The 57671-nt window shown below is 45.3% G+C and carries 56 protein-coding genes (2 of these 56 running past the window's edge); 55 read left to right on the forward strand and 1 reads right to left on the reverse strand.

All coding sequences use genetic code 11. The features are described 5' to 3' along the window. On the reverse strand, nucleotides 1–1372 hold the 5' portion of the coding sequence (locus tag EC604_RS12295) for a YifB family Mg chelatase-like AAA ATPase (protein ID WP_123064436.1). The gene continues 239 nt to the left of window position 1, outside the view; 1372 of the gene's 1611 nt are visible here — the first part of the coding sequence; the start codon lies at nucleotides 1370–1372; its stop codon lies beyond the left edge, outside the window. A 410-nt stretch (nucleotides 1373–1782) separates the two neighbouring features. Between EC604_RS12295 and EC604_RS12300 the strand changes: the two genes are divergently transcribed. From EC604_RS12300 to EC604_RS12570, 55 genes are all read left to right on the forward strand, one after another. Beyond that, nucleotides 1783–2238, forward strand: a complete 456-nt coding sequence (locus EC604_RS12300) for a MarR family winged helix-turn-helix transcriptional regulator (protein WP_123064437.1) — start codon at nucleotides 1783–1785, stop codon at nucleotides 2236–2238. Between the two features lie 249 nt (nucleotides 2239–2487). Next, a complete protein-coding gene (gene sucC / locus EC604_RS12305; protein WP_123064438.1) occupies nucleotides 2488–3648 on the forward strand; it encodes an ADP-forming succinate--CoA ligase subunit beta in 1161 nt (386 codons plus the stop codon). Between the two features lie 63 nt (nucleotides 3649–3711). Beyond that, nucleotides 3712–4641, forward strand: a complete 930-nt coding sequence (gene sucD / locus EC604_RS12310; protein ID WP_090923883.1) for a succinate--CoA ligase subunit alpha — start codon at nucleotides 3712–3714, stop codon at nucleotides 4639–4641. A gap of 244 nt (nucleotides 4642–4885) precedes the next feature. Beyond that, complete coding sequence (gene dprA, locus EC604_RS12315) at nucleotides 4886–6016, forward strand: DNA-processing protein DprA (RefSeq protein ID WP_123064439.1); 1131 nt, start codon at nucleotides 4886–4888, stop codon at nucleotides 6014–6016. 93 nt (nucleotides 6017–6109) lie between these two features. Then, on the forward strand, nucleotides 6110–8209 hold the full coding sequence (topA, locus tag EC604_RS12320) for a type I DNA topoisomerase (protein WP_123064440.1): 2100 nt from the start codon (nucleotides 6110–6112) through the stop codon (nucleotides 8207–8209). A 17-nt stretch (nucleotides 8210–8226) separates the two neighbouring features. Further along, on the forward strand, nucleotides 8227–9570 hold the full coding sequence (gene trmFO, locus EC604_RS12325) for an FADH(2)-oxidizing methylenetetrahydrofolate--tRNA-(uracil(54)-C(5))-methyltransferase TrmFO (RefSeq protein ID WP_430538769.1): 1344 nt from the start codon (nucleotides 8227–8229) through the stop codon (nucleotides 9568–9570). A 24-nt stretch (nucleotides 9571–9594) separates the two neighbouring features. Continuing rightward, nucleotides 9595–10137: an ATP-dependent protease subunit HslV gene (gene hslV / locus EC604_RS12330; protein ID WP_090923879.1), complete on the forward strand. Its 543-nt coding sequence runs from the start codon at nucleotides 9595–9597 to the stop codon at nucleotides 10135–10137. Between the two features lie 115 nt (nucleotides 10138–10252). Beyond that, nucleotides 10253–11659 (forward strand): ATP-dependent protease ATPase subunit HslU, encoded by a 1407-nt coding sequence (gene hslU, locus EC604_RS12335; RefSeq protein ID WP_123064442.1) that lies wholly within the window; start codon nucleotides 10253–10255, stop codon nucleotides 11657–11659. Nucleotides 11660–12663: 1004 nt separating this feature from the next. Further along, entirely contained in the window at nucleotides 12664–13071 is a 408-nt protein-coding gene (gene flgB / locus EC604_RS12340; RefSeq protein WP_123064443.1) for a flagellar basal body rod protein FlgB, read from the forward strand. 5 nt (nucleotides 13072–13076) lie between these two features. After that, on the forward strand, nucleotides 13077–13529 hold the full coding sequence (flgC, locus tag EC604_RS12345) for a flagellar basal body rod protein FlgC (protein WP_123064444.1): 453 nt from the start codon (nucleotides 13077–13079) through the stop codon (nucleotides 13527–13529). A gap of 55 nt (nucleotides 13530–13584) precedes the next feature. Next, nucleotides 13585–13899: a flagellar hook-basal body complex protein FliE gene (gene fliE, locus EC604_RS12350; protein WP_123064445.1), complete on the forward strand. Its 315-nt coding sequence runs from the start codon at nucleotides 13585–13587 to the stop codon at nucleotides 13897–13899. A gap of 131 nt (nucleotides 13900–14030) precedes the next feature. Continuing rightward, the gene (fliF, locus tag EC604_RS12355) at nucleotides 14031–15617 is read left to right on the forward strand and encodes a flagellar basal-body MS-ring/collar protein FliF (protein ID WP_123064533.1); all 1587 of its coding nucleotides are present in this window, start codon (nucleotides 14031–14033) and stop codon (nucleotides 15615–15617) included. Nucleotides 15618–15628: 11 nt separating this feature from the next. Then, nucleotides 15629–16645, forward strand: coding sequence for a flagellar motor switch protein FliG (fliG, locus tag EC604_RS12360; RefSeq protein ID WP_123064446.1), 1017 nt, complete (start codon nucleotides 15629–15631; stop codon nucleotides 16643–16645). After that, a complete protein-coding gene (locus EC604_RS12365) occupies nucleotides 16638–17495 on the forward strand; it encodes a FliH/SctL family protein (RefSeq protein WP_123064447.1) in 858 nt (285 codons plus the stop codon). Before fliG ends, EC604_RS12365 begins: the two co-directional genes overlap by 8 nt. Continuing rightward, on the forward strand, nucleotides 17482–18801 hold the full coding sequence (gene fliI, locus EC604_RS12370; protein WP_123064448.1) for a flagellar protein export ATPase FliI: 1320 nt from the start codon (nucleotides 17482–17484) through the stop codon (nucleotides 18799–18801). Before EC604_RS12365 ends, fliI begins: the two co-directional genes overlap by 14 nt. 10 nt (nucleotides 18802–18811) lie before the next feature. After that, a complete protein-coding gene (gene fliJ / locus EC604_RS12375) occupies nucleotides 18812–19261 on the forward strand; it encodes a flagellar export protein FliJ (protein ID WP_123064449.1) in 450 nt (149 codons plus the stop codon). 43 nt (nucleotides 19262–19304) lie between these two features. Then, on the forward strand, nucleotides 19305–20243 hold the full coding sequence (locus EC604_RS12380; RefSeq protein ID WP_123064450.1) for a MotE family protein: 939 nt from the start codon (nucleotides 19305–19307) through the stop codon (nucleotides 20241–20243). Between the two features lie 37 nt (nucleotides 20244–20280). Beyond that, entirely contained in the window at nucleotides 20281–21744 is a 1464-nt protein-coding gene (locus EC604_RS12385; protein ID WP_123064451.1) for a flagellar hook-length control protein FliK, read from the forward strand. 19 nt (nucleotides 21745–21763) lie between these two features. Next, nucleotides 21764–22321 (forward strand): flagellar hook capping FlgD N-terminal domain-containing protein, encoded by a 558-nt coding sequence (locus tag EC604_RS12390; protein WP_123064452.1) that lies wholly within the window; start codon nucleotides 21764–21766, stop codon nucleotides 22319–22321. Beyond that, nucleotides 22318–22701, forward strand: a complete 384-nt coding sequence (locus EC604_RS12395) for a TIGR02530 family flagellar biosynthesis protein (protein ID WP_123064453.1) — start codon at nucleotides 22318–22320, stop codon at nucleotides 22699–22701. Before EC604_RS12390 ends, EC604_RS12395 begins: the two co-directional genes overlap by 4 nt. A gap of 81 nt (nucleotides 22702–22782) precedes the next feature. Further along, nucleotides 22783–23601 carry a flagellar basal body rod protein FlgG gene (gene flgG / locus EC604_RS12400; protein WP_123064454.1) on the forward strand — a complete coding sequence of 273 codons (819 nt, stop codon included), beginning with the start codon at nucleotides 22783–22785 and terminating at the stop codon, nucleotides 23599–23601. 66 nt (nucleotides 23602–23667) lie between these two features. Beyond that, entirely contained in the window at nucleotides 23668–23889 is a 222-nt protein-coding gene (locus EC604_RS12405) for a flagellar FlbD family protein (RefSeq protein ID WP_123064455.1), read from the forward strand. Next, nucleotides 23889–24347: a flagellar basal body-associated FliL family protein gene (locus EC604_RS12410; protein WP_123064456.1), complete on the forward strand. Its 459-nt coding sequence runs from the start codon at nucleotides 23889–23891 to the stop codon at nucleotides 24345–24347. Before EC604_RS12405 ends, EC604_RS12410 begins: the two co-directional genes overlap by 1 nt. A gap of 39 nt (nucleotides 24348–24386) precedes the next feature. Next, nucleotides 24387–25385, forward strand: coding sequence for a flagellar motor switch protein FliM (fliM, locus tag EC604_RS12415; RefSeq protein ID WP_123064457.1), 999 nt, complete (start codon nucleotides 24387–24389; stop codon nucleotides 25383–25385). After that, a complete protein-coding gene (gene fliY / locus EC604_RS12420) occupies nucleotides 25375–26685 on the forward strand; it encodes a flagellar motor switch phosphatase FliY (protein WP_123064458.1) in 1311 nt (436 codons plus the stop codon). The genes fliM and fliY overlap by 11 nt, the downstream gene beginning before the upstream one ends. A 28-nt stretch (nucleotides 26686–26713) precedes the next feature. Continuing rightward, a complete protein-coding gene (locus EC604_RS12425) occupies nucleotides 26714–27079 on the forward strand; it encodes a response regulator (RefSeq protein WP_090923862.1) in 366 nt (121 codons plus the stop codon). 11 nt (nucleotides 27080–27090) lie between these two features. Then, nucleotides 27091–27627, forward strand: coding sequence for a flagellar biosynthetic protein FliO (locus EC604_RS12430; protein ID WP_123064534.1), 537 nt, complete (start codon nucleotides 27091–27093; stop codon nucleotides 27625–27627). Continuing rightward, on the forward strand, nucleotides 27624–28379 hold the full coding sequence (fliP, locus tag EC604_RS12435; RefSeq protein WP_123064459.1) for a flagellar type III secretion system pore protein FliP: 756 nt from the start codon (nucleotides 27624–27626) through the stop codon (nucleotides 28377–28379). The genes EC604_RS12430 and fliP overlap by 4 nt, the downstream gene beginning before the upstream one ends. 25 nt (nucleotides 28380–28404) lie before the next feature. Then, nucleotides 28405–28674, forward strand: a complete 270-nt coding sequence (gene fliQ / locus EC604_RS12440; RefSeq protein ID WP_123064460.1) for a flagellar biosynthesis protein FliQ — start codon at nucleotides 28405–28407, stop codon at nucleotides 28672–28674. 10 nt (nucleotides 28675–28684) lie between these two features. Beyond that, nucleotides 28685–29473: a flagellar biosynthetic protein FliR gene (gene fliR, locus EC604_RS12445; protein WP_123064461.1), complete on the forward strand. Its 789-nt coding sequence runs from the start codon at nucleotides 28685–28687 to the stop codon at nucleotides 29471–29473. After that, nucleotides 29470–30579, forward strand: a complete 1110-nt coding sequence (flhB, locus tag EC604_RS12450) for a flagellar biosynthesis protein FlhB (RefSeq protein ID WP_123064462.1) — start codon at nucleotides 29470–29472, stop codon at nucleotides 30577–30579. Before fliR ends, flhB begins: the two co-directional genes overlap by 4 nt. 24 nt (nucleotides 30580–30603) lie before the next feature. Then, the gene (flhA, locus tag EC604_RS12455) at nucleotides 30604–32637 is read left to right on the forward strand and encodes a flagellar biosynthesis protein FlhA (RefSeq protein ID WP_123064463.1); all 2034 of its coding nucleotides are present in this window, start codon (nucleotides 30604–30606) and stop codon (nucleotides 32635–32637) included. Beyond that, a complete protein-coding gene (gene flhF / locus EC604_RS12460) occupies nucleotides 32634–33998 on the forward strand; it encodes a flagellar biosynthesis protein FlhF (RefSeq protein ID WP_123064464.1) in 1365 nt (454 codons plus the stop codon). The genes flhA and flhF overlap by 4 nt, the downstream gene beginning before the upstream one ends. After that, nucleotides 33995–34882 (forward strand): MinD/ParA family protein, encoded by an 888-nt coding sequence (locus EC604_RS12465; protein WP_123064465.1) that lies wholly within the window; start codon nucleotides 33995–33997, stop codon nucleotides 34880–34882. The genes flhF and EC604_RS12465 overlap by 4 nt, the downstream gene beginning before the upstream one ends. A 32-nt stretch (nucleotides 34883–34914) precedes the next feature. After that, nucleotides 34915–36360, forward strand: coding sequence for a protein-glutamate methylesterase/protein-glutamine glutaminase (locus EC604_RS12470; protein WP_123064466.1), 1446 nt, complete (start codon nucleotides 34915–34917; stop codon nucleotides 36358–36360). Between the two features lie 32 nt (nucleotides 36361–36392). Beyond that, nucleotides 36393–38465 (forward strand): chemotaxis protein CheA, encoded by a 2073-nt coding sequence (locus tag EC604_RS12475; protein WP_123064467.1) that lies wholly within the window; start codon nucleotides 36393–36395, stop codon nucleotides 38463–38465. A gap of 43 nt (nucleotides 38466–38508) precedes the next feature. Beyond that, on the forward strand, nucleotides 38509–38970 hold the full coding sequence (locus EC604_RS12480; RefSeq protein ID WP_123064468.1) for a chemotaxis protein CheW: 462 nt from the start codon (nucleotides 38509–38511) through the stop codon (nucleotides 38968–38970). Between the two features lie 9 nt (nucleotides 38971–38979). Next, on the forward strand, nucleotides 38980–39600 hold the full coding sequence (locus tag EC604_RS12485; protein ID WP_123064535.1) for a chemotaxis protein CheC: 621 nt from the start codon (nucleotides 38980–38982) through the stop codon (nucleotides 39598–39600). Then, nucleotides 39593–40090 (forward strand): chemotaxis protein CheD, encoded by a 498-nt coding sequence (locus tag EC604_RS12490; protein WP_123064469.1) that lies wholly within the window; start codon nucleotides 39593–39595, stop codon nucleotides 40088–40090. The genes EC604_RS12485 and EC604_RS12490 overlap by 8 nt, the downstream gene beginning before the upstream one ends. Before the next feature lie 3 nt (nucleotides 40091–40093). After that, nucleotides 40094–40534, forward strand: a complete 441-nt coding sequence (locus EC604_RS12495; protein WP_123064470.1) for a hypothetical protein — start codon at nucleotides 40094–40096, stop codon at nucleotides 40532–40534. Nucleotides 40535–40549: 15 nt separating this feature from the next. Continuing rightward, the gene (locus EC604_RS12500) at nucleotides 40550–41338 is read left to right on the forward strand and encodes a FliA/WhiG family RNA polymerase sigma factor (RefSeq protein WP_123064471.1); all 789 of its coding nucleotides are present in this window, start codon (nucleotides 40550–40552) and stop codon (nucleotides 41336–41338) included. Between the two features lie 60 nt (nucleotides 41339–41398). Then, nucleotides 41399–42808, forward strand: a complete 1410-nt coding sequence (locus EC604_RS12505) for a DUF342 domain-containing protein (RefSeq protein WP_123064472.1) — start codon at nucleotides 41399–41401, stop codon at nucleotides 42806–42808. A 51-nt stretch (nucleotides 42809–42859) separates the two neighbouring features. Further along, nucleotides 42860–43174, forward strand: coding sequence for a hypothetical protein (locus EC604_RS12510; protein WP_123064473.1), 315 nt, complete (start codon nucleotides 42860–42862; stop codon nucleotides 43172–43174). Between the two features lie 63 nt (nucleotides 43175–43237). Next, complete coding sequence (locus tag EC604_RS12515; RefSeq protein ID WP_123064474.1) at nucleotides 43238–43819, forward strand: hypothetical protein; 582 nt, start codon at nucleotides 43238–43240, stop codon at nucleotides 43817–43819. A 2-nt stretch (nucleotides 43820–43821) separates the two neighbouring features. Then, nucleotides 43822–44448, forward strand: a complete 627-nt coding sequence (locus EC604_RS12520) for an endolytic transglycosylase MltG (RefSeq protein WP_123064475.1) — start codon at nucleotides 43822–43824, stop codon at nucleotides 44446–44448. Nucleotides 44449–44691: 243 nt separating this feature from the next. Then, nucleotides 44692–45390 (forward strand): 30S ribosomal protein S2, encoded by a 699-nt coding sequence (gene rpsB, locus EC604_RS12525; protein WP_024630243.1) that lies wholly within the window; start codon nucleotides 44692–44694, stop codon nucleotides 45388–45390. A 123-nt stretch (nucleotides 45391–45513) separates the two neighbouring features. Beyond that, complete coding sequence (gene tsf, locus EC604_RS12530; RefSeq protein WP_123064476.1) at nucleotides 45514–46164, forward strand: translation elongation factor Ts; 651 nt, start codon at nucleotides 45514–45516, stop codon at nucleotides 46162–46164. A 232-nt stretch (nucleotides 46165–46396) separates the two neighbouring features. Next, on the forward strand, nucleotides 46397–47125 hold the full coding sequence (gene pyrH, locus EC604_RS12535; RefSeq protein WP_111270032.1) for a UMP kinase: 729 nt from the start codon (nucleotides 46397–46399) through the stop codon (nucleotides 47123–47125). Beyond that, nucleotides 47125–47679: a ribosome recycling factor gene (gene frr / locus EC604_RS12540; protein WP_123064477.1), complete on the forward strand. Its 555-nt coding sequence runs from the start codon at nucleotides 47125–47127 to the stop codon at nucleotides 47677–47679. The genes pyrH and frr overlap by 1 nt, the downstream gene beginning before the upstream one ends. An 89-nt stretch (nucleotides 47680–47768) precedes the next feature. Next, the gene (locus EC604_RS12545) at nucleotides 47769–48536 is read left to right on the forward strand and encodes an isoprenyl transferase (RefSeq protein WP_123064478.1); all 768 of its coding nucleotides are present in this window, start codon (nucleotides 47769–47771) and stop codon (nucleotides 48534–48536) included. A gap of 16 nt (nucleotides 48537–48552) precedes the next feature. Beyond that, entirely contained in the window at nucleotides 48553–49347 is a 795-nt protein-coding gene (locus tag EC604_RS12550; RefSeq protein ID WP_123064479.1) for a phosphatidate cytidylyltransferase, read from the forward strand. Nucleotides 49348–49419: 72 nt separating this feature from the next. After that, a complete protein-coding gene (locus tag EC604_RS12555) occupies nucleotides 49420–50559 on the forward strand; it encodes a 1-deoxy-D-xylulose-5-phosphate reductoisomerase (RefSeq protein ID WP_123064480.1) in 1140 nt (379 codons plus the stop codon). A gap of 113 nt (nucleotides 50560–50672) precedes the next feature. Next, nucleotides 50673–51944: an RIP metalloprotease RseP gene (gene rseP / locus EC604_RS12560; RefSeq protein WP_123064481.1), complete on the forward strand. Its 1272-nt coding sequence runs from the start codon at nucleotides 50673–50675 to the stop codon at nucleotides 51942–51944. A gap of 62 nt (nucleotides 51945–52006) precedes the next feature. Next, nucleotides 52007–53461 (forward strand): proline--tRNA ligase, encoded by a 1455-nt coding sequence (gene proS / locus EC604_RS12565; protein ID WP_123064482.1) that lies wholly within the window; start codon nucleotides 52007–52009, stop codon nucleotides 53459–53461. A gap of 148 nt (nucleotides 53462–53609) precedes the next feature. Then, nucleotides 53610–57671 carry the 5' portion of a PolC-type DNA polymerase III gene (locus EC604_RS12570; protein WP_123064483.1) on the forward strand. The gene runs 261 nt beyond the window's last position, so the window shows 4062 of its 4323 coding nt (coding positions 1–4062); the start codon lies at nucleotides 53610–53612; the stop codon falls past the right edge of the window.

The raw sequence follows: 57671 nt of genomic DNA on the forward strand, positions 1-57671 counted from the left end.
AACGGTTCGTGTACCGTTTGGCCTGAATGGAATGGGCTTCCATCACTTTGGCCTGCATCTCGGCAGATGAAGGAGAAGTACCAGCCATACGCCAATCTCCTGGTGGGGGGACCTCAACTTGGAGATCGATACGATCGAGCAGTGGGCCCGAAATTTTTGCCCTGTATGCTGCTACGCGAGCCGGGCTGCAGATACAACGCTGCTCCTCCGCCTGAGCGGATAAATATCCGCAGGGGCAGGGGTTCATCGAACAGGCCAGCATGAATTGAGCGGGAAAAGTGAACGCAGCCCTTGCCCTACTGATTGTAACCGTCTGATCTTCTAGCGGCTGTCTTAGTACTTCAAGAACCTGACGCTGGAACTCTGGTAGTTCATCCAGAAACAAAATTCCGCGATGAGCGAGACTGACCTCGCCTGGCTTTGGAATGCCGCCACCCCCAATCAAGCCTGAGGTAGATATCGTATGATGAGGTGAGCGAAAAGGTCTGTCAGCGATCAGCCCTTGGGGAGCTTCTTTTAGATGCCCTGCAGCACTTAACACTTTCGTTACTTCAAGCGCTTCTTCTTCCGATAAAGGGGGTAAAATCGTCGGTAGTCGTTTAATCAACATCGTTTTGCCTGTACCGGGTGGACCAACTAACATGATATTATGCATGCCCGCAGCGGCAATCATTAGTGCACGCTTGACATGATGTTGTCCGAGTACGTCACTGTAGTCTTCGTGTGGAGAAGAAAACATTTTTCTACCCTCACTTAACCGTTCACTGGACAGTCCAGAGATATAGAGGTGACTGTAGTCTTGTAATATGATTGGTCCCGCACTCATTGTTCCCCCTGATGTGTTGCCATTTAATCCTTGGGATGTAGGGGGATGTTCAGGAGCGAGGTCCTTCAGATGCCGAAGCCCATAGATCCCGATTCCACGAATCAAACGTGCCTCCTCCACGTTCTCATAAGGAAGCAGAACCGAAGTAAAGCCTTGCCTTTTGGCTAGATCAACCATGGACAACATACCGGGTACAGGCCGGATTGAACCATCCAGTGCCAGTTCCCCGAGAACTAAAGTGCGTTCCTGTGGGGGAAGAATAAGCTGACTGCTGGTCGTAAGTAAAGCAATGGCAATAGCAAGATCAAAGGAGGAGCCTTCCTTACGCAGATCAGCTGGGGCCAGATTAATCGTAATGCGTTGCAAAGGATACTGATACCCACAGTTTTTAATCGCCGCCCGAACGCGTTCTACCGCCTCTCTGACGGCCGAATCCGGTAGTCCGATAATTGAAGTCAGAGGTAAACCATTAGATAAATCCGTTTCAACTTCAATTAATACCCCGTCAATTCCATACAGACATGAGCTATACAACTTTCCGTACATAACAAGGAAACACCTCACTCGAATAGTTGGCTCCGCGCAGGGCGAGCCGGTCTCGAATTAAGGTGCTTCCTCAGCTTCTACTAGCATTTTATATAAAAGGAATCAGAGCGTCAACCCGGTGTGAATGGTTATGCAATGAGTTTGTCTGAATCCTGAATTGTTCTAATGATCCTCCCTGGCATAAGTGGGTTATCCGTCCCTTTTGATCACCTGTAATTATATTTTATACAACTTAATTTAACATGATTAAATAAGAAAGTAAAATAATTTGTGCTCAATTATTCTTTTTTTAATCTATTTTGTGATAAGATAGTAATAGGGAAACTCAATTCGCCATAAATAAAGGTGAAGCAGCATGATTAACCCAAGAGTTGCAATTTAAAGTACATTAGGCAGGTGAGATAGACAACATGCAGACAGACCGTTTAAAGCTGGATAATCAATTATGCTTCGCCATATACGCTTGTTCACGTGAAATCACAAAATTGTACCAGCCCTATTTGGAGGTGCTTGGTGTAACGTACTCTCAATATCTGGTTTTAATGGTATTATGGGAGCGGCAGGAATGTACGGTGAAGGAGATTGGCGAGGCCCTATACCTCGACTCAGGTACGCTGACGCCTCTTCTCAAACGTTTGCAATCAGCTGGTTTCATCCATCGTGAGCGCTCTGCACAAGACGAACGTAAAGTGATGATTACACTAACCGATGCAGGACGTGAGCTTAAGAATAAAGCATTATCCATACCTGAAGCCATTCAGGGAGATGCTTGCTTGAACAGCACAGAGTTTGAAATGTTGCTGGGACAGTTTAAGGGCTTACTTGAGAAAGTTCATGAAACAAATATGAACACCGCAAAAAAATAATAATAAAAGCCTCTAAGTGATGAAAAACCTTAGCCTACTCGGTTGAGGTTTTTTCCATATATATCCAAGCATTCACAAAAAGGGATCATATCCATATCAAAATACTGTCTATTAACCATTACTTTTTTAAGGAAAGCGTTTTAAAAACATGTTACAATGAATTGGGTTTAAGTGAAAATAGTCAACATATGTCTTTTGTTCGTCTACCAACCCGCCTTGTTGCAGTCATGTTGATAGGAGGATTCGAGAATGAATATCCATGAATATCAAGGAAAAGAAGTACTGAAACAGTATGGAGTTACCGTTCCAAATGGAAAGGTTGCTTATACAGTCGATGAAGCGGTTGCGGCCGCAGAGGCACTGGGCAGTCCGGTGACTGTAGTTAAAGCGCAGATTCACGCAGGAGGCCGGGGTAAAGCTGGCGGCGTGAAAGTGGCAAAGAGCTTAGAGGAAGTTCGTGCCTATGCATCCGAAATTTTGGGCAAAGTATTAGTAACCCATCAGACAGGACCAGAAGGTAAAGAAGTAAAACGTCTTTTGATTGAAGAAGGATGCGATATCCGCAAAGAGTATTATGTGGGTGTTGTTGTCGATCGTGCTACAGGACGTGTAGTCATGATGGCTTCCGAAGAAGGCGGAACAGAGATCGAGGAAGTCGCTGAAGCTACACCTGAGAAAATTTTCAAAGAGGTTGTTGACCCTGCAATCGGATTGCAAGTGTTCCAAGCTCGCAAGCTGGCTTACAGCATCAAAATTCCGAATGAACTCGTGAATAAAGCTGTTAAGTTTATGCTTGCGTTGTACAAGGCATTTGTCGAAAAAGATTGCTCCATTGCCGAAATCAACCCGCTGGTTGTTACCGGAGATGGAAACGTTATCGCGCTGGATGCAAAGCTGAACTTTGACTCCAACGCTCTCTTCCGTCACAAAGATATTCAAGAACTTCGTGACCTGGATGAGGAAGATGAAAAAGAAATCGAAGCTTCCAAATATGACCTCAGCTACATAGCGCTTGACGGCAACATCGGCTGTATGGTTAATGGTGCGGGGCTTGCGATGGCTACGATGGACATCATCAAATATTATGGCGGCGACCCGGCCAACTTCCTTGATGTTGGGGGCGGTGCTACCACGGAGAAAGTTACAGAAGCATTCAAGATTATTTTGTCTGATGCCAAAGTAGCTGGAATCTTTGTTAACATCTTCGGTGGTATCATGCGTTGTGATGTCATTGCCAATGGTGTTGTTGAAGCCGCGAAGCAGCTTGGCCTGACTAAACCGCTGGTTGTTCGTCTTGAAGGAACTAACGTGGAACTTGGCAAACGCATTCTGGGTGAATCCGGATTGAATATCGTTCCTGCTGATTCTATGGCCGATGGTGCACAGAAAATTGTTGCCCTCGTAAAATAAGTTCATTCCTTCGTACCGGAGCTGTCCGGGAATTGAAAAATAACCGTAAGGATGTGAAGCAACGTGAGTATTTTGATCGATAAAAATACAAAAGTCATTACGCAAGGCATTACGGGTTCAACGGGAATGTTCCACACGAAGGGCGCATTGGACTACGGAACCCAAATGGTAGGCGGTGTTACGCCAGGTAAAGGCGGAACCAATGTTGACATCACGCTGGAAGACGGTTCAGTAGTCAGCTTGCCGGTATTCAACACGGTGCAGGAAGCGAAGGAGGCTACTGGCGCAACAGCGAGCGTCATCTATGTTCCTCCTGCATTTGCAGCAGATTCCATTATGGAAGCCGTTGACGCAGAACTGGATTTGGTCATCTGTATTACTGAAGGTATTCCGGTGTTGGATATGGTCAAAGTAGACCGTTTCATGGATGGAAAAAATACAGTATTGATTGGTCCTAACTGTCCAGGTGTTATCACACCGGGCGAGTGTAAGATCGGCATTATGCCAGGATACATTCATATGCCAGGACATGTTGGTGTCGTTTCACGCAGTGGAACACTGACGTACGAGGCTGTTCATCAGCTTACAACTCGTGGTATTGGTCAATCTTCTGCAGTAGGTATCGGAGGAGACCCAGTTAAAGGCTCCGAGTTCATCGATATCTTGAAACGTTTCAATGAAGATCCACAGACACACGCTGTCATCATGATTGGTGAGATTGGTGGTACTGCGGAAGAGGATGCAGCAGAATGGGTAGCGGCTAACATGACTAAGCCGGTGGTAGGATTCATCGGTGGTGTTACAGCGCCTCCAGGCAAACGTATGGGTCATGCAGGTGCGATTATCTCCGGTGGTAAGGGTACAGCCAAAGAGAAAATTGCAAAGCTGGAATCATGCGGTATTAAAGTTGCTCCAACACCAGCCGAAATGGGTTCCACTTTGGTAAGTGTGCTCGAAGAACGCGGTATTTTGAATTTGTGCACGACACATTAATCTGATCCCGTTATAATAGAAGAAACAGCTCGGAAATGACTCATTTCTGGAGTCGTTTATTCAGGAAACGGTAAAGGTAAGCAACCTTTTGTCCTTTAAATAGGGCGAAGGGTTGCTTTTTTTGCGTTTTTTTTTAGAAATGTAGACGAGCCTTAAAGTGCAATTGGCGCAAGCGCTTGCAATTTATCGTTGCTTATCACACAATATGAGGGGAGTTTTTCTCTTCTTTACGGGAGGCAGAAACATGGAAGAACGTTGGATTTTGTTTGGGCTCTATGAAATGGAAGGCATCGGGAAGAAAAGTATTGCAAAATTGATAACAGGCCAGCATTCGTTGCAGGAACTGCTTTATTTTGAGGAAGGAGACTGGATTGAAGCTGGACTGAAAAAAGATCAGGCGACTCGTTTGGCTAGAGAGTTTGATACTGGCTGGATTGAGAGTAGAAGAGAGCAGGTTTATCATCGCGGGATCGAGGTTATTACTTATCTGGATTCAAATTATCCTATATTAATGAAGGAAACCGCACAGCCGCCTTGGGTGATGTACGCTCGAGGAGACACTCGGTTATTACATCAACCTTCAATTGCCATGGTAGGAACAAGGATGCCAACCGTTTACGGACGTAAGGTTGGTGAAAAGCTCGCGGAGCAATTGTCTGATGCGGGATTAACCATTGTAAGTGGACTTGCCAGGGGCATAGATCGTGTGTGTCATGAAGCTGTATTGCGAGCAAATGGTAAAACTATTGCTGTTTTTGGCACAGGGGTAGATATGGTTTACCCACCGGAAAATACGAGCCTTGCAGAACAAATTGCGGAAACAGGTCTGCTTTTGTCAGAATACCCTCTGGGAACTAGAGCTCGTCAGGGGCTTTTTCCCGAGCGAAACCGGATTATCGCAGGATTAACATTGGGAACGCTCGTTGTAGAGGCTGATATACGAAGTGGCTCACTGATTACTGCTGATGCCGCACTGGAGGCAGGCAGGGATGTTTTTGCGGTTCCAGGGCCGATAACCTCGCCGAAGAGTCGTGGGGCACATAACTTAATTCGTCAGGGGGCCAAATTGGTCACTTGTGCGGCTGATTTATTGGAAGAGTATCATTCGGACTTGCAAAATGCAGAACAACTTCCTTACAATAGAGGACGTTCGGCAGAAAACGCGAGCTCTGAAGAGCAAGGTTTGTTTCCGGCGGTGGAGCTTTCTACAGACGAACAACGTATTATCGTTTTACTTGAGCAGGAAGAGCAATCTTTGGATCAACTTATTGAGCAATTAGGTTGGGATTTTGGACATTTACATTCAGTTCTGTTATCTTTAATCATAAAAAAGCAGATTAGCCAATTACCAGGAACCAAATATGCTAGGGTATGACGATGCTGCAACCTGTGCAGTATGTGGAGTATATAATACGAAGTATGAAGTGAAGTACATGAACAGTTTCATGACTGAGAGGAGGATGAACCTATGGCGGATGCACTCGTAATCGTGGAGTCGCCCTCAAAGGCGAAGACGATCGGCAAATATTTAGGTAGCAAGTTCATCGTGAAAGCTTCGATGGGACATGTGCGCGATTTGCCAAAGAGTCAGATCGGCGTTGAGGTAGAGAATGATTTTAATCCGAAATATATTACGATCCGCGGCAAAGGTTCAGTATTGAAGGAACTTAAGGATGCACGCAAGAAGGTGAAAAAAGTGTATCTCGCGGCCGACCCCGATCGTGAGGGTGAAGCCATTGCCTGGCATTTGGCACATGCACTTGAACTGGATGACACGGCGGATTGCCGAGTTGTATTTAATGAAATCACCAAACAAGCGGTTAAGGACGCATTCAAAACGCCGCGTAAAATAAATATGGATTTGGTCAATGCACAGCAAGCTAGGCGCATTTTGGATCGGCTCGTTGGGTACAAAATCAGTCCACTATTATGGAAGAAAGTAAAAAAAGGATTATCAGCAGGACGAGTTCAGTCTGTTGCCGTCAAAATTATTTTGGATCGTGAAAATGAAATTGACGAATTTGAACCGGAAGAGTACTGGAGCATTACAGCCAAACTGAGTGCAGATGGCAATCCGTTTGAGGCAAAGTTTCATAAGTTGAACGGCACGAAAACAGAGCTTGGCAGTGAGGCTGAAGTACAGGCGATTTTGAAACAGATCGAAGGAGCTGACTTTACGATCAAGGAAGTGAAGGAGAAAGAGAGAACTCGAAATCCTTCGGCACCCTTTACAACAAGTTCACTACAGCAGGAAGCGGCACGTAAACTTAATTTCAGGGCTTCCAAGACGATGTCGGTTGCGCAACAGCTTTATGAAGGTGTAGACCTTGGAAAAGAAGGCACAGTCGGTCTCATTACGTATATGCGTACAGACTCGACGCGTATTGCTTCTTCTGCGCAGGAAGAAGCCAAAGAATATATCGTTGGAAAGTATGGCGAGACATTTGCACCAGAGAGCCCGCGTAACTATTCGAAAAAGGCTTCAAACGCTCAGGACGCCCACGAAGCGATTCGTCCGACTTCCATTTTGCGTGATCCAGATTCGATTAAATCGTTCATGAGTCGTGATCAGTTCCGCTTATATAAGTTGATTTGGGAACGTTTTGTAGCCAGTCAGATGTCTTCGGCTATTCTGGATACACTTTCGGTTGATATCGCTGCGGGAGATACAATCTTCCGTGCGGCGGGTTCCAAGGTGCGCTTTCAGGGTTTCATGAAAGTGTATGTAGAAGGAAACGACGATGGTACAACCGAGGAAGACCGTTTGTTGCCTCCGCTCAAGAGTGGAGATGTGCTGGAGAAGCAGGAGATTGAGCCTAAACAGCACTTTACGCAGCCGCCGCCACGTTATACCGAAGCACGGTTGGTTAAAACCTTGGAAGAGCTCGGCATAGGTAGACCGAGTACATATGCGCCGACACTGGAGACCATACAGAAACGCGGATATGTTGCGATCGAAGAGAAGAAGTTTATGCCGACAGAGCTGGGAGAGCTGGTCATTGAGCAGATGGAAGAATTTTTCCCGGAAATCCTGAATGTAGAGTTTACCGCTAATATGGAAGGTGATCTCGACCATGTAGAGGAAGGCTCTGAAGATTGGGTTAAAGTGCTGGCTGAATTCTATGAATCTTTCGAAAAACGGCTGGAGTTTGCTGAGGAAGAAATGAAAGAGATCGAGATCGAAGACGAGGTGTCGGATGAGATCTGTGAGAAATGTGGCAAGCCGCTCGTGTATAAACTGGGTCGTTTCGGAAAGTTCCTCGCATGCTCAGGGTTCCCTGACTGCCGCAATACGAAACCGATTATTAAAGACATCGGTGTAACTTGTCCGAAGTGTAAGGAAGGGCATGTGGTGGAACGCCGCAGTAAAAAAGGACGTATTTTTTATGGCTGTGACAAATATCCGGAATGTGATTTTGTATCTTGGGATAAACCTTCCGCTAAACCTTGTCCGAGCTGTGGATCGTTAATGATCGAGAAGCGAAACAAAAAAGGAACAAGATTGCAGTGTACTTCATGTGATCATCAGGAGCCGGTGGAAGAACCGGAAGATGAATCAACGGATTAGCATAATGATGGGGGTAAATGATTTTGACAAGTGAACAACAAGTAACGGTAATTGGAGCGGGACTGGCTGGATCAGAAGCGGCGTGGCAGATTGCCAGTCGCGGTGTGCGTGTGAAGTTATATGAGATGAGACCGGTTGTCAAAACACCGGCTCATCATACGGATAAATTTGCAGAACTCGTATGCAGTAACTCTCTGCGTGCCAATGGACTGGCGAATGCTGTTGGCGTTCTAAAAGAAGAGATGAGAATGTTGAATTCGCTCGTACTCGGGGCAGCTGATCGACATGCTGTTCCGGCAGGAGGAGCTTTGGCTGTTGACCGGGATGGCTTCTCGGGTGAGATTACATCGACATTGCATCAACATCCGCTGATTGAAGTGGTGAACGAAGAACTAACTTCGTTACCAGAGGACGGGATAGTTGTTGTTGCGACTGGACCACTGACTTCGCCGGCGTTGTCCGAGCAGATTAAAGCATTAATGGGTGAGGAATACTTCTATTTTTATGATGCTGCTGCTCCGATTATTGAAAAAGATTCCATTGATATGAACAAGGTATACCTTGCCTCTCGTTATGATAAAGGAGAAGCGGCTTATCTCAACTGTCCCATGACAGAAGAAGAGTTTGATATCTTTTATGAAGCTCTTATTACCGCAGAGGTTGCTCAGTTAAAAGAGTTCGAAAAGGAAATCTATTTCGAAGGCTGCATGCCGATTGAAGTCATGATGAAACGGGGCAAACAAACAGCATTGTTTGGACCTATGAAGCCGGTAGGCTTGGTTAACCCGCATACAGGTGAATTGCCTCATGCTGTAGTACAACTTAGACAGGACAATGCAGCGGGAACGTTGTATAATCTGGTGGGCTTCCAAACGCATTTGAAATGGGGAGAACAAAAACGTGTCTTCTCACTGATTCCAGGTCTTGAAAATGCTGAGTTTGTGCGTTACGGTGTCATGCACCGGAATACATTTATTAACTCACCGAAGCTGCTTCGTCCAACGTACCAATTCAAAGAGCGTCCTAATTTGTTCTTTGCTGGTCAGATGACAGGGGTAGAAGGATATGTTGAATCTGCCGCATCGGGTCTCATTGCCGGCATGAATGCAGCTAAAGCAGCATTAGGACAAGAACTTGTTGTATTGCCGGTAGAAACGACACTAGGCAGTATGGCTCAATATATTACAACAGCGGATTTCAAACACTTCCAGCCAATGAATGCTAACTTCGGTTTGTTGCCAAAATTGGAAACGAAAATTCGTAACAAAAAAGAAAAAAATGAAGCACTTGCAAACCGTGCCCTGGATGGCATCGCCAAGTTTGCTGCTTCAGAAGGTCTAACCGTTCCAGAACGCGTATAAATTATTCGTGGGGGAGCTGATATCATGGATATGTCATTTCATGCGACAACGATCTGTGCTGTCCGTCATAATGGCAAGGCAGCGATTGCGGGCGATGGTCAGGTAACTATGGGCCAGAGCGTTGTAATGAAGAATACAGCCAAAAAAGTAAGACGTTTATATCGTGGACAGGTTGTTGCTGGGTTTGCCGGTTCTGTAGCCGATGCAATTACACTGTTTGAAAAATTCGAAGGTAAACTGGAAGAGCACCATGGCAATCTGCAACGGGCTGCTGTTGAACTTGCGAAGGACTGGCGGCAGGATCGCATTCTGCGGAAGCTCGAAGCTTTGCTGATCGTGATGGACAAAACAGGAATGCTTCTTATTTCAGGCGGTGGCGAGATTATCGAGCCGGACGATGATATCATTGCAATCGGTTCAGGCGGTAATTTTGCTTTGTCCGCTGCGCGGGCGCTGAAACGCCATGCTGGACAGATGGAAGCAAAAGATATCGCGCGTGAGTCGCTTCAGGTGGCTTCCGAGTTGTGTGTATACACGAATAGTAATATTATCGTCGAAGAATTGTAGGAACAAAGAAATCTCCCGTACAGGACAAGATGCTGCATCTGCTCCGGTTTACGTTAAGGAGATTCTTTGCTCTTGTGGCTGAGTTGACGTCAACATACTCGTAGGAGGGAAGCATATGAATTCTCAAGCTTTAACGCCAAGACAGATTGTTGCGGAATTGGATAAATATATCGTAGGTCAAAAACAGGCGAAGAAATCAGTGGCCGTAGCGCTTCGTAATCGCTATCGACGCAGTCTTTTGCCAGAAAATACACAGGATGATATTGTACCTAAAAATATACTGATGATTGGACCTACAGGTGTCGGTAAAACGGAAATTGCGCGTCGTCTTGCAAAGCTGGTAGGGGCACCTTTTGTCAAAGTCGAAGCAACCAAGTTTACCGAAGTGGGATATGTCGGCCGTGATGTGGAATCCATGGTTCGGGATTTGATTGAAACCTCCTTGCGTATGGTCAAGCTTGAGCGAACTGAAAAAGTGAAGGATAAAGCGGAAGAAGCTGCTAACGAGCGCATTGTACATATTTTGGCTCCTTCTCAGTCTAAGTCTAAAAACCAGCGTAATCCGTTTGAAATGATCTTTGGAAACAACGGGAATGGAAATGCAGCGCAGGATCAGGATGAACCTGAACCTGATGCAGGTGTAGCCGAACGTCGTCGTAAAATCAAGTTTGATCTGTTGTCTGGTAAATTGGAAGATGACATCATTGAGATTGATGTAGAGGACAATACGCCGAACATGATGGATATGTTTGCTGGCCAGGGTAATGATCAGATGGGCATGAACATGCAGGAGATGTTTGGCAGTTTGTTGCCGCGTCGTACGAAGAAACGTAAATTGGCGATTAAGGAAGCGCGTAAAGTGCTTATTCAAGAAGAAGCGAGCAAATTAATTGATATGGATGATGTGACTCAGGAGTCCATAAGACGTGCAGAGCAGACAGGCATTATTTTCATCGATGAGATTGATAAAGTAGCCAGTCAAGGTCGTGGAAGTGGGCCAGATGTGTCTCGTGAGGGAGTTCAGCGTGACATTCTACCCATTGTCGAAGGATCAACGGTCATGACCAAGTATGGGCCCGTCAAAACGGATTATATTCTGTTTATGGCGGCTGGTGCATTCCATGTGGCTAAACCTTCGGATCTGATTCCAGAGCTTCAGGGGCGCTTCCCGATTCGTGTAGAGTTGAACAGTCTTACTCTGGAGGAGTTTGTCTCCATTCTAACGGAACCTCAAAATGCGCTAACGAAGCAATATGTCGATTTGTTGCGCACAGAGAATATTGAGATTGAGTTCTCGGAAGAGGCAATACGGGAGATTGCCAAGCTCGCGGAAGCTGTTAACCAAAACACAGAAAACATTGGAGCTCGCCGTCTGCACACCATATTGGAAAAACTTCTAGAAGACTTGTCCTTCGAGGCTCCTGAGCTTACGTTGGAACGTATGGTGATTACACCAGAGTATGTGCGTGAAAAATTACATGATATTGCGACCGATCGAGATTTAAGTCAGTACATCCTTTAAGTAAGAGCAAAGAGGAATAAATATAGCTTGTATTACCACATGATATGATGGTTGTATGGAGTAAAACTTGGGGTATGTATCAAAAACAGTAGACATTCTTTCATATGCTCTGTGCCTTTTGTGCAGATCATGCTGTGTTAGGTGTCGTGTTTTTGAGTACGTACCCTTATTTTTATTATGATCTAACCTTTTCTGATGATTAGACCGATAAAAGAGAGGTGGCGACAATTTATGTTAGAAACTAGGACTTGGGCCGCATTTATATCAGTATAAAGGGTAGCGGGTTAGTTGGTATTCCCATTTTTAAGCAACCATGAATTTCCATTAAAAGAATTTTAATTATTTAAATGTTATCTGTTGCTAAGCGAATAAGCTGGAAAAGTTTGCGCAAATGCGCAAAACGTCGTTTTGTGGAAAACAGAGAAGGCAACAATTATTTTCGAAATATAAAATAGTAGTGACCTATACAATTGTTAAGAAAGTGTTGCGTCAGAAATGATAGATGGAATGAGTTCCTATACATAAAATGTGAAATAAAATAGAGTCGACTTCATAAAAATACAATGTACTATAAGCTTAAAACCCTAATATGGCGGTAAAATATACTAAACTTAACAAACAGAAATTCTGATGTGGAAAGGTACATTTAGATGTGTTCAGACTGAAATGCAGGCGGGAATAATGAGTTTTATTTTAAGAATGTTTAAGGCGATGCCTCAAGATTGTTAACACATTTTTGATTTGGGACTGAATATTTACGAAAAAAATCATATTTTGCAGAAAATACACAAAAAGCCCTCTCTTTAAGAAAAGATAGGGCTTTTTTCTTATTGTAATATATCCCAAACTCGAAGAAACTTATGTTATACGACAACATCAGAGTTAATTCTACTTAAGTCCTAGAAAACCGTGTAAACACGAATGTTTTTGTCGAAAAAACAACAGCAGTTTCGCGCAAAAAGATTCAATCTTTTTCCATATATACTAATGAGAGGAGGGATATTGTGAATCTTTTAAACGATATCAGCTTTAAAAGATTACAAGGTGCGCTCGATGCGTCGAACATGAGACAACGAACGATATCTGATAACGTAGCGAACGCCGATACCCCGTATTTCAAGCGATCAGACGTTTCTTTCGAAGAAATGTTACAGGATCAGATGAGCGGCGGTTTACCTGTTCTTAAAGGAAAAGTAACGGATCCAAGGCATTTTGTCATAGGTCCTTCCTCTTCAGTACCGACACCAGTAGTTAATATGGACCAGTCCACTTCCATGAATAATAACCAAAATAATGTGGACATTGATCGAGAGATGAGCCTTCTGGCGGATAATCAATTGCGTTACAACGCTTATATCCAGCAAGTAAACGAACAAATTAAAATGATGCGAGTAGGCGTAGAAGGGAGATAACCACGTTGAACATTAGCAACAGTTTCGGAATCAGTGCCTCGGCTCTTACAGCTCAACGTTTGCGTATGGACGTTATTTCTTCCAATATTGCAAATGCAGAAACCACGCGCGCGAGCATGTCGAATGGGGTCGCAGTTCCCTATAAGCGCAAAATGGTAGTACTTGAACCGAATAAAACATCCTTCAGCACGATGTTGCAAAACCAGATGCGTGGCGGAGGTTCAAGTGATGGTGTCAGAGTAACCGAGATTCGGGAAGATCAGTCACCATTCAAGCCGGTCTATGACCCGACTCATCCAGATGCAAACGCAGAAGGTTACGTGTTCATGCCTAATGTGGATATTGCAAAAGAAATGGTCGATATGATCTCGGCTTCACGTTCTTATGAGGCTAACGTGACCGCACTGAATTCAACCAAAGCGATGATTTCTAAAGCGTTAGAAATTGGAAAAGGTTAACTGTTGCATTCTTCGACAACGATCTAAAAAGAAGAGATAAAAGGGAGGGACATTCATGATTCAGAACAATATGTTTAACACTCAGGGAGTTCAGCCGTTGCAGATGAAGAGTGTGGCAACTGAAAATAAACCTTCTACACCAGCCGAAAGCATTCAGAGCTTCGGTACATACTTACAAAATGCACTGGGTTCTGTCGCCGCACAGGAAACTCAGGCCCATGAAATGTCAAATCAATTTTTGGTAGGTAAAGCGAATGTTGATCAGGTGTTGATTGCTTCGGAACAAGCCCTGCTTAGTCTGCAACTTACCACTCAGGTACGTAACAAAGTGGTTGAGGCATATCAAGAGGTTATGCGCACGCAACTATAAGATTTCATTTGCGCAAACAGTAGCGCTGATCATTACGACAAGCAGCTGCGATGCTGCTCCTGAACAAAGCTAGGAGAACGCTCAGGCTTTTGTCAGGACAGACTAAGCAAAGTTTCGGATGGGGTGACAGAGTGAATGAGAGAATTGCCCAGTACAGGGACAAGGCTTCACAGTACTGGAATAGCTTTAGCAAAAAGCAGAAAACATTATTTATTTCAACCTTCCTATTTCTGATTTTGGCAGCAGTGGTTCTCACGATGCAGTTATCCAAGACAGAATATGAAGTGGCGTTCACAGATTTAAATGCAAGTGATTCAGCTGGTGTAATCAATTATCTGAACTCCTCTAATATCCCATATAAACTTAGCGCGGACGGAAAAAGTATTTCTGTACCTAGTACAGATGTAGCGCTAACGAAAGTGAATATCGGATCCCAAGGCATTATTCAGAATGGTTCCCTTGGTTATAAAGCGTTTGAAAGCTCATCATCACCAATCGGCATGACAGATAAAGAGTTTGATGTGAAATACAATAATGCGTTAAATGGAGAAGTTGAAAAGCTGCTCCAGCGCATGCAGGGGATTCAGGATGCCAAAGTCCTTGTTAACATGCCAAAAGATAATATCTTTGCAGGCTTGGAAGAACAGGACAAAGCTTCGGCTTCCGTAGCGTTGCAGTTTAAACCGGGGTATCACCCGAACCAGGCAGCTGTAGATGGATACTTTAATTTGGTTAAAACAGCTGTTCCGAACTTGCCCATCGAGAACATCACCATCACGAACACGGATGAGGCTGAACTCGTTCCAACCGCTCGCGGTGGCAGTGGTGGCTTGTCATCTGAAGTGCAGGAGAATATGGCATTACAGAAAAAGTTTGAGAGCGACGTACGAAATAACGTGAAGCAATTCCTCTCTCAAATTGTAGGTGAGGATAAGGTCAACGTTCTGGTGGCCTCCAAACTGAACTTCGATAAAGTGACAAGTAAAGAAAATCTCGTTACACCTGTTGATCAAGAGAACATGAAAGGGATCGAGATCAGTGTGCAGCAAATTCAGAAGAGTTACACCGGTGGAGCAACTCCGACAGGTGGTGTAGCAGGAACCGGCCAACAGGATGTGCCTGGGTATCCTTCTTCTGATTCCAATAGCAATGCGAATTCGGAAGAATCATCAAGTACGATCAATTATGAAGTGAATCGAATTGCCAAAGATATCATTTCAAGCCCATATACTGTAAAAGATTTAACCATCAACGTGGCGGTTGAACCACCCGCAGGGCAAACCGAATTGCAACAGCCTGTTCGAGATGCGATCGAAAATATTCTAGTTAATATCGTTCGAGCGTCATTGGCAGACTCAGGCACAACGATAACTGACGCAGACCTGACAAAAAAAGTATCCGTCATGTCACAGGGCTTTGCAACAGCTGCAGATGCAAATACGGGCTTCCAGTTAACACCAGCGATGATGTGGGGTGGCGGAGCACTTATTGCGGTCTTGATCGCTGCGGTAGTGATCTTGTTAGTACGTCGTCGTCGTAAACAAAATGAGATTCTAGAAGAGGAAGAAATCCCGCTTCCAGTAGCAACAGAGTTCCCGTCCATAACACTGGACAGTGTGACGAACGAAAGTCAGGTGCGCAAACAATTGGAGAGTTTGGCCAAGAAAAAGCCGGACGAATTCGTCAATCTGCTGCGTACGTGGCTGGCTGACGAATAGAGGTGAACGCATTGGCAAAAGCAGGCAATGCCGGATTAACTGGCAGACAAAAAGCAGCAATATTGTTAATTACATTAGGTCCGGAAGTGTCTGCTCAGATCTTTAAACATCTCCGAGATGAAGAGATTGAGCAACTTACGTTGGAAATTGCCAACGTGCGCAAGGTTGACGCATCCGAGAAAGACATGATTATGTCCGAGTTCCATCAGATTTGTTTGGCACAGGAGTATATCTCTCAGGGCGGTATTACCTATGCGAAAGAAATATTGGAGAAAGCACTTGGTTCCACCAAAGCGCTTGAAGTTATTAATCGTTTGACAGCTACGTTGCAAGTTAGACCGTTTGACTTCGCACGCAAAGCTGATCCGAATCAGATTCTGAACTTTATTCAGAATGAAAGTCCACAAACGATTGCACTTGTACTGTCTTATCTGCAATTTGAGCAAGCAGCGGCCATTTTGTCCTCGCTCCCTCAGGAGAAACAAGCAGATGTTGCTCGCAGAGTAGCTGTGATGGACAGCACATCACCAGAAGTTATTTCACAGGTGGAACGTGTGCTGGAACAGAAGTTGTCTTCTACAGTGACGCAGGATTATACAAATGCAGGCGGTATCGAATCCATCGTTCAGATTTTGAATGGTGTCGATCGGGGGACGGAACGTACGATTTTGGACTCCCTTGAGATTCAGGATCCGGAACTTGCAGAAGAGATCAAAAAACGGATGTTTGTTTTCGAAGATATTGTCAATGTGGACGATCGCTCCATTCAACGTATTATTCGGGATATCGACAATGCCGATCTGCAGCTTGCACTTAAAGTGGCAAGCGAAGAAGTGCGTGAAGCCGTATTCCGTAATATGTCGAAACGGATGTCCGAAACATTCAAGGAAGAGATGGAATTCATGGGCCCTGTGCGGCTTCGTGATGTGGAGGAAGCTCAGACACGTATCGTAGGTACGATCCGCAGACTGGAAGAAGCCGGTGAGATCATTATCGCACGTGGTGGAGGAGATGATATCATTGTCTAATTTGATTAAATCTTTCCAGTATGTACCGGTCGAAGACCATAAAAGGCTCGAAAATCATCACCATTACGGCAGTGAAGAAGAGACTGGATTGGATGAGGACGGTGCGGCAGGTTCTGAATCGGAAGTGCTTCAGGCACGAGTCGATGAAGAAACGGAACGTCTCACTGCTGAGATGCTGGAAGATGCCAAGGAGTTTGCGGAAAAGCAGGTGCGTGATGCTTCAGAAGAGGCGGAGCGAATGCTTCAGGAAGCCCAGGAACAGATTGATCGCTGGTGGCAGGAGCAACGAGAGCAGGATGAACATCTGACTGAAGCTCTCCGCGCTCAAGGCTTTCAGCAAGGGTTTGAAGAGGGACGAGCACAAGCTGAACGGGATCTCCAAGTGAAGATCGAAGAGATGATGAAAGAAGCACAAGCCGTGCTTCAGGAAGCGTACGTAGCCAAAGAACAGATTATTCAGGAAGCTGAGCCGTTTCTTGTTGAACTTGCATGTGGCATTGCGGAGAAAGTGATAGATAAACAGCTTACGGTAGAGCCCGAACAAACGATTGAACTGATACGTCAGAGTTTGTCCAGAAAAAGAGAGCAGGGGCAGATCACGCTCTGCGTGGCGCCTGATCAATTTTCTTTTGTACAAGCAGCTAGGGAGGAACTGGCTCTTTCCATTGATTCGCAGGCAGAGTTACAGATTTTGCCTGATGCTACGGTTAAAGATAAGGGCTGTGTTATTCGTTCTTCATTTGGAAGTGTTGATGCAAGAATCGATACACAGCTTGCCGAGATTAAAAAAGAACTGATCCGCATAGCACTTGAGGATGAGGAGCGAAGAAATCAACATGAAGGTTCTTAGTTCACAGCGTTATATGGAGCATCTGCGGCAATTCGATCCTGTGCGTATAAATGGAAAAGTAACCCAGGTCATTGGACTTATGGTGGAATCAGAAGGACCGGATGCCAGCATTGGCGACGTATGTTACATCTATCCTGGTAAATCTGCCAAGCCGTTGCAGGCTGAAGTTGTAGGGTTCCGGGATAACAAGGTGTTGCTTATGCCACTGGGGGAACTTCAATCCATTGGTCCGGGCTGTGACGTGGTCGGAACCGGTAAACCCTTAGGTGTACAAGTAGGATCTGAATTGCTTGGTAAAGTGCTGGATGGACTCGGACAGCCGCTTGACGGTTCATTGTTGCCGTCTCGAATGCCGATGTATTCCACTTCCAATACCCCTGTTAACCCGATGGATAGACCGCGTGTGCTTGAAACGATGAGTGTGGGCGTTAGAGCAATCGACGGTTTGCTCACTGTAGGAAAAGGACAGCGTGTGGGTATATTTGCAGGTTCAGGTGTCGGAAAAAGTACATTGATGGGGATGATCGCTAGGAATACCGCTGCAGATGTGAATGTGATTGCACTGGTGGGTGAGCGTGGACGTGAGGTTCGTGACTTTATTGAAAGGGATCTTGGTCCGGAAGGCTTGGAACGGTCAGTCGTGATCGTAGCAACGTCAGATCAGCCTGCTCTGATTCGAATCAAGGGAGCTGTCATAGCAACGACGATTGCGGAGTATTTCAGAGATCGCGGTATGAACGTGATGTTAATGATGGATTCGGTAACCCGTTACGCAATGGCGCAGAGGGAAGTCGGCTTGGCTGTAGGAGAACCGCCGGCAATGAGAGGTTACACTCCTTCCGTTTTTGCAAGTCTACCGAAACTGTTAGAACGTGCAGGGACAGGGCCGACAGGGTCGATAACGGCCTTCTATACCGTGCTAGTCGATGGGGACGACATGAACGAACCGATTGCAGACGCAGTCCGAGGGATATTGGACGGTCACATCGTGTTGAACCGTGCGATAGCGAATAAAGGCCATTTTCCAGCGATTGATGTGCTTGCAAGCATTAGCCGTGTCATGAAGGACATCGCTCCTGAAGAGCAGATTGATGCGGTTAACAATATGAAACGTCTGATGGCTGTATACAAGGAGTCCGAAGATCTGATCAACATCGGTGCCTATCAAAGGGGATCAAATGCCGCCATAGATGAAGCAATGGATCAGATTGATCATATCTGGAATTTTACGAAGCAGAAAGTTGATGAAAAGGTAACGTTGAGTGAAGTACAGGAGCGTTTGATTCTTGAATTCGCAAGGAGATGAAGGGTAAACGATGAAATTTCGATATCATTTCCAGAAGGTTGTTGACCTGAAAAGCAATGAGAAGACACAGGCTGAATGGATGTTATCCACAGCGATCGGCAAACTTCAGACGGAAGAAGAGCACTTGTTGCAATTGATTAATGATCGAAATAATCTGATGAACATTATTCAAGCAGCAACTGAAAATTGTGCTTCCGTATCTAGCTTGCAGGAAATGCAGCGATATGCATATCACCTTGACGAATGCATATCGCGTAAGAACAGTGATGTCGAGCACGCTCAGGTCAATGTGCAGCGGAATCAGAGCTTTCTGAATGGTAAAGTGATTGATGAAAAAGTGTGGCTTGGAGCGAGAGATAAGGCTAAAGGCAGATTTCAGCAGGAGATGCTCCTCCGGGAACAGAACGATCTGGACGAGATGGCTACTGTACGCTTCGCCGCCAAAGCCCGCGCGAACTGATGTGAGCCGGATGCGAAGTTGTCTCGTGAAGGAGGAATGAACGGTGGCTGTAAAAGACACTGATATCGAAAAAGAGTCCGGGAGTGGATGGGAAAAGTTTCTCATGATTTCGATCCCGATTGTATTTACGGTTGTGCTCTTAGGTGTACTGCTTACTCTATTTAATGTAGATATTCGGAATAACGCGCTCGAACTTGCCAAAAAAATTCCTGTAGTCAAAAATTGGGTGCCTGATCCGGTGCTTGATCCTGAGAAGGAAAAGTTGGAAAAGAGCGAAAAGCAGGTTGAGAGTGCGGAAGCAACGATTGAAAAGCTGAAATCCCAGGTCACTGCGAAAGAAGCAGAACTCAAAGCGGCCAAAGACGCGGCTACTGCGGAGACGCAGAAAACGGCTGATCTGCAAAAGAAACTGAATGACGCGAATAAGGCTGCTGAAACAGCTGCAACTGCTGAACCGGAAACCGAAAGTGATTATCAAAAGCAGATTAAAAGTCTGGCTAAGATGTATGCTGACATGAGTCCAAGTAAAGCTGCGCCGATTTTGCAAAATATGACGAATGAAGAAATGGTGCTTATGTTAAGTGCGATGCAGTCGACTGCCCGGACGAAGGTGCTGGAAAAGATGGACCCGAAGACAGCAGCGGATGTGACCATGCTGATGAAGGATGCAAAGCCTTCAGGCGATCTTGCTTTGGATGCCCTGCAGTCCCGATTGAAGAAGGAAACAGCAGCAGCGACCACGACAACAGCAACCAACAGTAAGAACTTGGATAAAAATCAGTTGAGCCAGACCTTTGCTTCGATGTCTGCGTCAAGTGGAGCCAAACTCTTGCTCGAAACTTATAAAATAAGCCCGGATAAAACACTGACCATACTCAATTCAGTCAATGATGCAACTCGATCTCAACTGTTGGAAAACATGTCAAAAGAAGATTCGGTTGAGACAGCCAAAGTGTTAAATCGGCTAATGGGCAATAAGTAGCAACTCTATCCTTAACGCATGGAGGGGAGGTGAAAAAATGTCACTCGTATATCAAATGAACGCTGCAGCTTCTTCCAAAACATCTGGCTCATCACAGTCATCCACAGCGCAGGCCAAAGGTTCCGTTACGGGAACTGGAGCTGAGTTCTTGCAGACACTGGCACAGTCATTGGCTGGGGGAAGCGGAACTGGTGAAGGTACTGATGGGACAAATGGTGCATCAACAACAAAGACGTCTGCTCCGCTGATGTTTACTTTTGCCTCAGAAAATGAAGAAAAGAATACATCTGTAACGGATGCGTTAAGTTCACTATTCGTTGATACTGATTCGTCAGATTTAATGGGAAAACTCGAAAAACTATTTGGTGATCTGGATACGTTAGATAAAGCGTTGGAAAATGATCCGTCCATGCTTGCAGGTCTTCAATCGTTGATCCAGCAATTGTACGCATTATTAAGTAAAGATTCGGACGGAAATCAGCAAGCTTCGTCAAGCGAAGTCGGTTCTAATTTAGATCAAGCTACCGAATCTGTATCTGCTGTCGATCTGTCTCAGCATCCGGCTGCAGTCCGCTTTGTATTACAGGATGTGCTAACACAATTGTCAACACAAGTTCTTAAACAAGATAGTAATGTAGTCAAGCAAGCTCCGGAATTCCAACAGTTGCTTCAGCAGTTGCAAAGCCAGTTGAAGGAAGCCGGAGTCGAAACGGATGGCAAAAAAGGTTGGTCTGAACTCAAATCGATACTGGATACATTCTCAGCAATAAAGGATGCATCTGTTCAATCTCTTAATGTTGCTCCGACTACTGTACACAAAACAGATGCAAAAGCAACTCAGATCACTGCATCTGCAGGAGTGCAAACAGAATCTAAAGCAACAACAGTAACGGTTAAAGCTGATTCAGCACCCGTTACCGATGCGGAATCTGTAATCCATCATTCGAACATTGTAACAGCTGGGGAGTTATCCTTGCGAAGCTCAGGTACAGCCGTGAGCAAACCTGCTGAGCCTGTCATGCAAGCAACGAATTTTGCTAAGGAAATGACGCAATTTGTGGTGAGCAAGCTGGATATCGTGAATCAAAAAGGATTTTCTGAAGCCACAATCTCACTCCGCCCTGAGCATTTGGGGAAATTGGATGTACAGATTACATTACAAAACGGACAATTGGTTGCCAGGTTCATGACTGAACATGTCATGGCGAAGGACATGCTTGAACAACAGATGATGCAATTACGTTCCTCGTTACAGTCTCAGGGCATTCAGGTGGAACGGCTTGAGGTCACTCAGAACAGTTCGCTCGGATCCGAAATGTATCAGGATGGCGGACGTCAACAAGGGAATCAATCTCAGCAACAAAGACGTTCCCGTGAGCGTGGGGAGCATACCGATGAAGCTGTGACATCTGCGGGACTGCAGGAAGAGTTGCGCAACTGGCGTAGCGAGCAAGTGGAAGGCAACGAAATTCTGAGAGATTCATTTACTGCAGAGGCTTAAACAGGGATGAGGTGAATATATGGCAAATGAAATTGTTTCTACAAATAATACGTGGCCTAATTACGCTGCTGCGAATAGGGCTACAACAAGTGCTTCAACGAAAGAACTTGGTAAGGATCAATTTCTGAAAATTTTGATTACACAGTTGCAGAACCAAGATCCGATGCAGCCGATGGAAGATAAAGAGTTTATCGCACAAATGGCGCAATTTAGCTCGGTGGAGCAACTGGTCAACATTTCTACGCAGCTCAAAACGTTGAATCAGTCACTTGGAGCGGTATCGGGCATGATTGGCATGGAGATTAGTTGGCTTTCTTCTGATAAAACAGACAATGGTACGCTTCGCCAGGGTATTGTAGATTCTATCATTGTGCGAGACGGGGTTCAGTATGCAAAGGTAGGTAATGACGAAATTAAACTGGATGAAATTATCCAGGTGAACCGTGCCAAACAAGCCGAAGAAACGAAGTCGTCTGTCCAGAATGTTCAAAGTGATACTTCAAATTCTAATGGTAGTGACCCGTCTGATGTAAATGTCGGGAAGAGTGAATCCGAAGATCGAGAGCAAAACATATGAGTGATCGCATAACCGTTGGACAGTTATATACTGGCCCCGTTACTCCAAATTTGCTTCGCAAACCCCAAACGGGGGACACATCTAGCACACCAACTAAACCTTTTGCTCAAGTACTGGAAGACAACCTGTTAAAACTCAGCAACCATGCAGCTAAACGATTAGAACAGCGTGGCATCGAGTTGAAAACCGAGCAAATGAAGAAAATTGGTTCTGCACTGGATAAGGCTGCTGCCAAGGGAGCAAAAGAGTCTCTCATTTTGATGCAGGATATGGCCTTTATCGTGAATGTCAAAAATCGTACTGTCGTTACAGCAATGGATAGCGCAAGTATGAAAGATAATGTCTTTACTCAAATCGATAGTGCTGTAATTATTTCTTAGCCGGCTGGCCCTTCTCGGGAGCCGGAATGCCGCTGACCGACTGACGCGGCAACCAATATAAGGCTGGGAGGATTTTGTAAAATGTTGAAATCGATGTACTCAGGCGTTTCCGGGATGAGGGGTTTTCAAACCAAACTCGATGTCATTGGTAATAATATCGCGAATGTAAACACGGTTGGATTTAAAGGAAGCCGAGTGATGTTCAAAGACATTATGAGCCAAACGACTAAAGGGGTAACGGCTCCAACGGATACACCTTCGGGTGGTGTCAATGCACAGCAAATAGGTCTAGGTGTTTCCGTAGGATCAATTGACACAATGCACTTGGCAGGAAGCCCGATGACTACCAATAATCCAACCGACCTTCGAATCAATGGAGATGGATTTTTCTTGGTGCGTTTGAGCGATGCGCAAGAAGTACCTTATTTGACTCGTGCGGGTGATTTCCACGTTGATGCTGCTCGTAACCTGGTAACTTCTGACGGATTGTTCGTCATGGATAATGGCGGTGCGAACATCACAATCCCGGATGATGTTGTATCCTTCACCATTGGGCAGGATGGGTTTATCAATCAAACGATGGCTGATGGAACGACTCAAGCCGGAGCACAGCTTGGGATTGGTAAAGTTGTTAACCCTTCAGGTCTTGAGAAAATTGGCGGCAACTTGTACCGCATGACGGCGAATGCCAATCCGGATGGTGCGCTTGCTCCGGTGACAGCAAATAGTGCAGAAGACGGTACGGGGGCTATCATTGCCGGTCAGCTCGAAATGTCAAATGTTGATTTGACGAATGAATTTACCGAGATGATCGTGGCACAACGTGGTTTCCAAGCGAACTCCCGGATCATTACAACATCAGACGAAGTGCTTCAAGAGGTCGTTAACCTGAAACGTTAATAACTGATTAGTGATTTTGAAATGGTGGGGGAGCTTGCTCCTCCACTATGATTGAGGGGGCTTGGCATGATTTCAGTTACGCGGTTAAATGGTTCTCCCATGTGGTTAAATGCGCTGATGGTCGAGATCGTGGAAGAGACGCCGGACACGTATATTACTCTGGTAACGGGAAAAAGATTAATCGTGCTTGAAAAGGCCGATGAAGTGATTACCAAAATCAAAGAATACAACCGTGAAATTGGAGTTCAGGCAGCCACGATTAAAGTGCAGCAAACGGAGGAGTCCTGATGAAAAAGATGATGCCCTGGATTGCAACAGCATTGCTTGCAATCACACTCATTGTGGTCGTAGTTTTTGTATTTATGCAAGGTCAAGGCAAGAGCGACAATACACATACAGCGGCAGCTGCTGAAGAAAAAAAACTGACTGCAGATGAAATTGTAGAGGTTTCATCCGAGCTTGGACAGATTAAGACCAATTTGGCTGATGGAGATCGTATTATTATGGTTAGTTTCTCTTTCAAGTTATCGGATAAGAAAGCTAAAGAAGACTTTGAAAAAATTAAAAGTATCACGGTTAAGCCAATCATTATTGAGGCGCTTGCGGACACCAAGGCTGAGGCACTGAGTTCGGCCAAAGGTATGAAACAATTCAATGAGAGACTGACGGCGCTGATTAATGAAGCATTGCCTGAGCCGAACTTGAAAAGCACTAACGTTTCAGACATTGTTATAGCACCAATGTAATGAATAGAACAAGCTGTAGATCTGTAAGGGGGTGAGAACATGGTGGATGTATTATCACAAAACGAGATTGACGCCCTATTAGCAGCCCTTTCTTCTGGTGAAATGGACGCCGAGGAATTGAAAAAGGAAGAAACTCAGAAGAAAATCAGATCCTATGATTTTAAGCGAGCAGTTCGTTTTTCCAAGGATCACATTCGAAGCCTGACGCGTATTCACGAGAACTTTGCTCGTTTTCTCACCACTTATTTTTCGGCCCAGTTGCGGACGTTCGTTCAGATCAATGTCGTGCAGGTAGAACAGTTGCCTTATGACGAGTTTATTCGTTCTATTCCCAAGATGACGATTTTGAACATTTTCGAAGCAGAGCCATTACAGGGACGAATGGTAATGGAGGTTCACCCCAACGTGGGTTATGCCATGCTGGATCGTCTACTTGGAGGAACAGGCAGTGCTCCGACCAAAATTGCAAGCATGACGGAAATTGAGACGACAATTATGGAACGGATATTCAGCCGAGCCTTTGAAAGTTTGCAGGAAGCTTGGAAGACGGTACTGGATATATCGCCAAGAATGGAAGCGTTGGAGACGAATCCGCAGTTTATGCAGATTGTATCCCCCAATGAGACCATTGCCTTGATCTCACTAAGCACCAAAATTGGTGATACCACGGGCATGATCAATTTGTGTATACCGCATGTCGTTCTTGAGCCTATTATGTCCCGGTTATCAACGCACCAGTGGTTTGTTTCGGAGAAGAAAACGAGAGCTCCGGAAGAATACGAAGCGCTGAAATCACGTGTAAACAAAGCCAAATTACCTGTTGTAGCCGAACTTGGTGAATCCAGAATTTCGATAGCCGAGTTTTTAGGATTATCGGTTGGTGATGTCATCACGCTGAATAAACCGGTGGAAGAGGGGCTTTCCATTAAAGTTGGTGACAGGCTGAAGTATATCGGCAGTCCAGGAACCATTAAGGACCGTGTGGCTGTGCAAATAGATCAAATTGTCACCGAAGGAGTTGAAGAATTTGACGAGTAAGGATTATTTATCCCAGGAAGAGATCGACGCTTTGCTTCGGCAATCGGAATCCATCTCGAGTTCTGAACCCGCTGAGAAAACGGTTGATGATTTTCTAACGGAGCTGGAACAGGATGCCCTGGGCGAGATTGGTAACATCACCTTTGGCAGTGCTGCGACTGCGTTGTCCACACTATTAGGCCTTAAAGTGGATATTACAACACCTAAAGTATCAATTATTAGCCGAACACAGTTCGAAGAGGCTTTTCCTAAACCACATGTTGCTGTTCATGTGAACTATGTGGATGGATTCGAGGGCATTAACTCACTGGTTATCAAAAAGAGAGACGCGCAGATTATCGCTGATCTAATGTTGGGCGGTGAAGGAAATCCGGCCGACGAAGAATTGAACGAAATTCACATTAGTGCGGTACAGGAAGCGATGAACCAAATGATGGGGTCTTCTGCCACATCTATGTCGACCATCTTCAACCGGTTTGTTAATATTTCTCCTCCAGGGATTGATATTCTCAACTTGGAAAGCGGCGAGGGTGTGACCAATCTCCCGCCAGATGAAACACTTATTCAAGTTTCGTTCCGTCTGTTAGTAGGGGATCTGATTGATTCGAATCTGATGCAGCTGCTTCCTGTACATTTTGCGAAAAATATGGTGGATATGTTAATCGGAGGTGCTCAAGAGTCGACCTCCAGTGCTCCTGTAGCTTCAACACCCGAGCCTGCGCCGACACCACCACCTGTTGCGCCTCCTACGCCAGCGCCAACGCCGCAACCAGCTATGGAGCAGCCGCCAGCGGCTCATCAACAGATGCCTCCACATGTTCCACAGCAGCCAGTTCAGGACTATAGTGGATATGGTCAAGCTCCGATGGGTATGCCACCGCAGCAACCATACGGTATGCCACCGCAGCAACCATACAATATGCCACCACAGCCAGCTTACGGCGAACCTCAACACTATGGTGGTGCACCAAATAGGAATGTGAATGTACAGCCTGTTCAATTCGCCAATTTGCAAAATGGGGCTTTTGCTCATGTGGACGAGAACAATTTGAATTTATTGATGGACATTCCCCTTAAAGTCACCGTAGAATTAGGAAGGACCCAGAAGCAAATTAAAGATATATTGGAATTATCACAAGGTTCGATTGTCGAACTGGATAAGTTGGCTGGTGAACCTGTCGATATTTTGGTCAATAACAAACTGATCGCCAAGGGAGAAGTTGTCGTCATTGACGAAAACTTTGGTGTTCGTGTTATAGATATTCTAAGCCAATGGGACCGTATTCAGAAATTACAATAAGCACAATCTAGGGAGGATTTGAACCAACATGGCAAACCGAATTTTAGTCGTAGACGACGCTGCATTTATGAGAATGATGATCCGGGACATTTTGTCCAAAAATGGGTACGAAGTCGTAGGAGAAGCACCAGATGGTGCACAAGCAGTTGAGAAGTTCAAGGAACTTCGTCCAGATCTGATTACAATGGATATTACAATGCCTGAGATGGATGGTATTGCTGCTCTGAAAGAAATTAAAAAAATTGATGCAAATGCAAAAGTAATTATGTGTTCTGCAATGGGCCAACAAGCAATGGTTATTGATGCCATTCAAGCTGGAGCCAAAGATTTTATCGTTAAACCTTTCCAATCTGATCGGGTTATCGAAGCAATCAGCAAAACACTGGGAGCTTAAGAAACATGTTGATGGCTCAGGGGGGTACTCCAGAACCAGCTGGCGCGGGAATCAATTATTATCTACAGCTAGTATGGGTGATTGTTGTCCTGGCCGTCATCCTGGTTCTTATTGTCTACCTGATCCGATTCTTGAACAAACGAAATCAGCAATGGTTTCGAAGCGGAACCATTCGCATTCTGGGCGGAGTCGGACTAGGGCAAAACAAGTCACTGCAAATTTTAGAGATTGGCGGAAACGTTTATTTGATTGGTGTGGGCGAGAATATACAGTTGCTGGATAAGGTTTCGGATTTGGAAGAAGCACAGCGAATCATAGATTCCTTTGAACGGGATGCTGTTTCACAGCAAGGAAGCCTTCCACCCATCATAGCCAAGCTCGCTAAACGTCTTCGTAAAGAAGAGCCGCCTCGGGAAATGGAAATTGAGGACACTGCTTCTTTTCATGAGATGTTTGAGTCCAAACTTCGGCAGATGCCAAACCGTAAAGAGAAGATGGAGAAGCTCCTGGATCAAGACAATACTACAGATCGGTCGAGGGATTCATGAAGAAAAAGATTTGGTTAGCGTGTTGTTTCATAGGACTTATCAGCCTGGCATCCGTTACGGTGGCTTTTGCCGAGCCGATTCCTAATATTGATATACAGATTGGGAACGGTGATGGCAGCACGCCAAGTACTAGTTCATTATCTATTATTCTATTAATTACCGTGCTTAGCATAGCCCCGGCATTGCTGGTACTGATGACCAGTTTTACTCGGATTGTTATTGTGCTTGGGTTTGTCCGAACTTCACTTGGAACCCAGCAGATGCCTCCGAATCAGGTGTTGGTCGGTCTGGCCCTTTTTCTTACACTTTTCATAATGTCTCCTACGTTGTCTTCCATTAATCAGGTTGCATTGCAACCTTACCTTAAAGGAGATTTAACACAAACGGAGGCGCTGGAAAAGGCAGCAGATCCGATTAAGAAATTTATGTTTACTCATACGCGTGAGAAGGATATCTTACTGTTCATGAAATACAATCAGGCGGAACAGCCTAAATCGTATCAGGATATTCCAATCACGGTAATGGTACCGGCATATGCAATCAGTGAGCTCAAAACAGCTTTCCAGATGGGGTTCATGATATTTATTCCTTTCCTGGTGATCGACATCGTTGTGGCGAGTACGCTCATGGCCATGGGTATGATGATGCTTCCCCCGGTCATGATCTCATTACCTTTTAAAATACTGCTCTTTGTTCTGGTAGACGGGTGGTATCTGGTAGTCAAGTCACTGTTGCTGAGTTTTAATACTTGAACCGGAGAGTTAAAGGAGGACGGTCATGACTTCGGAGTTTATTATCGGTCTGGCCGGAAAAGCAGTATACACGTCATTGCTGGCCAGTGCACCTATGCTTATACTAGCTCTGGTTGTAGGACTTATGATTAGTATTTTCCAAGCAACGACTCAGATTCAAGAGCAGACGCTCGCCTTTGTACCTAAAATTGTTGCAGTGCTGCTGGCGGTGCTTTTGTTCGGGCCTTGGATCTTGAATATATTAATCGATTTTACGTTTAACATACTCGACAATTTGTACAGATACATAGGGTAGGCTTTAGCCGATGGAGACATTGCTGCAAAGTTTCCCTGTTGCTCTGCTTATGTTTTGTCGAATAGCCTCATTTTTTGTAACTGCACCGGTCTTTTCAGCTCGAAATGTACCTACATCGTTTAAAATAGGGATATCTGCTTTCGTTACGTTGACAGTATATATGACCTTTGGAATTCATCAAACCGTTCCAACGGACTTGAGTTACATTCTGCTAATAATCAGAGAAATTCTCATCGGTCTACTTTTGGGATTTGTGGCTTATCTTTTGATGACGGCTGTACAGACTGCAGGTGCATTTATTGATATCCAGATTGGTTTCGGTATAGCTAATGTGTATGACCCGATGACAGGTGCATCCGCACCTCTTACAGGTAACTTTAAATATGCTTTTGCTGTACTTCTTTTTTTAACTATGAATGGACATCATTATCTGCTGGATGGCATCGTATACAGTTATCGATGGATCCCGCTATCGAATATATTCTTTTTGAAGATGGCGGACGGCAGCATTGCGGAATTTCTAGTACGTACGTTAGGAGAATCCTTCATGCTTGCTTTTCAGATGGCCGCTCCCATTGTGGTTGCTCTGTTTCTGACGGATGTAGGGTTAGGCTTTTTAGCCAAAACGGCTCCACAGTTTAATGTATTTGCTGTAGGTATGCCGCTCAAGGTACTCGTTGGAATTGCTATTTTGCTCCTGCTGGTTCCCAGCTTCGCCTTTGTGTTTGGTCAATTGTTCGAGGTCATGTTCCGAACAATGGAAAAACTGCTTGGGACAATCGGACAAAGGCCGGGATGAGTGAAACGGAGGACAGGATTCAGATGAAACTTCAACTTGACCTCCAGTTATTTTCTGGGGAGAAAACAGAGAAAGCCACCCCTAAAAAGCGGCAGGATACACGAAAAAAGGGCCAAGTCGTCAAAAGCATGGAATTATCCGGTGCCTCGATTCTCCTGTTTACATTTCTGACCATGATGATGTTTAGCTCGTTCTATAAAGAGCGCATGGTAAAGCTGTTTACGGATATTTTTATTAATCGACTCAGCATGAATGTTACCGAAGAAAATGTGATGGCACTAATGATGCGTTACGGGATTGAAGTGATGTTGTTGCTCGCTCCCGTGTTGCTTGGCGCAGCTCTGATTGCGTTAATCGTTAACTACATGCAAGTGGGTTTTCTTCTTATAGGTGAGGGCTTAAAGCCGAAGCTCGAGAAATTAAATCCAATCAAAGGTTTTAAAAATATTTTTTCACTTCGTTCATTAGTGGAATTTGCAAAATCCATATTGAAAATGTCTATTATCGGCTACCTTGTATACAGCACGATTATTAGTTACCAGTCTGATATTGCTTCATTATCACACTTTTCAATGGATGCGATTTTACAGTTCGCCGCTTCAATTACTTTGAATCTTGGTGTCAAAATTGCAGTTGCACTCTTAGTACTTGCCGTATTCGACTACATGTACCAGAAGTACGATTATGAAAAGAATATACGCATGTCGAAGCAAGATATCAAGGATGAGTATAAGAAAATGGAAGGCGATCCGCTGATTAAGGGCAAAATTCGGGAGCGTCAGCGTCGTATGGCTATGCAGCGTATGATGCAGGAAGTACCGAATGCAGATGTAATCATCACGAACCCGACACACTTTGCAGTAGCATTGAAGTATGAGGGGTCTGAGATGGAGGCTCCGCAAATTATTGCTAAAGGGCAGGATTATGTCGCTCTGCGCATTAAAGAAATTGCCAAAGAACACGGTGTGATTACGATGGAAAACAAACCACTGGCACGGGCATTGTTCCAGAGAGCTGAGATTGGTGACGCTATACCGGCCGATTTGTTTCAAGCTGTAGCCGAAGTGCTGGCTTATGTATATAAACTTAAGGGCAGAACGAAATAACAGGGATCGGAGGCCGTACATTCATTGAAAACAAAAGATTTAGCTATCCTTGCGGGTATTATCGGCATTGTGTTGATGATGATTCTCCCGATCCCCATCTGGCTGCTCGATATGTTGCTCGTTATCAACATCTCTATTGCTTTGATGATCTTGCTTGTTGCCATGAACAGCAAAGAAGCATTACAGTTTTCCATATTTCCGGCGTTGTTGCTCATTACTACGTTGTTCCGGCTGGCACTTAACATCTCAACTACCAAGCTGATTCTGGGTAAAGGCGATGCAGGAGCGGTTGTTGCAACATTCGGTAGCTGGATTGCCGGAGGCGAAATCGCAATAGGTTTCATCGTGTTTTTGATCCTGGTTGTGGTACAGTTCATCGTAATTACCAAAGGATCCGAGCGCGTAGCTGAAGTAGCGGCGAGGTTTACTCTCGATGCAATGCCTGGTAAACAAATGAGTATCGATGCGGACTTGAATGCTGGTTTGATCAACGAACAGCAGGCGCGTGAGCGTCGTTCCAAAATTGAACGTGAAGCCGACTTTTATGGAGCGATGGATGGTGCCAGCAAATTCGTAAAAGGAGATGCCATTGCAAGTATTATCATTCTCCTGATCAACCTGATCGGTGGATTTATTATCGGTATGACGGTACACGGTCTCGACTTTGCAACATCACTCTCCACATACTCGGTATTGACCATCGGAGACGGATTGGTTAGTCAGATTCCCGCGCTGCTTATTTCAACTGCAGCAGGTCTGATCGTAACCAGAGCTTCATCGGAAGGAAACTTGGCTGAAGATATTACCGGCCAGTTGTTTACATATCCGATACTCATCTATATCGTAGCTTTTGTTATTGCGATGCTGGGATTCTTTACGCCAATTCATGTGATTACGACGCTCCCTCTGGCAGGTATGCTGGCTTTTGCCGCCTGGCGAATGCAGAATAATCTGAACTTGAAACAAGAGGCGGAAGAGCAATTGGAAGAAGAACAGCAGATTGAAGAGGTCAGAAGTCCCGAAAGTGTTATTAATTTACTTCAGGTGGATCCGATCGAATTTGAGTTTGGTTACGGCTTGATTCCACTGGCTGACAATCAACAAGGTGGAGACTTGCTTGATCGGATTATTATGATTCGAAGACAATGTGCGCTTGAGTTGGGTTTGGTGGTACCAGTCATCCGTATTCGTGACAATATTCAACTAAGGCCCAATGAGTATGTAATTAAAATTAAGGGTAATGCGGTTGGTGGCGGAGAACTGCTTCTGAACCATTATCTTGCGATGAGTCCTGGATATGATGAAGAGTCTGTAACAGGAATCGAAACAACAGAGCCGGCTTTCGGTCTGCCTGCGTTATGGATTGATGAAGTGACTAAAGATCGGGCAGAACTCGCTGGATATACGGTAGTCGATCCGCCTTCTGTCGTTGCGACTCATCTGACAGAACTCATCAAAAAACATGCACATGAACTGCTTGGAAGACAAGAGACGAAGGCGCTTGTGGACAACCTGAGAGAGAATTATGCTGCACTGGTGGATGAACTGATTCCTTCCGTCCTATCCATTGGTGATGTACAAAAGGTACTAGCCAAGTTGCTGCGTGAGAAAGTATCGATTCGAGACATGGTTACCATCTTTGAAACGCTTGCAGACTATGGAACTTATACGAAGGATCCAGATGTGTTAACGGAGTACGTTAGACAATCGTTATCTCGTCAGATTACACAACAATTCTCGCAAAAAGGTGAAACCCTTCAAGTGATTACGGTTGGACCAGGTCTTGAGAAGAAAATTGCTGAAAGTGTGCAACAATCAGAGCAAGGCAGCTATCTTGCGCTGGATCCAGTCTCTACTCAAAGTGTGTATCAAAAACTGAGTGAACAAGTAAATCGTTTGATTCAATCGGGTCAACAGCCCATCGTGTTAACTTCTCCAACCATTCGAATGTATCTGCGTCAGGTGATTGAACGAACGATGCAGGATATTCCGGTGCTTTCCTATAGCGAGTTGGAGCCGAATGTTGAAATTCAAAGTATCGGGGTGGTGAACTTATGAGAGTAAAACAATACGTTGTTGAGACCATGCCCGAAGCTATGCTTCAAATTCGCAAAGACCTGGGAAGTGACGCCGTCATTCTGTCCACCAAAGAAATTAAGGTGGGCGGAGTGCTCGGGATGTTCCGCAAAAAACGTATCGAAGTGGTTGCAGCAGTAGATAAAGAACAGTCCAATCAAGCGAATGGTTCTTCTGTTAAGAAAGCGCAAAATTCATTTACGCCTGTGCCTCGTTCGTTTGTACCTGAAGCTTATGCTCAAACCGCTCGTTCGTTTGTAGCTGGTTCCGATGACAGAGGAACTGTAGCGACGGAGGACCAAAAAGGGCAGGAGAAACCGGCGGCTGTTCAATCTGTATCCAAATCGAGTGGTATAGATGAAAAAATGGATTACGGCTCAGATTTTCTGAGCAGTGAGCATAAACCGCGACCGCAAGGGGCGGATTTTTCGGGTTTAACGCCTAGTGTTCAAGATCGTGGTTTGGACCAGCAACAGGACAAGCTGTTGAACGAGTTACAAGACTTGAAGCAGATGATGACCAAGCTTTCCAAGCAAGGTACCGTTGCGACAACAATCCCTGAAGAATTAATGAAAAGCCAAGAGCGGCTTACGGATCAAGAAATTTGGCCGGAAGTATGGGAATCATGGTTTGAACCTATTGAGCAGGGGTTAGCCGAGGGTAAATTGCAAGAATCGGATGTCGAAGAGGCACTTCGGTTGGAGGTAGCGACTTTTCTGAAAGATCGCATTCAAGAGGGCATTATGCCTAGCACTCGGATTGTATACGTGGCTGGACCTACAGGAGTCGGAAAAACAACGACGATTGCCAAGCTGGCTGCGGAGCAGATGTTTAAAAAACAACGTAAAGTTGGCTTTATTACTTCAGATACGTACCGTATCTCTGCAGTTGAACAGCTAAGAACGTATGCATCGATTCTGAACGTGCCGCTTGAAGTTGTGCAGTCGCCAGGTGATACGCAACGTGCCATCTCACGGCTGGAAAACTGTGATCTGATCTTTATGGATACGGCAGGCAGAAACTATAGAAATGAATTGCTTGTCTCCGAACTGCAGAGTCTACTTGCGCCTGTTGAGAACAGTGAAACCTTTCTCGTGATGAGTATGACTGCTAAAAGCAGAGATATGGTACAGATTACGGAGCATTTCAGTAAATATGGATTGGATAAAGTGATCTTTACCAAAATGGATGAAACTGGAACGTGCGGCCCGCTGTTTAATCTTCTTCATCGTTTCCCGCTCAAACTGGCGTATGTGGCAAACGGTCAGAATGTTCCAGATGATCTGCTGAAGCCTGATGTGGAATGGTTGTCCAGGGCTTTATTGGGAGAAGAAATACGATGACGGATCAGGCAGCATCACTCCGAAGTTTGGTCTCTGCGCCACTCGAGAACGATGAAAGCAAAGTGAGTAACCGTTCCTCCAAAATTATTACGGTAGCTAGTGGTAAAGGTGGGGTGGGTAAGTCCAATTTCACACTAAACTTTGCACTAACTCTTCATTCTATGGGTAAAAAGGTACTGGTGTTTGATGCAGATATCGGTATGGCAAATATCGATGTTTTAATGGGAACTTCTTCTTCCTATAATCTGTATCATCTTTTATACCGACATAAAACTATAAGGGAAATCATACAACTTGGTGCTGATGGCCTGCCATATATTGCAGGGGGGTCGGGAATGAAGGAATTATTCTCTTTGTCTGATCGTGATCTGGAGTTTTTTGCCAGTGAAGTGGAGGACATTGCGCAAGAGATGGATTACGTCATTTTCGATACCGGGGCCGGCCTTTCCAGGGAAAATATGAGATTCATCGGTGCTGCTGATGAATGCCTGATTGTAACTACTCCTGAACCGACTTCAATAACGGATGCTTATGCCTTAGTTAAAGTCATGCACGGCCAGGAGCATGCAACTCCTTTTCGAATGATCGTAAACCGGGTTGAAGATGAAAGGGAGGCGGAGCGTGTAGCAGATAAAATCGCTGGAGTGGCGAGGAGGTTTTTGCAAACAGATATCCCGCTCTTAGGGTATATTTCGGAGGATGCTCAGGTTGTGACAGCGGTGAAGAAACAGATGCCTTATCGATTAGCCTATCCTCATTGCAAAGCTTCTAAAGATATACAAAAACTTGCCCTTCGATATCTGGCTGTACCTGCAGCTCCGGAATCCGGAACCTTGTCAGGAATCAGGGGATTTATGAAAAAGTGGCTTAAACGAACAACATGATTTCTGAATAAAGGAAACAGAGGTGACACAATATGGCGGTCTATCAGGTATTGGTTGTCGATGATTCCGCTTTTATGCGCAAAATTGTGACGGATTTAATTGAAGCGGACTCAGAGTTTAAGGTTACGGCCACTGCGTCAAACGGCAAAGAAGCCATCCAAAAAGCATTAGAGTTGAAACCTGATATCATCACGATGGATGTCGAAATGCCGGAAATGAATGGACTGGATGCGCTAAAATCAATCATGGAGGACTCCTTCATTCCTGTGATTATGCTCTCTGGTATTAATGAACAAGGTATGAAAGAGACCATTATGGCTCTTGAAGCTGGCGCATTTGACTTTATTCGTAAGCCTTCTGTTGTGCATGATCAGGATATTGCTCAGGTTGGCAAAGCCTTGGTTGAACGAATGCGTGCTGCCATGCATGAAGTGAAGCGAAAAGCTGAGCGTAAAGAATCGATCAAAAAAATGGAGGCTTCCCGCAGTACTATGATTCCTCCAGTACAACCGGTGAAGAAGGATGAGGCAACGAGGGAGATGGTTGAACCGCTTCAAAAAACAGCTCCGCCCATACTTCCAAAAAGCGAGCGTTCATTTGAAAAGCGTACTGAAGTCTCTCAAGCTAAAAAGCAGCCAAGTGTCCCGCCTTCTCCTCCGAAATCGGAGCGTACGATCACGAAAAAGGATGGCTTAGGTAAGCCTGATCAATCTGCTCGGACGAAAACGGATATAGCAAGCAAGCTGCCTGTGAGCCCACTGCAAGCCCGTAAAGAGGTCAGATCGCCAGAGGTGCCACGGCTCCCTTCGAAGCAGCCAGTAGCCAGTTCTGCACCTGTTCCTGCGAAGGAGCCAGTTAAACTTAATACGGCGTATAAAGCTTCAGCGGGATCGGAAGGATCGTTCAACAAACTTGTTGCGATCGGCTCTTCAACCGGTGGACCAAGAGCTTTGAAGACTTTACTTGAACAGTTGCCAGCAGATTTGCCAGCCCCAGTTATTATTGTGCAGCACATGCCGCCTAATTTCACCCGTTCACTTGCACAACGGTTGAATACATTTAGTCCGCTCCATGTAGTCGAGGCAGAAGACGGTATGGTGCTTAAAAAGGGAACGGCTTATATTGCGCCTGGTGGTTTCCATTTGAGAGTTCACAAGGCAGCAGATGGAAGATTTATCTTGAAGCTGAGTGAGGATCAACAAGTGAATGGGCACAGACCTTCAGTGGATACGATGTTTGAGTCGCTTCTGCCGTTTACATCTTTACAACGACATCTTGTTCTCCTGACAGGTATGGGAAGTGACGGGGCGCGTATGATGAAAAAATTATACGAGACTGGAGTCACATCAACTTTTGCCGAAAATGAAGAAACTTGTGTTGTCTATGGTATGCCGCGTTCAGCTGTAGAGTTGCAATGCGTGCGTCATCTTCTGCCCTTACAGGAGATTGCGCCAAGACTTGTTCAAGCAGTGAAATAACGGAGTGTAACTTACGGAGGAGGTGCCTCACAATGGACATGAACCAATATTTATCCATGTTTATTGATGAGTCTAATGATCATCTACAATCTCTTAACGAAAACATGCTACAACTAGAAGCGAATCCGGAAGATCTGGGTATAGTGCAGGTCATCTTCCGCTCAGCTCATACTCTCAAAGGTATGGCGGCAACCATGGGATTCGAGGATTTGGCTTCACTGACACATAAAATGGAAAATGTACTAGATATGGTTCGTAATGAAAAGTTGAAAATGCAGGATTACATTTTTGACACCATGTTCAAGAGTTTGGATGCTTTGGAGACTATGGTTCAGGATATTACCGGAGGCGGTGAAGGTAAAGCGGATGTCTCCTCCATTGTTGCTTCGCTTCAGGCTATTGAAAGTGGCGAATGGACAGGAGGCAGTGCTCCTGCTGCAAAAGCAGACAAGCAAACGAACTCCTCGATCTCCAATGCTGTAGAACTGGACGAATTCCAATATTCAGTTCTTGATCAGTCGATCGCAGAAGGCCACCGTGTATTCTATGTTGATGTCATTGTGAGTGAGCATAGTCAGTTAAAAGGTGTTCGGGCATACATGGTATTTGACATGCTTGAGCGTTCAGGTGAGGTCGTTAAGGCTTATCCTTCTGTTCAGGATATCGAGCAAGAGAAGTTTGAGCGCAGTTTCTCGTTGTATTACATAACGACTAAAGAGGCGCAAGAACTGGAAAAGGGCATTATGAGTATCTCGGAGATCGAGAGTGCCAAATTGATTCAGCTGGATCAAGAAACGTTGCAGCAGATGACGAATCAGGTGGCTGCCGCAGTTGCGGTAGAAGAAGCACCAGCCCCTGTGATTAGTAAGGAAGCGCCTGCTTTAGATTCGAAGCCTCAAGAAGAAGGTAAAGCAGCTTCCACGAAGGCAGCAACGCCGAAACAGGCAGCTGCACCTTCACGCACAATTCGCGTGGACATAGAGCGTCTTGATGTACTGATGAACTTGTTTAGTGAACTATTGATCGACCGTTCACGCCTTGAGCAATTAGCTAGTGAGACAGGCAATAACGATCTGTCGGATACTGTAGCCCACTTGAGCCGCGTGAGTACGGACTTGCAGAACATCGTACTGAAATTGCGGATGGTTCCTGTAGATACAGTCTTTAACCGCTTCCCACGAATGATTCGTGACTTGGCTAAAACATTGGATAAAAAGATCGATCTCGTCATTACAGGTGCTGAAACAGAACTGGACAGAACGGTTATTGATGAAATCGGAGATCCGCTTGTGCATCTGTTGCGTAATGCGGTTGACCATGGGGTTGAATCCATCTCGGAGCGTGTTGCAGCTGGAAAACCGGAATTGGGTACAGTTAATCTGCGAGCTTTCCACAGTGGCAACCACGTGTTTATTGAGATCGAAGACGATGGTAAAGGGATTTATCGTGACAAACTCCTGCAAACAGCGATCAAACGAGGCGTTGTGACGGAGGAACAAGGTGCGAAAATGAGCGATGATGAAGTCAATCAATTGTTGTTCGCTCCTGGATTCAGTACAGCTGATAAGATCTCGGATATATCTGGCCGCGGAGTAGGTCTAGATGTTGTAAAATCTAAAATCACTTCGCTTGGCGGTAATGTAACGATTACATCAACTCCAGGCAAAGGTACGAACTTCTCCGTACAGCTTCCATTGACTCTGTCTATCATTGCTGCAATGCTTGTACGACTTGGTTCAGAGAAGTATGCAGTTCCATTGTCTTCGATCGTAGAGACCGCGATTGTACAGCGTGAGCAAGTTCGTAATATCCATGGCAATAAAATGATTACGTTCCGTGAGTCTTTGATTCCGTATCTGTCATTAAGCGAAGTTTTCGGAGTGCCGGATTTCAACGATGCGGATGAGAAAGAAACCGAGATTGTTGTGATTCGAAAAGGAGAGCGTCTGGCAGCTGTCGCTGTTGAAGAATTCATTGGTCAGAGTGAGATTGTTCTGAAGTCTATGGGCACGTATCTTCCTACGATTGAAGGAATCTCCGGTGCGACGATACTTGGAGATGGACAAGTGGCTCTGATTCTTGATCCAAACGCATTTATTAAATAAGCATGATGATGGAGTTTTAAATCGAATAGGGAGGTTTTTTTACATGGAAGAAGAGTTGAAAGTCATCGTCTTTAAATTGGGAACCGAAGAGTATGGTATTGAGGTAGACAAGGTTCAGACTATTGAGCGCATGATGCCCATTACCCGCGTTCCCAAAACACTTTCCTTTGTAAAAGGAGTGATCAACCTGCGTGGTGTTGTTATTCCGGTTATTGATCTCCGCGGACGCTTCTCCCTTGCGGAAACGGAGTATACAGATCAAACACGGATCGTCATTGTTGGTGTTGACGATATGCAGGTTGGTTTTATCGTTGACTCGGCCAATGATGTTATCGACATTAAAAGCAGTTCGATCGATACTCCGCCAGAAGTGGTTGGCGGCGTGAAAGCAAGATATCTTCGTGGTGTTGCGAAATTGGAAGATGGCCGCTTGTTGATCATGCTCAACCTAAACGAAGTATTAAATAAAAGCGAGATTGTGCAGCTGGAAAGTGTTGAGGGCTAGCACGTGGAGATGTTTAACCGATTTGAGGGTTTCCAAATGGATGTGCTCAAAGAGGTCGGTAATATTGGAGCAGGCAACGCCGCTACGGCGTTGTCTCAACTCCTTAACAGGCCGATTGATATGGGCGTACCCACCGTTCAGATGCTTCCATTTGAGGAGGTTGCTGAGAAGGTGGGTGGGGATGAGCGCATTGTAGTCACAATATTTCTTCGTGTAGAAGGTGAAGCGCCTGGCAATCTCTTCTTTATGATGACACCAGAGGCTGCTAAATTGTTATTGAACCGTCTTGCTGGCTTTGAGCTAAAAGAAGGCTTGGCGTTCACTGATATGGAACATTCAGCGCTATCAGAGATTGGAAACATTCTCGCTGGATCTTACCTGTCTTCTCTGGCGGATTTCACAAAGTTATCGATGTATCCAACGGTTCCGGGGCTGGCGATTGACATGGCAGGAGCAATCCTTAGTTATGGGCTGTTGCAATTTGGAGAGATGGGCGATGCGGCATTATTGATTGACACTTCTTTCTTTGAAGGTGAAGATCAAGTAGAGGGACAGTTTTTCCTCATTCCTGATCCATCGTCATTTGCCAAGATTTTCGAATCGCTAGGGGTGCCACTGGACCATGATTGAGGACAAGAGCATCGTTAAAGTCGGTATGGCGGATCTGAATATCGCTCAACTTCCTGGCGTAATCCGTACAACTGGCTTAGGGTCATGTGTGGGGCTAACGATGTATGACCCACATTTAAAACTCGCTGGAATGGCACATGTCATGCTTCCGAGTTCAGAGATTGCCCGGGAGGGTAATCTGAACACGGCTAAATACGCGGATACAGCATTGCCAGAATTGCTTGAGAAGATGCTGAAGATGGGCGCGTCTCAATCCCGAATTGTATCTAAGATGGCCGGAGGTTCGCAGATGTTTGCTTTCTCGGGTGCAGGGGATACAATGCGAATCGGACCACGAAATGCAGATTCCTGTCGGGAAATGTTGGAACAGCTCAAAATTCCACTTTTGGGCGAAGATACAGGAGGAAATTACGGTCGAACTATCGAAATGAATTGTGAGACAGGACTTTTAACTATTCGTAGCGTACAAATGGGTGTAAAGGAATTATAATACATGATAGGAAACTACCGCATTAATCTTGGAGCAGGCATAGTCGGATTCGTTCTGACTTTTTTTGTAGCATTCAGCAGCAATGTGTTGATGACCAGTTTAATACGCGGATTAATTGGATTCGTAGCCTGGTATGTTCTTGCATATGGTCTGCGTTGGGGATTGGGAATATTGTTTAGCCCTCGTGTAGAAAATGGATCTGGGTATGATTCAGAGGGGACTCAAGATCTAAGAGGTTCACAGGTGGACATCAAACTCGAAGACGATGGACAAGAGCTGAATGACTTGCTCAAGAACGGACAGAGCGACTCCGCCGGGGCTGATTATCCGCCATCTGAGACGAAAGCTCCAACGGGATTTGCCCCTTTGGATCCGCCTAAACTTGTCCGGACCAAAGACCCGGAGGAGTTGGCGCAGGCCGTTCGTCACCTGACAGACAAATAAGGAGGGTGAAGGCGATTGAACGAGCGTAAAGCTTCACATTTGAACCATTCAGATCTGTGGGAAAAGTGGAAAGAATACGGAGATCTTGAAGCAAAAAAAATGTTGATCGAAAAATATCTTCATATTGTTAACTATGTGTCTGGCCGTCTGGCCGTCGGTTTACCCAAAAATGTTCCGAAAGATGACTTGGAAAGCAATGGGGTAATGGGTCTCATTGATGCATTGGAAAAATTCGATTATGAACGAGGCTTGCAATTCGAGACATACGCTTCATGGAGGGTTCGCGGAGCCATACTCGACGGATTACGTCAAGGAGATTGGGTTCCCAGGTCTGTACGTGAGAAAGCGAAACGGATTGAAGATGCCTACCAGCAACTGGAGCAGACCTATTTGCGTTCTGTCAGTGATGAAGAAATGAGTCAGTATTTGGACGTGTCAACCAAGGATTTTCAACATATGCTTCAGGAGGTGGCAGTGATGTCGCTCTGCTCGCTGGAAGATCCGATTCGGGAAGAAGAGTCAGAGACACGTCTATCTTTAATGGTAGATGAAAAAGCCAAAAATCCGGATTACAAAGTCAATGAGTTTTATTTAAAAGAAGCGTTGGTGCAAGGGCTTGAGAAGCTGACAGTGAAAGAACGAACGGTGGTCTCCCTTTTATATTATGAAGACCTTTCTCTAAGTGAAATTGCAGAGGTTATGTCTCTTTCACCGTCTCGTATCTCCCAATTACATTCCAAAGCCATATTGCGGCTTCGCGGCACACTGGATAAACAAAAAGATCTACTGATGCGTAAAGACTAGAGAGCAGAAGTGAACCACATGTATAGGGAGTGGACAGGCTACAAAGGAGGAAGATCTGCGTTGACACAACGGACTGCTATGGAAAAATCACTAAACGTTGTTTTATCCGATGATAAATGTATCGCTTATCTTGAATATTACAACGAAGAAGAGGGCTTTTCCTGTACCGCGGAAGAGCTTGAACAATTTGTGGAGAGCAAGGGCGTTAAACATGGTCTATTGCGAGAAGCATTATTAGTTTTTGTGAATAACCCGTCTGCCTACCTGAAAGATAAATGCAAGATAGCCGAAGGCGTTTCTCCTGTACAAGGGATCGATGGATATATTCAAGTCTTGATTGGTAAAGAAGATGACAGCGAGCAACGACCGCTCGAAGCAGAAGATGGAAAAGTGGATTACAAAGAGCTGATCCGGTTAGACAATGTGCGTAGTGGTCAGATCATTGCAAAGCGTATCGATCCTGTAGATGGCATACCAGGCAAAGCAGTGACTGGTGAAGAGATTCCTTTTCGTTCCGGAAAAGAAGCTCGATTCAAGGTTGGAAAAAACGTTGTTGTCAGTCCTGACGGCTCTGCGATGTATGCTGCAATTGACGGCTTGGTGAGTAGAACAGATGGAAACAAACTTAACGTATTTCCAGTGTATGAAGTCAATGGTGATGTCGACTATAAGCATGGAAATATTGACTTTGTAGGTAACGTCGTGATCCGAGGCAATGTGCTTACTGGCTTTAAAGTAAAAGCGGCAGGTGACATTCGTGTCGTCGGAGGTGTCGAAGGAGCAGAACTGGAGGCAGGCGGCTCTATCGAAATTACCGGTGGGATCATCGGTTACAACAAAGGTTTAATTCATGCCGGGCATCATGTGAAATGCACATTCATTCAAGAAGGCAATGTTGATGCAGGTGAAGATGTACTTGTGTCCCAAAGCATTATGCACTCCAACATCCGTGCGGGTCACGCTGTAATCTGTGCAGGAACAAAAGGGCTTATCGTTGGCGGCTCGACACAGGCCGGAGAGCATGTATCTGCGCGTGTTGTAGGTAACACAATGTCTACAGTCACCTCGATTGAGGTTGGTGTGTTACCCAGACTCCGAAACGAAATGAATGAATTGCGTAAGGAAATGAGAGAACAGATGGATTCCTTGGACAAAACCAAGAAAGCATTGACTCTTCTGGATCAACTGGCAGCAACAGGACAACTAACGCCAGACAAGATGGCGATGAGAATCAAATTAAACTCAACTCAGAAATCAGCTCTTCATCAGACTGAAGAAATGAAAATGCGTATCTTGGAAATTGAAAAGGTACTTGAAGATACAAGTAGAGCTCATGTTGATATTTTGAAGATGATCTACGGGGGCTCTAAAATAGTTATCGGCAGATACACGAAATTTATTAAAGATCCCGTTAGCCGAATGTCATTTTATTATCAGGACGGAGATATTACCATGGTGCCGTACGTTTAAAACTAGCAACAGCCTTTTGAGGAAATCCATTCGAAACCGTGAGGTGAGCGTATGAGTTTCAAAGCAGTGGAGTTGCAGATTGCGGTGCCGCGAACAAGTGAAGCGGGACGGTATCAAAGTGAAGCCCAGCAGAGACCGGTTACCGACCAGAATCTGCTCGCTGAACAGACGAGTAAAGAAGCCAATGAAGCACGGCAGCGCAGTGAAGCCCTGGCTGAGACGTCGCATACTTCGGTACGAGATGGTCATGCTGACGGGGGAGACCAGCATAGTGGTACTAATGGACGGGAGACGATGGATGAGCAGGAGCACTTCAAACCTGCTGAGCATCCCTACAAAGGTAAACATATTGATCTGTCTATGTAAAAGACTACAAACATGCTGGAAGCTTGCGCCCGAGGTTGGTCGTAACAAAAGGAGAGAAGCAATTTGTCACCATGGATCATTATTGTCATATTAGGAGCTTGCGCAATTGCTTATGCACTCATTATGCCTCGAAAAGACAAAGTACAGCAACCATCGCATCAGTTGGTGCAGGAGATGGAGTCAACGCTCGAACATTACATGACAGAGATTGAACAAGATAACGATGCTCTTATTCAACGTGTGGCTGAACTTAAAGGGGAGGCCACTGCAGCAGATCAGCGGATGCAGTCACAGCTTCAGCAATTGCAACAACGGCTTGACCAGCTGGAGCAACAAAAGGGTAAGACCACTGAACTCAACCCTGCAGAGATCATCATGAGCCAGAGATCAGAGGGTTTACAAGCACAAAGCCTCATGGACAGTGTTATGGCTGAAACGAATCAACAAATGGCATCAGCATCAGAGCTGCAAGGTAACCCAGAGCAAGAAGAAGATCCGAAGCGTGAATCGATTAAAGATCGTTACACAGAGCTTTTTAGGCTATATGATGAAGGAAAGTCTATGGATGCTATTTCTAGACAAACAGGCATACAGCTTGGTGAGGTGCAATTGATACTGCAGCTTGCAGAGCGGGAGGAGAGCTGACCATGGACAAGCGATCTTTGTGGATTGGTATAGGAAGCGGCATGATTACTGGAGCAATCCTGCTTCAACTAGCCACGGTAGGGCAAAAGGCCCTGTCTGACAGTAATCTGGAACCTGTACAACCTGACAATTGGACGAAAGAACAACTGGAAACAGCTGCAAAGAGTCTGGATATGAAACTGGTGGGTACCCAAGACGAGTTATACACGGAAGCCGAGTGGGTGTTAAAGAAAAAGCAGGAAAGCAGCCAGATGCAAGGGAAGTCGGCTGAAAAACCAGAGCAAACTACCTCTGCTGCACAACCGACAGAACCAAAGCAACCACAGGAGCCAGAGTCCAGTAATGTAAAAACTCAAGCACAGACAAATCAGCCAAAGACCAATGCACCTGTGACGCCAACTAAACCTAATGGACCCGCTGTAACGTTTAAGGTGCGTTCTGGAAATAGTTTGGTTATGGTTGCCGAAAACTTGAAAGAAGCTGGTATTGTGGACGATGCACAAGCTTTTATCAAGGCAGGGAAGTCTCAGGGTATTAATAAAAAAATTCAAGTAGGTACGTATTCTCTTGAAAAGGGTGAGAGTTTTAAGTCGATTATCGCCAAAATTACCAAAGAACCGTCAAGCTGAGCGCACATGCTCGGACTAGACGGTTCTTTTTGATGATCGGTGGATTATTTCTAATATAATGAAGCTATAAAATTTAGATTCAGATATTGTTGCAACAGAATGACACTTATGATATATTAGATAACGGTGTTAAAACACACGCTGTGCTAATTTTGTTGAGGGTGCTTTCCTGATGGAGAGTCTTAGCGAAAAATGATGCTGGCGGAGGACACAATAAAAAACCATATTAGGAGGTGTGTGAAGATGGCAGTAATCTCCATGAAGCAGCTTCTCGAAGCTGGGGTACACTTCGGTCACCAGACTCGTCGTTGGAACCCAAAAATGGATCGTTATATCTTCACTGAAAGAAACGGAATTTACATCATCGATTTGCAAAAAACGGTGAAAAAAGTCGAAGAGGCTTACAACTTCGTTAAAGGAATCGCAGGCGAGAATGGTACTATTCTTTTCGTAGGTACTAAGAAACAAGCTCAAGATTCTGTTAAAGAAGAAGCTGAACGCGCTGGTCAATTCTACATTAACCAACGTTGGCTCGGCGGTACCCTGACTAACTTCTCTACTATTCAAAAACGTATTGATCGTTTGAAACAGTTGGAAGCTTGGGAAGAAGACGGTACTTTCGCTGTTCTGCCTAAAAAAGAAGTTATCTTGCTTCGCAAAGAAAAAGATCGTCTCGAGAAATTCTTGGGCGGTATTAAAAATATGAAAGGCCTGCCTAGCGCCCTGTTCATCATCGATCCACGCAAAGAGCGTATCGCTGTTGCTGAAGCTCGCAAATTGGGTATCCCAATTGTTGGTATCGTTGATACTAACTGCGATCCAGACGAGATCGATTATGTTATCCCAGGTAATGACGACGCGATTCGCGCTGTTAAATTGCTGACAGGTAAAATGGCTGATGCCGTTATCGAAGCTAACCAAGGCGAAGAAACTTCCGCTTAATAGTTTTCGAACATAACATTCATGAATTAAATGAAAAGGGTGGTTGGTAGGTGGATAACCTCTCACTGCCCTTTTTTTAGAGTGTACGTGTACGTACAATACTTAATCTGGAGGGAATTTATAATGGCAGTTAATGCGAGCGCAGTAAAAGAACTTCGCGAAAAAACGGGCGCAGGTATGCTCGATTGCAAAAAAGCACTGGAAGAAGCAAACGGAGATATCACGAAAGCGGCTGAGTTGTTGCGTGAGAAAGGTCTTTCCGCAGCAGCAAGCAAAGCAGGACGTGCAGCTACTGAAGGTGTAGTAGAATCTTACATCCACGCTGGCGGACGTATCGGTGTATTGGTTGAAGTTAACTGCGAAACAGACTTTGTGGGTAAAACAGACCAATTCAAAGATTTCGTTAAAGATGTAGCTATGCAAATCGCGGCTGCTAACCCTAAATTCGTTACACGCGAAGAAGTTCCTACAGATGAGCTGGAAAAAGAGAAAGAAATTTTGAAAGCTCAAGCACTTAACGAAGGTAAACCAGAAAAAATCGTTGAGAAAATGGTTGAAGGCCGTATCGGTAAATACTACGAAGAATACTGCCTGATGGAGCAAACTTTCGTTAAAGATCCAGACAAAACAATCGCTCAATTGCTGAATGAAAAAATCAGCCAAATTGGTGAGAACATCTCTATCCGTCGTTTCGTTCGTTATGAACTGGGTGAAGGTTTAGAGAAAAAAGTGGATAACTTCGTAGAAGAAGTTATGTCCCAAGTGAACAAATAAGAGGTTTATCAAGCCGACAAAACAGGAATGATTTTCGAAGATATAAGAATGATGAAACTTCGAAGCGTAAACTCCCTTATATCTCTGGAAAACAGTGACTGAACGGTTAATCGTTTTTCCTAAAAGAACGGAACACTTCTGTGTTCCTTTCTTTTTAAGCAGGAGTCCATGCGCGAGAAGTTTTGTTGGTTGGGCACTGGAAGGTGTTCAATTCAAAGTGGAGGGTGAACAATTGGAACAGCCAGTATTTAAACGTGTTGTCTTAAAGGTGAGCGGAGAGTCTCTTTCCGGTCAAAACGGCTATGGCATTGATGCAGCAACGATTTCATCCATTGCTCAGCAGGTAAAAGATGTAGTTGCCCTTGGCGTGCAGGTTGCGATTGTATGCGGCGGAGGAAACATCTGGCGGGGTATTGCTGGCAGTGAAAACGGGATTGATCGTGCAACTGCGGACTATATGGGGATGCTCGCGACGGTGATGAACTCTCTGGCGTTGCAAGACGCACTTGAACAGATTGAAGTGCCAACTCGTGTGCAGACATCAATTGCTATGCAGCAGATTGCTGAGCCGTACATTCGTCGTAAAGCCATTCGTCATCTGGAGAAAGGCCGTGTCGTTATTTTTGCAGCAGGTACAGGTAATCCGTTCTTCTCCACGGATACAACAGCAGCACTGCGCGCAGCAGAGATTGAGGCAGAAGTGATCTTGATGGCCAAAAATAAAGTGGATGGTGTCTATTCGGCAGACCCATTCAAAGACAGCACAGCTGAGAAGTTTGAACAGTTGACGTACCTGGATGTGCTTAACAAAAACCTTGGCGTAATGGATTCAACGGCATCTTCGCTTTGCATGGATAACAACATTCCGTTGATCGTATTTAACATTACAGAACAAGGTAACATCAAACGCGTTGTTTTGGGCGAACGTATCGGAACAATCGTTAAAGGGAGTGTAGATTAATGCCACAAGCAGTTAAACAACATGCTGAAGAGCGTATGGAAAAAGCAATTCAGGCACTGCGCCGTGACTTGGCTACCTTGCGTGCAGGTCGTGCAACACCAGCTCTTCTGGATCGCGTACAAGTAGAGTATTATGGTGCAATGACGCCTTTGAACCAGCTCGCGAATATCAGTACTCCGGATTCCCGGACGCTGATGATCCAGCCATGGGACAAATCTTCGATGAATGATATTGAACGTGCAATTATGAAATCAGATCTGGGACTGACCCCAGCTAACGATGGTAGCATGATTCGTCTATCCATCCCGCCGCTGACGGAAGAGCGCAGAGCAGAACTTGTCAAACTGACTAAAAAGTTTGGCGAAGAAGGTAAAGTTGCGATTCGTAATATCCGTCGTGATGCGAACGATGACATTAAGAAAATGGAAAAGTCCGAGATTTCCGAAGATGAATCCCGGAGACATCAGGACGACATCCAAAAGTCGACTGATAAATTTATCGCTGAAGTCGATAAGGTACTTGCTGCCAAAGAAAAAGAAATCATGGAAGTGTAAGACAAGCGCAGCCCCTCCAATACGGTGGGGTTTTGTCTCTTTTTCCAAGCTTCAGATGAAGAAACTTCAGGGATTTTGGAGGAACAGGAATGATCAAACGGGTTCGGTCGTGGTGGAATGGGGCTGACAAGCAGGAAACGCTGACTATATCCGAGGATAATATCCCGCAGCACGTCGCCATCATCATGGACGGCAATGGACGATGGGCCAAACGTCTCGGTCTCCCGCGGATAGCTGGACACCAGAATGGCATGAAGGCAGTTAAACGTGCAACCATCGCGGCGGATGAACTGGGCATCAAATATCTGACGATGTACGCTTTTTCGACAGAAAACTGGACGCGTCCAAAAGAAGAAGTGGATTTTCTGATGAGACTTCCGCAAGAGTTTTTGGCTATTGAGTTAGAAGAACTGATAGAAAAAAATGTACGTATCCGCATGATGGGACATGAGGAACATCTGCCTTCACATACGGTTAACGCTTTGCGGGAAGCTATTCGTCTTACGGAACATAACACTGGTCTGGTGTTGAATTTTGCGATGAACTATGGAAGCCGCCGGGAGATGACGGAATGTGTGAAAGACATTGCTCTGCAGGTGAAGTCGGGGGAACTGACTGCGGAAGATATCACACCTGAACTTATTGACAAACATATGCTAACCGCAGATATGCCAGATCCGGATCTGTTGATTCGAACGAGTGGAGAACTGCGACTGAGCAATTTTATGTTATGGCAGCTTGCGTATAGCGAATTATGGTTTACGGATATATACTGGCCCGAATTTGGCAAACAGCATCTGCTTGAAGCAGTAGCCGAATATCAGCGCAGAACAAGGCGTTACGGCGGTTTGAAATAGATGGAGGATGAAGCCGTTGAAACAGCGATTAACGACGGGAATTATTGCAGGTGTATTGTTTTTGGGTTTTTGTATGCTTGGCGGACCCTGGTACCACGGGTTGGTCTTGCTTATGGCTCTCATCGGTTATTATGAATTTGTGAAAATGACCGGGGTGAAGCCCTTTTCAGGTGTAGCTCTAATTGGATATGCTGGAATTGTTTCTATGGTATTTCCTTGGGAAATGGTATGGGATGCAAGACCGTTATCCTTGTTTCAAATTTCGTGGATCATCATGCTAGTTTTGATGACCGCTTCGGTCGTCACGAAGAACAGATTACCGATTAATACAATTGCTATGCTTTTCATCGGCGTATTGTATATTGGAACGGGATTCTATTACATCGCAGAATCTAGACATTTACATCATGGTTTATTCTGGACATTCCTTCTGCTAGGTTCAATCTGGGCAAGTGATGCCGGAGCATATTTTGTAGGTAAATGGATAGGGAAAAACAAACTTTGGCCTTCGATCAGTCCGAACAAGACGGTGGAGGGAGCACTTGGCGGCATTGTCATTGCGATTGCGACCGCGGTGGTGTTTGCCCTGGTGTCAGATGGCTTACTCTCCTGGCAGAGAGCAATTCTAATCGGGGTTGCTTGTGCAGTAGTTGGACAGATGGGTGACTTGATCCAGTCAGCTTACAAACGCGTTTACAACATTAAGGATTCAGGCAATCTTCTTCCTGGGCATGGTGGTATTCTGGATCGGTGCGACAGTTGGATTGTGGTGTTTCCATTTGTACATATACTGATGCTACTGCCTTATTAGAAGAAGACAGCTTCAAGATGACTGAAGTGGCTCGCCCACAAGCATCGGATTCGTTAGAGGTGAGGTGCAGCAATGAAAAAAATAGCGATTCTTGGCTCGACAGGGTCGATTGGGACACAGACATTGGATGTTGTTGATATGCATCCAGAACACTTTCAAGTGGAAGCACTAGCTGCAGGGAGCAATACAGCTTTGCTGATTGAACAGACTAGACGTTATCAGCCGAAAAAGGTTTCGGTAGGCTCAAAAGAGTTGGCTGATAAGATTTCTCCACATGTGCCAGCAGGCACGAAAGTGTATTACGGTTCGGAAGGTCTCATCGAGGTTGCGGCAGGAACAGATGCAGATACGGTTGTTACGGCTGTTGTAGGAAGTGTTGGGCTGGAGTCTACACTTGCAGCGATCGAATCCGGGAAACAGATTGGACTCGCCAACAAGGAGACGTTGGTTACGGCTGGGCATATCGTTACAGAGAGAGCTGCCTCCAAAGGAGTTTCTATTTTGCCTGTAGACAGTGAACATTCAGCTATTTTCCAGTGCTTGAATGGAGAAAATCGATCGGGTGTGGCTGGAATTACATTGACTGCATCAGGTGGTTCGTTTCGACATCTTACACGTGAGCAACTACAGCAGGTGACTGTAGAGGATGCACTCAAGCATCCAAACTGGTCAATGGGCTCAAAGATCACGATTGATTCTGCAACGATGGTAAACAAAGGTCTTGAAGTCATTGAGGCACATTGGTTGTTTGGTCTTGACTATGAGCAGATTGATGTTCTACTTCATCCAGAGAGCATCATTCATTCCTATGTGGAATTCGAAGACACAAGTATCATTGCCCAGCTCGGTACTCCGGATATGCGGGTCCCAATTCAATATGCTTTGACCTATCCTGACCGTATGCCTTCTCCGGCAAAACGGTTGTCTCTTGCCCAAGTTGGACAACTTCATTTTAGGGAGATGGATATGGATCGTTTCCCATGTTTAAGAATGGCATACGAATGTGGTAAAATGGGAGGGACTGCAACGACGGCTTTTAATGCAGCTAACGAGGTTGCTGTAGCGCGTTTCTTGCGGAAAGAGATTTCATTCCTTAAAATAGAGGATATCATTGCTTCTGTGCTGGAAGCGCACCGGAATGTGGACAACCCTGATCTGGAGCAAATAGCTGCTTGTGATCAGGATAGCCGCAAGCTTGCGTCCTTGCTGTAATCTCTTTTTTCAAGACAAACGGAAAGAAGCGATTCTCTTGTGCGGCATTAGAGAATAATGATAGTCTAGAGGGACAGACTGCGGTACGTGCCGTGAAGGAGGATGAATAGGGATTGGAAACCATACAAGTGGTGTTTCTAACGGTGCTCATGTTCTTTGTCATCGTAACAGTGCATGAATGGGGGCATTATTATTTTGCCAAGCGCGCCGGTATTCTTGTACGGGAATTTGCGATCGGTTTTGGTCCCAAATTATTCTCATATAAAAGAAATGAGACGCAGTTCACGCTGCGCTTGCTGCCTTTTGGCGGATATGCACGGATGGCAGGAGAAGACCCGGAACTGATTGAAATCCAGGAAGGACAGACCATAGCGGTACGAACAGTGGACGATCAGGTCAAAATGATCTATCTAGACCAACTGGATAACCGTAAAAATGTGATTCGCGGAGAAGTGATCTCCATTGACATGGAGAATGCGCTTAAGTTACAACTGGATGTGGATGGTGAAGTACAACATTATCAAATTCATCCGCAAGCGATGTTGGTTAGCCGTGGTAAAGAGACACAAATTGCACCTAAAGATCGACAGTTCGGCAGCAAAACGGTGGCTCAACGCGCGATGGCTATTTTTGCAGGTCCACTCATGAACTTTATTCTTGCTTTTGTTCTGTTCGCTGTTTATGCGCAAATGGCAGGTGTTCCAGTGGAAAATCCAAAGAATCTGCAGATCGGTGAAGTGTTTAAAGGTGGAGCTGCAGATGAGGCGAACTTGCAAAAAGGGGATATCATCGAAACCATTAATGGTACGGTTATTGGTATAGATTCTAAGAAAATGGTGACGATGATTGCTGAATCCAAAGACAAGCCTATGGAATGGACAATTCGCCGCGGAAACGAGACATTTAATGTCAACATTACACCTCGTGCGGTAGAAGGTCAAGAAGGCGGAAAGGTTGGAATTGCGCCTGTCTTACCTACTCGTTCTGTTGGGTTCGTGGAAATGTTCAAGTTCTCGGGAGTAGCTATGGTGGATACGACCAAGGTTATCTTTGAAGGATTCAGACATTTGATTAATCAGTTTAGCATGGATGACATTGGTGGACCTGTGCGTACGTTTGAGGTAACTGGTCAGATCGCCAAGCAAGGTATTGAGCAATTAACAAGATGGGCGGCGATTCTAAGCCTTTATCTGGGAATCTTCAATTTGCTCCCGATTCCTGCGCTGGACGGCAGCCGTCTCGTTTTCCTCGGAATCGAAGCGTTGCGTGGACGTCCGGTTGACCCTAACAGGGAAGGTATGGTGCATTTCGTCGGGTTCGCGATGCTCTTTGTACTGATGCTGGCAGTAACATATAATGATATACTACGTTTAATTAACGGATAATTACGGTTTGACTATGTGCTGATTATTCAGTACTAGTCGTTATGGGAGGACGCAGGAGTCTTATGTCAAAGGAAAACGATAAACAGTTCGTAACAGAAATTACACCGCAGGGTGAGGATTTCTCTCGCTGGTACATTGATGTTATTAAAAAAGCAGATCTGATGGATTACTCACCAGTTCGTGGCTGCATTGTATTTAAACCGGACGGTTTCGAAATTTGGGAGCACATTAAAGATGAGATGGATCGTCGCTTCCGTGAAACAGGTCACCGCAATGCGTACTTCCCAATGTTCATTCCCGAAAGCTTTTTCCAAAAGGAAAAAGAGCACGTAGAAGGGTTTAACCCTGAGTTGCCTTGGGTAACTGAAGCAGGCGGAGAAAAGCTCGAAGAACGTTTGGCGATCCGCCCAACTTCCGAGACGATCATTGGACATATGTACTCCAAATGGATTCAGTCCTATCGTGATCTGCCAGTATTGATTAACCAATGGGCTAACGTGGTCCGCTGGGAAAAGAGAACGTTGCCCTTCCTTCGCACTAGTGAGTTCTTGTGGCAAGAGGGCCACACAGCGCACGAGACAGAAGAAGAAGCACGCGAAGAAACGATGAAAATGCTTGAAATCTACCGTGAAGTCGTCGAAGAATACCTTGCCATTCCGGTTATTACAGGGCAGAAGACCAAATCCGAGAAGTTCGCTGGGGCAGTGGATACGTTCTCGATTGAAGCCATGATGAAAGATGGACGTGCCGTACAGGCAGGTACTTCTCACTACATGGGGACTAACTTTGCCAAAGCTTTTGAAATTCAATATTTGAGCCGTAATAACGTTCTGGAACTTGCGCATACCACTTCATGGGGAACAAGTACACGTTTGATCGGTGCTTTGATTATGGTTCACGGGGATGACCGTGGTCTTGTACTGCCGCCTAAAGTGGCACCAACTCAAGTGGTAATGATCCCGATTGGACCGCCAAAAACACGTGATGCCGTTGTTGGTCGTGCGGATGAATTGTTTGCTGAACTGAAAAAAGCTGGCATTCGTGTGAAAATGGATGATCGTAGTGATGTCCGTCCAGGCTGGAAGTTCAACGAGTATGAGATGCGTGGTGTACCGATCCGTTTGGAGATTGGCCCTCGTGATATGGAGAATGGCGTATGTGTGCTTGTCTCCCGGATTACTGGAGAGAAGAAAGTAGTTGAGCAAGCAAACCTCGTTGAAGAGATTCAAACGATGTTGACACAAGTTCAGGCAGACATGCTTGATCGTGCTCGCACATTTATGTCTGACAATTTCTACTCCGTAGATACACTGGATGAGATGAAAGAATTGATGGAAAACAAACGCGGATTTACACTGGCTGGCTGGTGTGGATCAGAAGCATGTGAAGATAAAGTAAGAGAAGTTACGGGTGCAACCAGCCGGAACATTCCGTTCCAGCCTGCGGAAGAAAAGCACACATGTCTGGCTTGTGGTGAAAAGGCGCAGCACACGGTTGTGTTTGCAAGAGCATACTAGTTAACGGCTTCATGAAGAGAGCTTATTCACCGGTTTAGTAATGAATGAAGAGCTTCTGTCGGATAAAATGGATCGGTGCGGGTTCGGATCGGGGACATTTTTGAATACAGGAGCTTTTCATGTTTTAAGGGGGCACAGGAGGAACACGATGAGTGGATTTGAGGAGAAGAGAAAACGGTTTGAGTTGTTGATGAAACAGGCAGAACTTCCGGCAGGTTTGACTGACCCTTATTTCTTGGATGGGTGGATTGAACAGGTCGAGACCAATCGTACGAATCGCGAATGGCATATCCAGATTGGTAAGGACACACTGGTGCCTGCGCCGATCTATCGAACGTTCAGTCTGCATATTCAGGAGAAGTTAAATCATATTGCCAAAATTACATTTGCTTTTAAATATACAGACAAGGTGCTGTCTAACGATATCGTAAATGAATATTGGAACCTGTTTCTGGAGTGGGTTACTCGTGAAATTCCGTCTGTAAATGGCTGGATGAATCGTGCGACAGTGGAGTGTGAAGCCGATCTGCTGCAACTGACGATGAGTGATTCCACATCCATGGAACTTGCTCGCAAAAAGCAGATTGATCAAGCCATTACCAGATTCTACGAAAAGTATTTTCACTTGCCACTTCGTATTAAAATGCAGGTGGGCGAAGCGGGAAGCAACAAAGAAGCAATGGAGCAATTCCAGGCTCAGAAGAAAGTAGAAGAACGACAGGTTATCGAAAAAATGATGAGTGAAGTCATCGAGACCGAGCTGCCAGAAGAAGAAGATCAAGGTGATGTGCGGTTGCAGATGGGGTATGAGATCAAAGAGCCGGCTGTACCGATGCAAGAAGTTCAGGATGAAGAGAAGAAAATTACACTCCAGGGAACGATCTTTGGTCTGGACCGCAAGGAACTGCGGAATGGAAATACGTTATTCACCTTCTATCTGACAGACTTTACGGATTCAATGCAAATGAAGATGTTTGCCAAAACCAAAGAAGATGTCAAAATACTCAGCTTGCTGGCAAATGGAAAATGGGTGAAAGTTCGTGGACGTGTAGAGTACGATCGTTTTATGCAAATTCCTGAGCTTGCTATGATTCCTTCGGATCTGACTGAAATCAAAGCACCGCCATCTCGTAAGGATACAGCAGAGGAGAAACGTGTAGAATTCCACTTACACTCCACGATGAGTACGATGGATGCCGTAACGTCGATTGATAAATATGTGAAAACAGCTGCTGATTGGGGACACAAGGCGATTGCCGTCACTGACCATGGTGGTGTTCAGGTCTATCCGGAAGCAGCCAAGGCAGCGAAGAAAAATGGCATTAAAATGATTTATGGCCTGGAAGCGAATGTGGTGAATGACTCTGTAGCGGTTGTCCTGAATCCACAACCAATGGATCTGAAAACGGCCACGTATATCGTCTTTGATATCGAGACCACGGGACTGTCGGTAACGCAGAACAAAATCATTGAGATTGCCGCTGTCAAAGTTCAAGAGGGGAAAGAAGTGGATCGTTTTGCTACCTTTGTCAATCCGCATGAACGAATCCCATACAACATTCAGCAGTTAACCAACATTACAGATGAGATGGTAAAAGATGCACCAGAGCTTGAACCGGTTATTCGTGATTTTGTTGCTTTTGCAGGAGATGGTGTATTGGTCGCGCACAATGCACGGTTTGATATGGGCTTTATCCAGGCATCCCTCAAAAATCTGGACATGCCTGAGCTGCCAAACCCGGTGCTTGATACCTTAGAACTGGCTCGTCTTTTATATCCCAAAATGAAAAATCACCGGTTGAATACACTGGCCGATAAGTATAAAGTTGCGCTGGAAAGCCATCACCGGGCGATCGACGATACGATTGCTTTGGCGGGTATTTTAAATGGACTGATCAATGATGCAGCTCAATTAAAAGGTCTGACGATGTTGGATCGTTTGAATGATTTCGTTGGGGTAGATTTGTCGAATACACGTCCTTTCCACTGCGGAATCTACGCGTTGAATGATGTAGGCAAGAAAAATCTGTATAAGCTGGTTTCCCTCTCACATACCGAGTACTTCAAACGTGTTGCATGTATACCGAAGTCCAAGCTGGTAAGCTTACGCGAAGGATTGGTTGTCATATCTGGCTGTGAAAAGGGAGAGTTTTTCGAGGCAGTTCTAAACAAATCGGTAGAAGAAGCCGAGGAAATCGCCGAGTTTTATGACATTCTGGAGATTCAACCGCTGACCATGTACATGCATCTGGTGGATAAAGGACTTGTTGCCACACCCGAAGAGTTGAAACTTGCGGTTCGTAAAGTCGTAGATATCGGTGCGAAATTGAATAAACCTGTCATAGCTACAGGTAACGTTCATTACTTGGAGCCAAGAGATAAAATTTATCGGGATATTACGATTCATGGGATTACCGGATTCAGTCCGCTTAAAGATCAGCGCAAACCGGATGCTCACTTTAGAACGACAGCCGAAATGTTGGAGGAATTCCAGTTCCTTGGACAGGATAAAGCGTACGAAGTTGTGGTTACCAATACCATTGAGCTAGCCGATCGTTTTGAGGAGATCAAGCTCTTCCCGGACAAACTCTTTACGCCGATTTTGGAGGGCGCGGAGGAGGAAATCCGTAACACCTGTTACAACACGGCCAAATCGATCTATGGTGAAGACCTGCCGGAAGTGATTATTGCTCGTTTGGAAAAAGAATTGCAGCCAATCATCAAATACGGATTTTCTGCCAACTATCTGATCTCGGAACGTCTCGTTAAAAAATCAAATCAGGATGGTTATCTTGTAGGTTCGCGGGGATCGGTGGGTTCGTCCGTCGTAGCAACGTTCCTTGGTATCTCAGAAGTTAATCCGCTTCCTGCACATTATATCTGTGTGAACCCTGAATGTAAGCATAGCGAATGGTTCCTTGACGGTAGTGTACCGAGTGGATTTGACTTGCCAGACAAACCATGTCCTGATTGCGGGGGGAAACTCAAAGGGGAAGGACAGGATATTCCGTTTGAAACTTTCCTTGGGTTTAAAGGGGATAAAGTTCCCGATATCGACTTGAACTTCTCGGGGGATTATCAGCCCCATGCCCATAACTACACGAAAGTGCTGTTTAGTGAGAAAAGTGTGTTCCGTGCGGGTACGATCGGAACGGTCGCTGAGAAAACGGCGTTTGGTTTTGCGAAGAAATACGAAGAACAACATCAAAAGAAATGGCGCGGCGCCGAGCTGAATCGTCTGGCATCCGGCTGTACCGGTGTAAAGCGAAGCACGGGACAGCATCCCGGCGGAATCGTCGTTGTACCGGATTATATTGAAGTGGAAGATGTTACACCTGTCCAGTATCCGGCAGATGATGTTACAGCAGAGTGGAAAACAACCCATTTTGACTATCACGCATTTGAAGAAAACCTGCTGAAGCTTGATATTCTGGGACACGATGATCCGACGATGATGCGTATGCTGCAGGATCTTACGGGCGTTGATCCAACAACGATTCCGATGAATGATCCCAAAGTAATGAGTATGTTCAACTCCACGGATGCCCTTGGCGTAACCCCGGAGCAGATTCGCTCCCCTGTTGCCACATTCGGTGTGCCAGAGATGGGTACGAAATTCGTGCGTCAGATGCTTGTCGAATCCCAGCCGTCGTCTTTTGCCGATTTGCTGCAGATTTCGGGGCTTTCTCACGGGACGGGCGTATGGCTTGGTAATGCGCAGGATCTGATCAAGAACGGCACATGTAACATCAAAACGGTAATTGGCTGTCGGGATGATATTATGTTGTTCCTGATCTACAAGGCGGGAATGGATGCGAGTCTGGCCTTTAAGATTACAGAAAGTGTTCGTAAAGGACGTGGACTGCCGCAGGAATGGATTGATGAGATGAAAAACTGCAAGGTACCGCAGTGGTACATTGACTCCTGTCTCAAAATCCAATACATGTTCCCGAAAGCCCACGCGGCTGCTTACGTTATTTCAGCGGTACGTACAGCATTTTTCAAGTTGTATCATCCGATTGAATATTATGCGACATACTTTACCGTTCGTGCAGACGAGTTGGACATTGAGCTGGTGTGTCAGGGCTATGATGCCATCTATCGCAAAATCGTAGAGATCGAACAGCTCGGTTTCCAGGCACCGCCAAAAGAGAAAAACATGTTACCTGTCCTCGAAATGGCACTGGAGATGACCGCCCGCGGCTTCTCG

Source organism: Paenibacillus amylolyticus, assembly GCF_003719335.1.
In the GTDB taxonomy this organism is placed as follows: domain Bacteria; phylum Bacillota; class Bacilli; order Paenibacillales; family Paenibacillaceae; genus Paenibacillus; species Paenibacillus amylolyticus_D.

What these genes read in the sequence shown, in the direction of transcription:
- EC604_RS12300 (WP_123064437.1), top strand. Translation starts at nt 1,783, where the DNA reads ATGCAGACAGACCGTTTAAAGCTGGATAATCAATTATGCTTCGCCATA.
- sucC (WP_123064438.1), top strand. Translation starts at nt 2,488, where the DNA reads ATGAATATCCATGAATATCAAGGAAAAGAAGTACTGAAACAGTATGGA.
- dprA (WP_123064439.1), top strand. Translation starts at nt 4,886, where the DNA reads ATGGAAGAACGTTGGATTTTGTTTGGGCTCTATGAAATGGAAGGCATC.
- topA (WP_123064440.1), top strand. Translation starts at nt 6,110, where the DNA reads ATGGCGGATGCACTCGTAATCGTGGAGTCGCCCTCAAAGGCGAAGACG.
- trmFO (WP_430538769.1), top strand. Translation starts at nt 8,227, where the DNA reads ATGATTTTGACAAGTGAACAACAAGTAACGGTAATTGGAGCGGGACTG.
- hslV (WP_090923879.1), top strand. Translation starts at nt 9,595, where the DNA reads ATGGATATGTCATTTCATGCGACAACGATCTGTGCTGTCCGTCATAAT.
- hslU (WP_123064442.1), top strand. Translation starts at nt 10,253, where the DNA reads ATGAATTCTCAAGCTTTAACGCCAAGACAGATTGTTGCGGAATTGGAT.
- fliE (WP_123064445.1), top strand. Translation starts at nt 13,585, where the DNA reads ATGATTCAGAACAATATGTTTAACACTCAGGGAGTTCAGCCGTTGCAG.
- fliI (WP_123064448.1), top strand. Translation starts at nt 17,482, where the DNA reads ATGAAGGTTCTTAGTTCACAGCGTTATATGGAGCATCTGCGGCAATTC.
- fliJ (WP_123064449.1), top strand. Translation starts at nt 18,812, where the DNA reads ATGAAATTTCGATATCATTTCCAGAAGGTTGTTGACCTGAAAAGCAAT.
- EC604_RS12385 (WP_123064451.1), top strand. Translation starts at nt 20,281, where the DNA reads ATGTCACTCGTATATCAAATGAACGCTGCAGCTTCTTCCAAAACATCT.
- EC604_RS12390 (WP_123064452.1), top strand. Translation starts at nt 21,764, where the DNA reads ATGGCAAATGAAATTGTTTCTACAAATAATACGTGGCCTAATTACGCT.
- EC604_RS12395 (WP_123064453.1), top strand. Translation starts at nt 22,318, where the DNA reads ATGAGTGATCGCATAACCGTTGGACAGTTATATACTGGCCCCGTTACT.
- flgG (WP_123064454.1), top strand. Translation starts at nt 22,783, where the DNA reads ATGTTGAAATCGATGTACTCAGGCGTTTCCGGGATGAGGGGTTTTCAA.
- EC604_RS12405 (WP_123064455.1), top strand. Translation starts at nt 23,668, where the DNA reads ATGATTTCAGTTACGCGGTTAAATGGTTCTCCCATGTGGTTAAATGCG.
- EC604_RS12410 (WP_123064456.1), top strand. Translation starts at nt 23,889, where the DNA reads ATGAAAAAGATGATGCCCTGGATTGCAACAGCATTGCTTGCAATCACA.
- fliM (WP_123064457.1), top strand. Translation starts at nt 24,387, where the DNA reads ATGGTGGATGTATTATCACAAAACGAGATTGACGCCCTATTAGCAGCC.
- EC604_RS12425 (WP_090923862.1), top strand. Translation starts at nt 26,714, where the DNA reads ATGGCAAACCGAATTTTAGTCGTAGACGACGCTGCATTTATGAGAATG.
- EC604_RS12430 (WP_123064534.1), top strand. Translation starts at nt 27,091, where the DNA reads ATGGCTCAGGGGGGTACTCCAGAACCAGCTGGCGCGGGAATCAATTAT.
- fliP (WP_123064459.1), top strand. Translation starts at nt 27,624, where the DNA reads ATGAAGAAAAAGATTTGGTTAGCGTGTTGTTTCATAGGACTTATCAGC.
- fliQ (WP_123064460.1), top strand. Translation starts at nt 28,405, where the DNA reads ATGACTTCGGAGTTTATTATCGGTCTGGCCGGAAAAGCAGTATACACG.
- fliR (WP_123064461.1), top strand. Translation starts at nt 28,685, where the DNA reads ATGGAGACATTGCTGCAAAGTTTCCCTGTTGCTCTGCTTATGTTTTGT.
- flhB (WP_123064462.1), top strand. Translation starts at nt 29,470, where the DNA reads ATGAGTGAAACGGAGGACAGGATTCAGATGAAACTTCAACTTGACCTC.
- flhF (WP_123064464.1), top strand. Translation starts at nt 32,634, where the DNA reads ATGAGAGTAAAACAATACGTTGTTGAGACCATGCCCGAAGCTATGCTT.
- EC604_RS12465 (WP_123064465.1), top strand. Translation starts at nt 33,995, where the DNA reads ATGACGGATCAGGCAGCATCACTCCGAAGTTTGGTCTCTGCGCCACTC.
- EC604_RS12470 (WP_123064466.1), top strand. Translation starts at nt 34,915, where the DNA reads ATGGCGGTCTATCAGGTATTGGTTGTCGATGATTCCGCTTTTATGCGC.
- EC604_RS12475 (WP_123064467.1), top strand. Translation starts at nt 36,393, where the DNA reads ATGGACATGAACCAATATTTATCCATGTTTATTGATGAGTCTAATGAT.
- EC604_RS12480 (WP_123064468.1), top strand. Translation starts at nt 38,509, where the DNA reads ATGGAAGAAGAGTTGAAAGTCATCGTCTTTAAATTGGGAACCGAAGAG.
- EC604_RS12485 (WP_123064535.1), top strand. Translation starts at nt 38,980, where the DNA reads ATGTTTAACCGATTTGAGGGTTTCCAAATGGATGTGCTCAAAGAGGTC.
- EC604_RS12490 (WP_123064469.1), top strand. Translation starts at nt 39,593, where the DNA reads ATGATTGAGGACAAGAGCATCGTTAAAGTCGGTATGGCGGATCTGAAT.
- EC604_RS12495 (WP_123064470.1), top strand. Translation starts at nt 40,094, where the DNA reads ATGATAGGAAACTACCGCATTAATCTTGGAGCAGGCATAGTCGGATTC.
- EC604_RS12510 (WP_123064473.1), top strand. Translation starts at nt 42,860, where the DNA reads ATGAGTTTCAAAGCAGTGGAGTTGCAGATTGCGGTGCCGCGAACAAGT.
- EC604_RS12520 (WP_123064475.1), top strand. Translation starts at nt 43,822, where the DNA reads ATGGACAAGCGATCTTTGTGGATTGGTATAGGAAGCGGCATGATTACT.
- rpsB (WP_024630243.1), top strand. Translation starts at nt 44,692, where the DNA reads ATGGCAGTAATCTCCATGAAGCAGCTTCTCGAAGCTGGGGTACACTTC.
- tsf (WP_123064476.1), top strand. Translation starts at nt 45,514, where the DNA reads ATGGCAGTTAATGCGAGCGCAGTAAAAGAACTTCGCGAAAAAACGGGC.
- frr (WP_123064477.1), top strand. Translation starts at nt 47,125, where the DNA reads ATGCCACAAGCAGTTAAACAACATGCTGAAGAGCGTATGGAAAAAGCA.
- EC604_RS12545 (WP_123064478.1), top strand. Translation starts at nt 47,769, where the DNA reads ATGATCAAACGGGTTCGGTCGTGGTGGAATGGGGCTGACAAGCAGGAA.
- EC604_RS12555 (WP_123064480.1), top strand. Translation starts at nt 49,420, where the DNA reads ATGAAAAAAATAGCGATTCTTGGCTCGACAGGGTCGATTGGGACACAG.
- proS (WP_123064482.1), top strand. Translation starts at nt 52,007, where the DNA reads ATGTCAAAGGAAAACGATAAACAGTTCGTAACAGAAATTACACCGCAG.